The sequence below is a fragment of the Methylobacterium oryzihabitans genome (genome assembly GCF_004004555.2).
Classification (GTDB): domain Bacteria; phylum Pseudomonadota; class Alphaproteobacteria; order Rhizobiales; family Beijerinckiaceae; genus Methylobacterium; species Methylobacterium oryzihabitans.
Genome location: NZ_SACP01000028.1, coordinates 1 through 56135 on the forward strand (window position 1 = coordinate 1; position 56135 = coordinate 56135).

51 protein-coding genes and 1 pseudogene (1 of these 52 running past the window's edge) are annotated in these 56135 nt (G+C 72.7%); 29 read left to right on the forward strand and 23 right to left on the reverse strand.

The genetic code is table 11. The features are described 5' to 3' along the window. Both EOE48_RS29330 and EOE48_RS22165 read left to right on the forward strand, forming a co-directional pair. Positions 1 to 472, forward strand: a pseudogene (locus EOE48_RS29330) (hypothetical protein); the annotation flags it as partial. Between the two features lie 107 nt (positions 473 to 579). Next, positions 580 to 1788 (forward strand): acyl-CoA dehydrogenase family protein, encoded by a 1209-nt coding sequence (locus tag EOE48_RS22165; protein ID WP_127733063.1) that lies wholly within the window; start codon positions 580 to 582, stop codon positions 1786 to 1788. Positions 1789 to 2037: 249 nt separating this feature from the next. Here the strand turns inward: EOE48_RS22165 and EOE48_RS22170 are convergent, their stop codons facing one another. Next, the gene (locus EOE48_RS22170) at positions 2038 to 2322 is read right to left on the reverse strand and encodes a hypothetical protein (RefSeq protein WP_127733064.1); all 285 of its coding nucleotides are present in this window, start codon (positions 2320 to 2322) and stop codon (positions 2038 to 2040) included. Positions 2323 to 2730: 408 nt separating this feature from the next. Continuing rightward, positions 2731 to 3711, reverse strand: a complete 981-nt coding sequence (locus EOE48_RS22175; RefSeq protein ID WP_246154704.1) for a catalase family peroxidase — start codon at positions 3709 to 3711, stop codon at positions 2731 to 2733. Between the two features lie 369 nt (positions 3712 to 4080). On the opposite strand from EOE48_RS22175, the gene rpsF reads away from it, so the two are divergent. The 7 genes from rpsF to alr all read left to right on the forward strand — a co-directional run bounded on the left by rpsF (position 4081) and on the right by alr (position 10171). Continuing rightward, positions 4081 to 4542, forward strand: a complete 462-nt coding sequence (gene rpsF, locus EOE48_RS22180; protein ID WP_127733065.1) for a 30S ribosomal protein S6 — start codon at positions 4081 to 4083, stop codon at positions 4540 to 4542. Between the two features lie 3 nt (positions 4543 to 4545). Then, positions 4546 to 4800, forward strand: coding sequence for a 30S ribosomal protein S18 (gene rpsR, locus EOE48_RS22185; protein WP_127733066.1), 255 nt, complete (start codon positions 4546 to 4548; stop codon positions 4798 to 4800). A 116-nt stretch (positions 4801 to 4916) separates the two neighbouring features. Further along, positions 4917 to 5882, forward strand: coding sequence for a DUF2232 domain-containing protein (locus tag EOE48_RS22190; protein WP_127733067.1), 966 nt, complete (start codon positions 4917 to 4919; stop codon positions 5880 to 5882). 60 nt (positions 5883 to 5942) lie between these two features. Continuing rightward, positions 5943 to 6512: a 50S ribosomal protein L9 gene (gene rplI, locus EOE48_RS22195; protein WP_127733068.1), complete on the forward strand. Its 570-nt coding sequence runs from the start codon at positions 5943 to 5945 to the stop codon at positions 6510 to 6512. A gap of 461 nt (positions 6513 to 6973) precedes the next feature. Further along, positions 6974 to 8461, forward strand: coding sequence for a replicative DNA helicase (locus tag EOE48_RS22200; RefSeq protein WP_127733069.1), 1488 nt, complete (start codon positions 6974 to 6976; stop codon positions 8459 to 8461). Positions 8462 to 8533: 72 nt separating this feature from the next. Continuing rightward, complete coding sequence (locus EOE48_RS22205) at positions 8534 to 9034, forward strand: DUF29 domain-containing protein (RefSeq protein ID WP_127733070.1); 501 nt, start codon at positions 8534 to 8536, stop codon at positions 9032 to 9034. A 9-nt stretch (positions 9035 to 9043) separates the two neighbouring features. Continuing rightward, the gene (gene alr / locus EOE48_RS22210) at positions 9044 to 10171 is read left to right on the forward strand and encodes an alanine racemase (RefSeq protein ID WP_127733071.1); all 1128 of its coding nucleotides are present in this window, start codon (positions 9044 to 9046) and stop codon (positions 10169 to 10171) included. Positions 10172 to 10386: 215 nt separating this feature from the next. Here alr and EOE48_RS22215 read toward each other — a convergent pair whose 3' ends face one another. Beyond that, complete coding sequence (locus EOE48_RS22215) at positions 10387 to 11061, reverse strand: TetR/AcrR family transcriptional regulator (protein ID WP_127733072.1); 675 nt, start codon at positions 11059 to 11061, stop codon at positions 10387 to 10389. 204 nt (positions 11062 to 11265) lie between these two features. On the opposite strand from EOE48_RS22215, the gene EOE48_RS22220 reads away from it, so the two are divergent. The 6 genes from EOE48_RS22220 to EOE48_RS22245 all read left to right on the forward strand — a co-directional run bounded on the left by EOE48_RS22220 (position 11266) and on the right by EOE48_RS22245 (position 18575). Then, positions 11266 to 12078, forward strand: a complete 813-nt coding sequence (locus tag EOE48_RS22220) for an ABC transporter ATP-binding protein (protein ID WP_127733073.1) — start codon at positions 11266 to 11268, stop codon at positions 12076 to 12078. Then, positions 12078 to 14012, forward strand: coding sequence for a long-chain fatty acid--CoA ligase (locus EOE48_RS22225; RefSeq protein WP_127733074.1), 1935 nt, complete (start codon positions 12078 to 12080; stop codon positions 14010 to 14012). The genes EOE48_RS22220 and EOE48_RS22225 overlap by 1 nt, the downstream gene beginning before the upstream one ends. Before the next feature lie 6 nt (positions 14013 to 14018). After that, a complete protein-coding gene (locus EOE48_RS22230; RefSeq protein WP_127733075.1) occupies positions 14019 to 14912 on the forward strand; it encodes a branched-chain amino acid ABC transporter permease in 894 nt (297 codons plus the stop codon). 69 nt (positions 14913 to 14981) lie between these two features. Further along, positions 14982 to 16055 carry a branched-chain amino acid ABC transporter permease gene (locus tag EOE48_RS22235; protein WP_127733076.1) on the forward strand — a complete coding sequence of 358 codons (1074 nt, stop codon included), beginning with the start codon at positions 14982 to 14984 and terminating at the stop codon, positions 16053 to 16055. A 160-nt stretch (positions 16056 to 16215) separates the two neighbouring features. Then, positions 16216 to 17496 carry an ABC transporter substrate-binding protein gene (locus EOE48_RS22240; RefSeq protein WP_127733077.1) on the forward strand — a complete coding sequence of 427 codons (1281 nt, stop codon included), beginning with the start codon at positions 16216 to 16218 and terminating at the stop codon, positions 17494 to 17496. 239 nt (positions 17497 to 17735) lie between these two features. Beyond that, on the forward strand, positions 17736 to 18575 hold the full coding sequence (locus tag EOE48_RS22245; RefSeq protein ID WP_127733078.1) for an ABC transporter ATP-binding protein: 840 nt from the start codon (positions 17736 to 17738) through the stop codon (positions 18573 to 18575). Positions 18576 to 18826: 251 nt separating this feature from the next. Here the strand turns inward: EOE48_RS22245 and ruvC are convergent, their stop codons facing one another. Continuing rightward, positions 18827 to 19384, reverse strand: coding sequence for a crossover junction endodeoxyribonuclease RuvC (ruvC, locus tag EOE48_RS22250; protein ID WP_127733079.1), 558 nt, complete (start codon positions 19382 to 19384; stop codon positions 18827 to 18829). Between the two features lie 127 nt (positions 19385 to 19511). Continuing rightward, positions 19512 to 20858 (reverse strand): NCS2 family permease, encoded by a 1347-nt coding sequence (locus tag EOE48_RS22255; RefSeq protein ID WP_127733080.1) that lies wholly within the window; start codon positions 20856 to 20858, stop codon positions 19512 to 19514. Positions 20859 to 21075: 217 nt separating this feature from the next. Here EOE48_RS22255 and EOE48_RS22260 point away from each other — a divergent pair, with 217 nt between their 5' ends. The 3 genes from EOE48_RS22260 to EOE48_RS22270 are packed head-to-tail and all read left to right on the forward strand — an operon-like array spanning position 21076 to position 23191. Next, positions 21076 to 21429, forward strand: coding sequence for a DUF6460 domain-containing protein (locus EOE48_RS22260; RefSeq protein WP_127733081.1), 354 nt, complete (start codon positions 21076 to 21078; stop codon positions 21427 to 21429). Between the two features lie 5 nt (positions 21430 to 21434). Beyond that, the gene (locus EOE48_RS22265; protein ID WP_127733082.1) at positions 21435 to 22799 is read left to right on the forward strand and encodes an MATE family efflux transporter; all 1365 of its coding nucleotides are present in this window, start codon (positions 21435 to 21437) and stop codon (positions 22797 to 22799) included. Then, the gene (locus tag EOE48_RS22270) at positions 22793 to 23191 is read left to right on the forward strand and encodes a GFA family protein (protein ID WP_127733083.1); all 399 of its coding nucleotides are present in this window, start codon (positions 22793 to 22795) and stop codon (positions 23189 to 23191) included. The genes EOE48_RS22265 and EOE48_RS22270 overlap by 7 nt, the downstream gene beginning before the upstream one ends. 4 nt (positions 23192 to 23195) lie before the next feature. Here EOE48_RS22270 and EOE48_RS22275 read toward each other — a convergent pair whose 3' ends face one another. Next, positions 23196 to 24278, reverse strand: a complete 1083-nt coding sequence (locus EOE48_RS22275) for a quinone-dependent dihydroorotate dehydrogenase (RefSeq protein ID WP_127733084.1) — start codon at positions 24276 to 24278, stop codon at positions 23196 to 23198. A 3-nt stretch (positions 24279 to 24281) separates the two neighbouring features. After that, positions 24282 to 24629, reverse strand: coding sequence for a DUF952 domain-containing protein (locus EOE48_RS22280; RefSeq protein WP_127733085.1), 348 nt, complete (start codon positions 24627 to 24629; stop codon positions 24282 to 24284). Between the two features lie 157 nt (positions 24630 to 24786). Here EOE48_RS22280 and EOE48_RS22285 point away from each other — a divergent pair, with 157 nt between their 5' ends. Beyond that, complete coding sequence (locus EOE48_RS22285) at positions 24787 to 25404, forward strand: S24 family peptidase (RefSeq protein WP_127733086.1); 618 nt, start codon at positions 24787 to 24789, stop codon at positions 25402 to 25404. A gap of 10 nt (positions 25405 to 25414) precedes the next feature. On the opposite strand, the gene EOE48_RS22290 is transcribed toward EOE48_RS22285, so the two are convergent. Continuing rightward, positions 25415 to 26104: a hypothetical protein gene (locus EOE48_RS22290; protein WP_246154705.1), complete on the reverse strand. Its 690-nt coding sequence runs from the start codon at positions 26102 to 26104 to the stop codon at positions 25415 to 25417. A gap of 158 nt (positions 26105 to 26262) precedes the next feature. Here EOE48_RS22290 and EOE48_RS22295 point away from each other — a divergent pair, with 158 nt between their 5' ends. After that, positions 26263 to 26817, forward strand: a complete 555-nt coding sequence (locus tag EOE48_RS22295) for a DUF4337 domain-containing protein (RefSeq protein ID WP_127733130.1) — start codon at positions 26263 to 26265, stop codon at positions 26815 to 26817. A 24-nt stretch (positions 26818 to 26841) separates the two neighbouring features. On the opposite strand, the gene EOE48_RS22300 is transcribed toward EOE48_RS22295, so the two are convergent. The 5 genes from EOE48_RS22300 to EOE48_RS22320 all read right to left on the reverse strand — a co-directional run bounded on the left by EOE48_RS22300 (position 26842) and on the right by EOE48_RS22320 (position 30254). After that, complete coding sequence (locus EOE48_RS22300) at positions 26842 to 28074, reverse strand: phenylacetate--CoA ligase family protein (RefSeq protein WP_127733087.1); 1233 nt, start codon at positions 28072 to 28074, stop codon at positions 26842 to 26844. 319 nt (positions 28075 to 28393) lie between these two features. Further along, a complete protein-coding gene (locus tag EOE48_RS22305; protein ID WP_127733088.1) occupies positions 28394 to 28585 on the reverse strand; it encodes a hypothetical protein in 192 nt (63 codons plus the stop codon). Continuing rightward, positions 28585 to 28998 carry a DUF1236 domain-containing protein gene (locus tag EOE48_RS22310; protein WP_127733089.1) on the reverse strand — a complete coding sequence of 138 codons (414 nt, stop codon included), beginning with the start codon at positions 28996 to 28998 and terminating at the stop codon, positions 28585 to 28587. Before EOE48_RS22310 ends, EOE48_RS22305 begins: the two co-directional genes overlap by 1 nt. Before the next feature lie 16 nt (positions 28999 to 29014). Next, on the reverse strand, positions 29015 to 29191 hold the full coding sequence (locus tag EOE48_RS22315) for a DUF1328 domain-containing protein (protein ID WP_127733090.1): 177 nt from the start codon (positions 29189 to 29191) through the stop codon (positions 29015 to 29017). Between the two features lie 241 nt (positions 29192 to 29432). Continuing rightward, positions 29433 to 30254, reverse strand: coding sequence for an FTR1 family iron permease (locus EOE48_RS22320; protein ID WP_127733091.1), 822 nt, complete (start codon positions 30252 to 30254; stop codon positions 29433 to 29435). A gap of 246 nt (positions 30255 to 30500) precedes the next feature. Between EOE48_RS22320 and EOE48_RS22325 the strand changes: the two genes are divergently transcribed. Together EOE48_RS22325 and EOE48_RS22330 are read left to right on the forward strand one after the other, a co-directional pair. Next, on the forward strand, positions 30501 to 31511 hold the full coding sequence (locus EOE48_RS22325) for a chemotaxis protein CheB (protein ID WP_127733092.1): 1011 nt from the start codon (positions 30501 to 30503) through the stop codon (positions 31509 to 31511). A gap of 87 nt (positions 31512 to 31598) precedes the next feature. After that, positions 31599 to 35159 carry a CheR family methyltransferase gene (locus EOE48_RS22330; protein ID WP_127733093.1) on the forward strand — a complete coding sequence of 1187 codons (3561 nt, stop codon included), beginning with the start codon at positions 31599 to 31601 and terminating at the stop codon, positions 35157 to 35159. Positions 35160 to 35175: 16 nt separating this feature from the next. On the opposite strand, the gene EOE48_RS22335 is transcribed toward EOE48_RS22330, so the two are convergent. Further along, entirely contained in the window at positions 35176 to 35928 is a 753-nt protein-coding gene (locus EOE48_RS22335; RefSeq protein ID WP_127733094.1) for an EAL domain-containing protein, read from the reverse strand. A 140-nt stretch (positions 35929 to 36068) separates the two neighbouring features. After that, on the reverse strand, positions 36069 to 37271 hold the full coding sequence (locus EOE48_RS22340) for a Zn-dependent hydrolase (RefSeq protein WP_127733095.1): 1203 nt from the start codon (positions 37269 to 37271) through the stop codon (positions 36069 to 36071). A gap of 926 nt (positions 37272 to 38197) precedes the next feature. Between EOE48_RS22340 and EOE48_RS22345 the strand changes: the two genes are divergently transcribed. After that, positions 38198 to 38572, forward strand: a complete 375-nt coding sequence (locus EOE48_RS22345) for a helix-turn-helix domain-containing protein (protein ID WP_246154707.1) — start codon at positions 38198 to 38200, stop codon at positions 38570 to 38572. A 225-nt stretch (positions 38573 to 38797) separates the two neighbouring features. On the opposite strand, the gene EOE48_RS22350 is transcribed toward EOE48_RS22345, so the two are convergent. Together EOE48_RS22350 and EOE48_RS22355 are read right to left on the reverse strand one after the other, a co-directional pair. Then, entirely contained in the window at positions 38798 to 40222 is a 1425-nt protein-coding gene (locus tag EOE48_RS22350; protein ID WP_187371512.1) for a UdgX family uracil-DNA binding protein, read from the reverse strand. A gap of 10 nt (positions 40223 to 40232) precedes the next feature. Beyond that, on the reverse strand, positions 40233 to 41447 hold the full coding sequence (locus EOE48_RS22355) for a putative DNA modification/repair radical SAM protein (protein ID WP_127733133.1): 1215 nt from the start codon (positions 41445 to 41447) through the stop codon (positions 40233 to 40235). 172 nt (positions 41448 to 41619) lie between these two features. Here EOE48_RS22355 and EOE48_RS22360 point away from each other — a divergent pair, with 172 nt between their 5' ends. Next, a complete protein-coding gene (locus tag EOE48_RS22360) occupies positions 41620 to 41832 on the forward strand; it encodes a hypothetical protein (protein WP_127733096.1) in 213 nt (70 codons plus the stop codon). A gap of 112 nt (positions 41833 to 41944) precedes the next feature. Next, positions 41945 to 43270 carry a Gfo/Idh/MocA family protein gene (locus tag EOE48_RS22365; protein ID WP_127733097.1) on the forward strand — a complete coding sequence of 442 codons (1326 nt, stop codon included), beginning with the start codon at positions 41945 to 41947 and terminating at the stop codon, positions 43268 to 43270. On the opposite strand, the gene EOE48_RS22370 is transcribed toward EOE48_RS22365, so the two are convergent. The 5 genes from EOE48_RS22370 to radA form a co-directional block, all read right to left on the reverse strand. Further along, on the reverse strand, positions 43239 to 43913 hold the full coding sequence (locus EOE48_RS22370; protein WP_127733098.1) for a hypothetical protein: 675 nt from the start codon (positions 43911 to 43913) through the stop codon (positions 43239 to 43241). The two genes, EOE48_RS22365 and EOE48_RS22370, sit on opposite strands and share 32 nt — an antisense overlap. Positions 43914 to 43941: 28 nt before the next feature. Continuing rightward, positions 43942 to 44430: a hypothetical protein gene (locus EOE48_RS22375; protein ID WP_127733099.1), complete on the reverse strand. Its 489-nt coding sequence runs from the start codon at positions 44428 to 44430 to the stop codon at positions 43942 to 43944. A gap of 290 nt (positions 44431 to 44720) precedes the next feature. Continuing rightward, on the reverse strand, positions 44721 to 45752 hold the full coding sequence (locus tag EOE48_RS22380) for a cysteine synthase A (protein WP_127733100.1): 1032 nt from the start codon (positions 45750 to 45752) through the stop codon (positions 44721 to 44723). A gap of 65 nt (positions 45753 to 45817) precedes the next feature. Continuing rightward, on the reverse strand, positions 45818 to 46951 hold the full coding sequence (locus EOE48_RS22385; RefSeq protein WP_246154708.1) for an alpha/beta hydrolase: 1134 nt from the start codon (positions 46949 to 46951) through the stop codon (positions 45818 to 45820). A gap of 134 nt (positions 46952 to 47085) precedes the next feature. After that, on the reverse strand, positions 47086 to 48534 hold the full coding sequence (gene radA / locus EOE48_RS22390) for a DNA repair protein RadA (protein WP_127733101.1): 1449 nt from the start codon (positions 48532 to 48534) through the stop codon (positions 47086 to 47088). Positions 48535 to 49033: 499 nt separating this feature from the next. Here radA and EOE48_RS22395 point away from each other — a divergent pair, with 499 nt between their 5' ends. The 4 genes from EOE48_RS22395 (at position 49034) to EOE48_RS22410 (ending at position 55230) form a co-directional block, all read left to right on the forward strand. Continuing rightward, the gene (locus tag EOE48_RS22395) at positions 49034 to 49741 is read left to right on the forward strand and encodes a spermidine synthase (RefSeq protein ID WP_127733102.1); all 708 of its coding nucleotides are present in this window, start codon (positions 49034 to 49036) and stop codon (positions 49739 to 49741) included. A 400-nt stretch (positions 49742 to 50141) separates the two neighbouring features. Continuing rightward, the gene (locus EOE48_RS22400) at positions 50142 to 50834 is read left to right on the forward strand and encodes a response regulator transcription factor (protein ID WP_127733103.1); all 693 of its coding nucleotides are present in this window, start codon (positions 50142 to 50144) and stop codon (positions 50832 to 50834) included. A gap of 77 nt (positions 50835 to 50911) precedes the next feature. After that, on the forward strand, positions 50912 to 52291 hold the full coding sequence (locus EOE48_RS22405; RefSeq protein WP_246154714.1) for a sensor histidine kinase: 1380 nt from the start codon (positions 50912 to 50914) through the stop codon (positions 52289 to 52291). Further along, a complete protein-coding gene (locus tag EOE48_RS22410) occupies positions 52288 to 55230 on the forward strand; it encodes a bifunctional [glutamine synthetase] adenylyltransferase/[glutamine synthetase]-adenylyl-L-tyrosine phosphorylase (RefSeq protein WP_127733105.1) in 2943 nt (980 codons plus the stop codon). Before EOE48_RS22405 ends, EOE48_RS22410 begins: the two co-directional genes overlap by 4 nt. A gap of 52 nt (positions 55231 to 55282) precedes the next feature. On the opposite strand, the gene EOE48_RS30290 is transcribed toward EOE48_RS22410, so the two are convergent. After that, positions 55283 to 56135: the 3' portion of a methyl-accepting chemotaxis protein gene (locus EOE48_RS30290; protein ID WP_127733106.1), read on the reverse strand. It continues 809 nt past the right edge of the window; 853 of the gene's 1662 nt are visible here — the last part of the coding sequence; the start codon falls outside the window, past its right edge — the gene reads right to left on this strand; its stop codon occupies positions 55283 to 55285.

A 56135-nucleotide genomic window follows, 5' to 3' on the forward strand; every position in this document is an offset into this window, starting at 1 on the left:
GGCGCCGCCACCGGCCGCCCCGGCTCTCGATCCCGTGACGACCCGGCCGCCCGAGCCGGAACTGCCGCTGCCGTTGCCGCCGGTCGAGCCCGAGCCCGAGCCCGCTCCGGCGCCGCCACCTCCGCCGCCCGAGCCCGAGCCCGAGCCCGACTCCCTTCCGCCCGAGCCTCCGCCGCAGGAGCTTCCGCTGCCCGAGCCGGAGCCCGCGCCGCCCCCGCCGCCGGTGCACGAGCCCGAACCCGAACCCGCGCCGCCCCCGCCCCCGCCCCCGGCCCCGGAGCCGCCCCCCGCTCCGGCCAGGGTCGAGGCGGCCAGGGTCGAGACGGCCAAGCCCGACGCGGTCAAGCCGGAGCCCGAGAAACCGGAACCCGCGCCGGCGAAGCCGGCCCCCGCCACCGCCAACCCGTTCTCGGTCGAGGAGATCGAGGCCGAGTTCGCGCGGCTGCTCGGCCGGCCCCTCGACAAGCGCTGAGCCGGATCGCGGCCCCCGACGCACGGGGGCCGCGATCCCGCTTGACCGGGGCGGGCCGGCAGGGTGGATGGAGCGAGGACGCCCCATCCAGCCCAACGAGGCACGCCATGGATTTCACCCTGTCCCCCCGGATCGAGGATTTTCGCGCCCGGATCGCCGACTTCGTCGCCCGCGAGATCATGCCGGTGGAGGCCGACCGGGCGAACTGGGACGAGCACGAGAACATCGCCCACGCGCCCCTCGCAGCCCTGCGGGAGAAGGCCAGGAATGCCGGGCTGTGGTGCCTGCAACTGTCCGAGGAGGCCGGCGGGCAGGGGCTCGGCAAGGTCGGGATGGCCGCCTGCTACACCGAGATGAACCGCTCGATCTTCGGCCCGGTGGTGTTCAACGCCGCCGCCCCCGACGACGGCAACATGATGGTGCTGGAGGCGCTGGCGACGCCCGAGCAGAAGGCCCGCTGGCTCGCGCCGATCGCCTCCGGCGCCGTGCGCTCGGCCTTCGCGATGACCGAGCCGCATCCCGGCGGCGGCTCGGACGTGTCGATGATCCGCACCCGCGCCGAGCGGCAGCCGGACGGCCGCTACCGCATCCACGGCCGCAAGTGGTACATCACCGGCGCCGGCGAGGCGGCGCATTTCCTCCTGATGGCGCGCACCTCCGACGACCCGCGCACCGGGCTGACCTGCTTCCTGTTCCACCGGGACCAGCCGGGCTGGCACATCGTCCGGCGCATCCCGATCATGGGGCCGGAGGAGCATGGCGGCCATTGCGAGATCGCCTTCGAGGGGTTGGAGATCGGGCCGGAGGACGTGCTGGTCGGCGAGGGGAGGGGCATGAAGGTGGCGCAGGTGCGCCTCGCCCCGGCCCGGCTGACCCACTGCATGCGCTGGCTCGGCCTCGCCCGGCGCAGCCTCGAGATCGCGCAGGACTACGCGGCGGTCCGCGAGGGCTTCGGAATCCGGCTCGCCGACCGCGAGAGCGTGCAGCTCATGCTCGGCGGCCTCGCCATGGACATCGAGATCGGCCGGCTGCTGGTGATGCGGGCGGCCTGGGAACTCGACCAGGGCCGCTACGCCCGCAAGGAGGTGTCGATGGCCAAGATCCACGTCGCCAACACCCTGCACAAGGCCGCCGACCTCGGCATCCAGATCAACGGCGCGCGGGGCTATTCCAAGGACACGGTGCTGGAGTGGATCTACCGCTACGCCCGTCAGGCCCGCCTCGTCGACGGCGCCGACGAGGTCCACCGGATGCTCATCAACCGCGAGTTGCAGGCCGAGGGCGCGGCGTTCTTCTCGTGGCCGGGGGCGGCCTGACGGCGGAGCCTGCGCCGGGAGGCTGATTCACGTCCGGGCCTTCATCGAGGGATCCCCTCTCCCGTTCGGGGAAGGGGAGCGCCCCGGCCGCAGCCGGCGCCGGTCGCGCCCGGCGACGCGTCATACGGTTTCCGATTGATCGCTTCAGGCGATCCTGGCGGATCGCATTCGCAATGCGGAAACCGGCTTCGCTCAAGTGCCGCGCGGGCTGGTGATCCGATCTTCGGAACTGATCGTCCGAAGATCGGATCACGCGCAGGGCGCGGCCGCGGCCCGGGCGATCGTCGCGGACCCGGTGCTTCCCGTCCGGGGCAGGGTCGAGCGGCCCTGGTCGGTGATCTGCCAGGTCGCGAAGGTGCCGCCGAGATGCGGCCCGGCCTGCTCGCCGACCCAGCGCAGGTGGCCGTCGTTCTCCAGGGCGCAGAGCCGGCTGTGGTCGCCGGGCCAGGACCGGTCCGGGTCGCGCTTGACCGAGATCCGGCCCTCGACGTCGGCGGCGGCCTTGGACAGCAGGCGGTGCTCGTGGTTGATCATGGCGAGTCCTCGCGCTTGGAGGCCGGCCGCGGCACCCGCGGCACGGCGCAAGGGGGGCGGCCCGCCGGACCCGCGGGCCCGTCGGCGACACACCCGACTGAAGAGGATCGTCCCGCCCGACGACGAGCCGTGGGGCGCGGACGCGGGCACCGCGGACGGCGCGGTGCGGCACGGGACCCGCGAGCAGCTCCCGCTCATGGTCGGGCTGCCCGGCGGCCCTCGGGGCCGGCGGCGCGGGTCGATGAACGATAGCTTAACAATAAATGCCCGGAGCGCAACCGCGCCCCGGGCCCGTCACAAGGCAATCGGGTTCACCCGATTGCCCTGGGGCCCGTCAACAGCGCGGCCGGTCGGCCGGACGCCCGGAGGCGGCTCGGCGGCCGGCTACCCCGGGGTCGGCGGATGCGGTCAGTTCGATCGCCGCGACAGCGACACCGCGTAGGCGGGGGAGCGGATCGCGAACATCGGGTCGTCGGCCGGGCCGGCGATTCCGTCAGGGAGATCGACCACCGGGTCGAAGGTGGCGGCGTCGCAGGTGGCGTCCGGCTCGATCGCGGTGATCGCGAGAGTGCCGAGCGTCTGCTGCTTGCGCTCCTCCTCCGGCCAGGATGCGGTCACGTCGGCGGTCGGGTCGTTCGGCTCGGCCAGGATCGCCACGAGATCGAAGGTCGCCGGTCCCTGCGCGAGCCGCTGCTTCAGCTCGTCGGCGTAGAAGCTGTCGGGCTTGGCCTTCAGCTCGTCGTCGGAGAGGCCCGCCTTGTCGGCGGCGACGAATTTCAGCTTGGCGGTGGTGCCGACGCCGGCGGCGTTGGTCAGCGTGTAGGCGTGGACCGCCCAGTAGTCGACGCCCGCGAAGCTCGCCGGCACCGGCCGCGCCGCGAGCCACGCCGCCTGCCGGCCGGTCTCGGGGTTCTGCGCCGCGAACGCCTTGATCCTCTCGGCGTCCGGCTTGCCGTCCGGCCCGGGGGCGCGGACCTTCAGGAACTCCAGCAGCTGCGCCGGGGTCCGGGTCGAGAAGACCGGCGCGGAGACGACCACGAAGGTCAGGTCGCCGGCCGGATCGGCCATCCGCATGGCGAAGCCGCGGGTGACCGGCTTGGTCTTGTCCGAGATCTTCGGGTTGCTGCCGCCCATCGAGAACCGGGCGGTGACCGGGACCGCCTTGGCGAATTGCGGCGCCTTCGACAGGGCCGCGGCCGCGGGCGACGGCGTGAACGTCCCCTTGAGGCAGACGCCCTTGGCCCCGCTCGCGCGCACGCCCTTGTGGTCCCCGCCGAGGGCGAATTGCAGGGCGACGATGGCGCCGGGGTCGGCCTCCTCGGCCTGGGCCGGCACGGCGAAGGGGGCCAACAGGGCCGCGCTGACGGCGACGAGGCTGGACCGGATCATGGTGGCGTATCCCTCGATCTGACGGGGCGATCTTGAGTTGTGCGCAATTTTATTTCAAGTCCGATTCCAATCTGCCGCCCGCCCCGCCTGGAAAGGACAGGCGACGTGGGCCTTGCATCGGAGCCGGAACGTGCTATAGGCCGCGCCTCGCGTTCGCTCCGGCCGGGGGCTGAACGGACGGTGCCGCCTTGCCGCGGCACAGGGGTCCTCGGGCTCCGTCGTCCGGTGTCTCCGCCTTCGACAACCGCTCGGGCCTTCATGCAGGCTCGAAGGGCTTGGCGCCGGGCGATGCGTGCGAACCGGCCCGATTGCGGACGCCAGCCTCACGGCGCGCCCGCCCGCGGGCCTTCATCCGACGAAAGGCCCATCATGGCTCTGTACGAGCATGTGTTCCTGGCCCGCCAGGACGTGACCTCGCAGCAGGTCGAATCGATGATCGAGACCTACAAGGGCGTCATCGAGGAGAACGGCGGCAGGATCGAGAAGACCGAGATGTGGGGCGTCAAGTCCCTCGCCTACCGCATCCGCAAGAACCGCAAGGCCCACTTCACCCTGCTCAACATCGACGCTCCGCCGGCGGCGCTGGCCGAGATGGAGCGCCAGATGCGGATCTCGGAGGACGTCCTGCGCTTCCTGACCATCCGCGTCGAGACGCTGGAGGCCGAGCCCTCCGCGATGATGCAGAAGCGCGACCGCGACGAGCGCAAGGACCGCGAGCGCGGCCGCCGTCGCGACGACGACGGCTTCGGCGGTGGCGACCGCGGCGATCGCCCCGAGCGCGGTGATCGTCCCGAGCGCGCCGAGCGCGGCAACCCGAACGAGGAGAACTGAGTCATGGCGTTCGGTGCTGGTGGTGGCGGCGGTGGCCGTCGTCCGTTCTTCCGTCGTCGCAAGACCTGCCCGTTCTCCGGCGCCAACGCGCCGAAGATCGACTACAAGGACGTGAAGCTGCTCTCGCGCTACGTGTCGGAGCGCGGCAAGATCGTCCCCTCGCGCATCACCGCGGTGTCGGCCAAGAAGCAGCGCGAGCTCGCCCAGGCGATCAAGCGCGCCCGCTTCCTCGGCTTCCTGCCCTACGTGATCCGCTGATCCGGCTCACCTGATTCATCAACCCGGCGGCGTCGCCCGCCGCCGGGGTCGCTGGGGCGTCACGCGGCGCCCCTAACCCTGCCGGACCGGCAGCGGGACAGCGGAGCGGAAACCCAGTGCAGTTCCTCGGTATCGGCGTCGTCGCGGGCCTCGTCTCCGCGCTCCTGATCGGCGTGATCGTCAAGGCGACCCCGCTCGCCCTCGTCCTCTACCTGCTCGCGCCGCTGCCGGTCCTCATCGTCGCCCTCGGCTGGAGCCATCGCGCCGGCCTCGTGGCCGCCGCCACCGGCACGCTCGCCCTCGCGGTGATGTCCTCGCCCCTGCGCGGCCTCGCCTTCCTGATCTCGACGGCGCTGCCGGCGTGGTGGCTCGGCTACCTCGCGCTGCTCGGCCGGCCCTCGCCCGCGGGCGCCCCCGGCGCGATGGAGTGGTACCCGGTCGGCCGCCTGCTCGCCTGGGTCGCGGTGACCGCCGCGGTGGCGCTGCTCGTCGTCATCATCCTGTCCTCGGGCGACCACGCCGCCTACCAGGAGCGCACCCGCCAGCTCGCCCGGGCGATCCTCCAGATCCAGGGCGTGCAGGTCCAGGAGGTCGAGGCGGGGACCGGGGTCTCGGACGCCGACCTCGCCCGGATCGCCGACCGGGTCGCCGGCTTCGCCCCCGGCATCATGGCGATGACCTTCACCCTGCTGCTGACCTTCTACCTGTGGGCGGCGGCGCGCATCGTGCAGCTCTCCGGCCGGCTGCCGCGGCCCTGGCCCGACGTGCCGGGCGCGGCCATGCCCCGGCGCATCCTGTGGGGCCTGAGCGCCGGGCTCGTGCTCGCCGTCGCCGGCCCGGCCTATGCCGGCACCTTCGGGGTCGCGCTGTCGGGGGCGATCGGCGCCGCGCTCGCGCTCCAGGGGCTCGCCGCCATCCACGACCGCACCCGCGGCCGGCCCGGGCGCACGGCCCTGCTGGCCGGGCTCTACGTCGTGGTGTTCCTCACCCAGGGGATCGCGCTCGCGGCCCTGACCCTGTTCGGCCTCGCCGATTCCCTGTTCGGCCTGCGGCGCAGGCCCGCGGGGGCGCCGAAGCCCTGACCCGGACGGCCGCGGCCGCCCGATCCCGTTCCCCACCGACTTCTCGAAGGAGTGCACACCATGGAAGTCATCCTGCTCGAACGCGTCGCCAAGCTCGGCCAGATGGGCGAGACCGTGAAGGTCCGCCCGGGCTTCGCCCGCAACTTCCTCCTCGCCCGCGGCAAGGCCCTGCGCGCCACCGAGGCCAACAAGAAGCGGTTCGAGGACCAGCGCGCCCAGCTCGAGACCCGCAACCTCGAGCGCCGCAGCGACGCCGAGAAGGTCGCCGAGACCCTCAACGGCCAGAGCTTCGTGCTGATCCGTCAGGCCGGCGAGACCGGCGTGCTGTACGGCTCGGTCTCCCCGCGCGACCTCGCCGACGTGGTGACCCGGGAGGGCTTCACCGTCGGCCGCGAGCAGTTCAGCCTCAACCAGCCGATCAAGACCCTGGGCCTGCACACCGTCCCGGTGGTGCTCCACCCCGAGGTCGAGGTCAGCGTCACCGTCAACGTCGCCCGCAGCCCCGAGGAGGCCGAGCGCCAGGCCCGCGGCGAATCGACCACCGCCCGCGAGGAGTTCAACCTCGACGATCTCGGCCTCGAGGTCGGCGCCGCCCTGGCCGAGGCCGGTCCCGACGCCGACGACCGCTGAGGACGACGCGCCGCCGGCCGGCGGCGCGGTGGACAACCGGGAGAACGGGGACGCCCCGTCTCCCGGGCTTGACTTGTTCCCATTCTGTTCCAGCATGAGGGGGCTCGCCGCAGCGATGCGGCGGGCCCTCTCGCGTTCGGGAGGCGAGGCGTGGCGATGTCGTCACAGCTTTCGCCCGGGCGCCGGATTATTCCGGCCGGCCGGTGCGGCATTCGCCGCAGCGGGTCCGGCAGGGTGGCGCAAGGCAGCCCTGCCAAGGGTCTCGTCGACGCGTCGTCGTTGCGCCGGAAGCGGTGACCGCCCCGGCGCATGATATCAGGGGCAGGGTCCGACCACGGTGTCATCGATCCTGCTCTACGTGTTTGATTTTGCCGCATTTTTCGCGGCGAAGCGGTATCCGCTCCGCCGGAGGATGCTCTAGGATCGCGTCCCCCCGACGCAACCGAATCGGAGTTCGCCGGATGGCCATTCCCAGCACCCTGACGGCGAACCTGGAGCCGGTGACGCAGGAATACCGCGTCGCCCCGCACAACATCGATGCCGAGCAGGCCCTGCTGGGCGCGATCCTGGTCAACAACGACGCCTATTACCGGGTCTCGGACTTCCTGCTGCCCGAGCACTTCATGGAGGAGGTGCACCGCAAGATCTTCGAGGTCGCGGTCACGCTCATCAAGGCCGGCAAGCTCGCGAGCCCGATCACCCTCAAGACCTATCTCGGCGACGCCGACCTCGGTGGCCTCACGGTGAGCCAGTACCTCGCCCGGCTCGCCGCCGAGGCGACCACCGTCATCAACGCCGAGCATTACGGCCGCACGATCTACGATCTCGCGCTGCGCCGGCGCCTCATCACCATCGGCGAGGACCTCGTCAACGGCGCCTACGAGGCCCCGGTCGAATCCTCGCCGCGCGAGCAGATCGAGGCGACCGAGCGCCGGCTCTACGAGCTGGCCGAGACCGGCAAGTACGACGGCGGCTTCCAGAAATTCTCCGAGGCGCTCACCGCCGCGATCGACATGGCGGCCAAGGCCTTCCAGCGCGAGGGCCGGCTGTCGGGCATCGCCACCGGCCTGTCCGACCTCGACGCCAAGATGGGCGGACTGCAGGCGTCCGACCTCATCATCCTGGCCGGGCGCCCGGGCATGGGCAAGACCTCGCTCGCCACCAATATCGGCTTCAACATCGCCAAGGCCTATGTCGGCGAGAAGCAGGCCGACGGCACCATCGAGACCAAGAACGGCGGCATCGTCGGGTTCTTCTCGCTCGAGATGTCGGCCGAGCAGCTCGCCACCCGCATCATTGCCGAGCAGTCCGGCGTCGCCTCCTACAAGATCCGCCGCGGCGACATCCGGCCGGAGGAATTCTACAAGATCACCGACGCCGCCCGCGAGATGCAGGCGATCCCGTTCTATATCGACCAGTCCGGCGGCATCTCGATCGCCCAGCTCGCCGCCCGCGCCCGCCGGCTCAAGCGCCAGCGCGGCCTCGACCTCCTGATCGTCGACTACCTCCAGCTCCTGTCCGGCTCGTCCAAGAAGGGCGACAACCGGGTGCAGGAGATGACCGAGATCACCACCGGCATGAAGGCCCTGGCCAAGGAGCTGGCGGTGCCGATCATCGCCCTGTCGCAGCTCTCGCGTCAGGTCGAGAACCGCGACGACAAGCGGCCCCAGCTCTCGGACCTGCGCGAATCGGGCTCGATCGAGCAGGATGCCGACGTGGTGATGTTCGTCTACCGCGAGGAATACTACGTCAAGAACAAGAAGCCGCGCGAGGGCACCGAAGAGTTCTTCGCCTGGGAAGCCGAGATGAACCGCGTCTACGGCAAGGCCGAGGTGATCCTCGGCAAGCAGCGCCACGGCCCGACCGGCACGGTGGAACTGCAGTTCGAGGCCGAGACCACCCGGTTCTCGGATCTCGCCCACGGCGACCGGCTGCCGGAGCAGATGTAGCGCGCGGTGACAGGCCGGTGCGACGGTGCCAGACTGGCCCGGCGCATCCGAGGCAGCGAGCGGTGAAGTCCCATGCTCGACGAAACCCTGCGCCGGCCGGCGCCGGCCGACAGTGACGGGTCGGCGGAGCCGACTCACGACGGTGACACCCATGCCTGGGCGCAACGCCAGGCCGAGCACCTGCGCCGGCGCGACTGGGCGCGGCTCGACCCGGACAATCTTGCGGACGAGATCGAGGAGATGGGGCGCGAACTCTACAACAAGCTGGAGAGCGCGCTGCGGATCATCCTCCTCCACCTGCTGAAATGGGACCATCAGCCGGGCAGGCGGACGCGAAGCTGGACGGTGTCGATCCGCACGCAGCGGATCGTCGCGGCCCGGCTGCTCGACCGGCACGGAAGCCTCCGAGGCCGGTTCGCGGCCGCCGTGGACGACGCCTATCGTCTCGCCGCGATCGAGGCCGCCGGCGAGACCGGCCTCGACGACGACGTCTTCCCGGAGACCTGCCCCTACACGACGGCCGAGATCATGACGCGCGAGATTCCTTGGCCTGCCGGCAACGGAGATGCATGAGGTGCGTCCATGACCGCATCCTCGATTCCGGCTTCCTCCCTGCGCGGCCACGGCGCCCGCCTCACCATCGATCTCGCCGCCCTCGGCGAGAACTGGCGCCGCCTCGTCGACGCGGCCGGCTCGGAGACGGCGGCGGTGGTCAAGGCCGACGCCTATGGCTGCGGCATCCCCCGTGTCGCCCCGGCCCTGTGGGCGGCGGGCTGCCGCACGTTCTTCGTCGCTCACCTCTCCGAGGCCGCCGCCGCCCGCGCCGCACTGCCGCCCGAGGCGGTGATCTACGTCCTCAACGGCTTTCCGCCCGGCAGCGCCGGCGCCTACCGGGCGCTCGACGTCCGGCCGGTGCTCGGCTCGCGGGAGGAGATCGCCGAATGGGCGCAGGCGGGGGAGGGGGCTCCGGCGGCGCTCCACGTCGACACCGGCATGAACCGCCTCGGCCTCGGGCCGGACGAGGCGCTGGCGCTCGCCGGCGGCCCTCTGCTGTCGCGGGTCGCGCCCGCGCTGCTGATGAGCCATTTGGTGAGCGCCGAGGTGCCGGGCGACCCGATCACCGCGCGGCAGGCCGGGAGCTTCGCCCGGCTGCGCGCCGCCTTCCCGGGCGTCCCGGCCTCGCTGGCCAATTCCTCCGGCGTGTTCCTGGGGGAGAGCGTGCGCCACGACCTCGCCCGGCCGGGCTATGCCCTCTACGGCGGCAACCCGACCCCGGGGCGGCCGAACCCGATGCGCCCGGTGGTGCGGCTGGAGGCCGAGATCGCCCAGATCCGCGAGGTCGGCCCCGGCGAGACCGCCGGCTACAACGCCCGCTGGACCGCCCCCGGCCCGCGCCGCCTCGCCACGCTGTCGCTCGGCTACGCCGACGGCTTCCCGCGCGCCGCCTCGAACCGCGGCGAGGCGCTGGTCGGCGGGGTGCGCTGCCCGTTCGTCGGCGTCGTCTCGATGGATCTCGTCATCCTCGACGTCACCGAGGTGCCGGTCGAGGCCCTGCGCCGCGGCGCCCCGGCGGTGCTGATCGGCGACGCCCTCGACCTCGACACGGTCGGCCGCAATGCCGGCACGATCGGCTACGAGATCCTGACCGGGCTCGGGTCGCGCTACGATCGTCGCCATCTCGACGAGGCCGGGCACCGGGCACCGGGATGACCGGGGAGCCGATCGCGCCGCCGGGATCGGCCGTCGATGCCTGATACGGTTTTCGGACGATTCGTTCCGAAAAGCCGTATCACCATCCCGCGCGGTGGAGCCGAAGGCTCCACACACCTGAGCGAAGCCGATTTTCGCATCGCGAAGCGATCCCGCAGGGATCGCCAGAAGCGATCAATCGAAAATCGTATGACCCTCCTGCCGGCCGGCGCTCCTCACGCCGCCCCGGCGCGCGCCACACCGTTGCGCCGCGACAGCGCCGGCGGGGGGGCCGCCTCGACCGCCTCCGCCGGGACCTCGCCGCGGGCGAGCGCCAGCACCATGCCCAGGAAAATCTCCCGGACCGCATCCTTCGCCAGCCGGCCGCCGGGCTTGTACCAGGTGCAGATGCCCGACAGCATCGCGAGGATCGCCAGCGTCGCCATGCGGACGTCGTCGAGCCGGAAGACCCCCGCCGCCCGGCCGGCATCCAGGATGTCGCTGAGCTTGCGCTCGTAGTCCCGGCGCATCGCCACCACCGCCGCGAGGTTGTCCGGCTCCAGGCTGCGCAATTCGGAGTAGCAGATGAAGACCTGCTGCGGCCGCTCGACGTGGTAGGCGACGTGGAACTCGACGAAGCGGGTCAGCCGCTCGACCGGGTCGCCGCCCTCGGGCGCCAGCGCCGCGTCGAGGGCCGCATGGAGATCCTGCATGTGGGTGCGGATCAGGTCGAACAGGAATTCCTGCTTGTTGCGGAAGTAGTTGTAGAGCGATCCCTGCTGGATGCCGACCTCGGCCGCGAGCTGGCGCAGGCTCATGGCGGCGTAGCCATGGGTGGCGATCAGCGCCAGACCGGCGCTGCGGATGGCCTCCTCGGTCCTCGGACCGGACGAGCCTGCGGTGCGAGCCATGGCTTGGGCTGGTCCCCCCGGCGGCGGCGCGCAACGCGCCCGGACGCCCGACTTTCGTTGGGCACTTATAGCACTTGACCCCCGGAAAAAAACAGTCGATCGTATTTTGCAGAGCAGGCCTGCACTGACCCTGATGGACAGCGCAGGCCCGATCGGCAGAGCCGCCCCTTTGAGAGGGCGGCCGCCGGGCCAGGGAGGTTTTGCGTGGCGGATGCCCTTGAGGTGCGCCAGGTCTCGCTGCGTTTCGGCGGCGTGAAGGCACTCACCGACGTCAGCTTCTCGATCCGCAAGGGCGAGCTGTTCTCGATCATCGGCCCCAACGGCGCCGGCAAGACCTCGATGATCAACTGCATCTCGGGCCGCTACCGGCCGACCGAGGGGCAGGTCCTGTTCGAGGGCCGGGACATCACCCGGGCGACGCCGAACCTGCGCCCCAAGCTCGGAATCGGCCGCACCTTTCAGAACCTCGCGCTGTTCCACCACATGAGCGTGCTCGACAACGTGATGGTCGGGCGCCACCACCTCCTGCGCAACAACTTCCTCACCGGCTCGCTGTACTGGCTGCCGGGCGTGCGCAGCGAGGAACTGGAGCATCGCCGCCGGGTCGAGGAAATCATCGACTTCCTCGACCTCCAGGCCTACCGCAAGGCCACCGCCGGCACCCTGTCCTACGGCCTGCGCAAGCGCGTGGAACTCGCCCGCGCCATGGCGCTGGAGCCCCGCCTCATCCTCCTCGACGAGCCGATGGCCGGCATGAACCTCGAGGAGAAGGAGGACATGGCCCGTTACATCGTCGACCTCAACGAGGAGTTCGGCATGACGGTGGTGATGATCGAGCACGACATGGGCGTGGTCATGGACATCTCGCACCGCGTCATGGTGCTCGATTTCGGCCGCCGCATCGCGCTGGGCCTGCCCGAGGAGGTGCTGGCCGATCCCCACGTCCGCAAGGCCTATCTCGGCGAGGAGGACGAGCCCGAAGAGGTCGCCCCGGCCCTCGTGCGGGCGGCCTCGTGATGGCCGGCTTCGACTGCGCGGCCCGGGTGCGCGCCGCCGACACCTTCCCGAAGCTCCTGCGCCTCAACGCCCGCGAGCATCCCGACGCGGTGGCGCTGCGCGAGAAGACGTTCGGCCTGTGGCGGCCGACGACCTGGGCGCAGTACGCCGCCCGGGTGCGGGCCTTCGCGCTCGGCTTGCGCGACCTCGGCGTCGGCGAGGGCGACGTCGTCGCGATCATCGGCGACAACCGCCCCGACTGGGTCGCCGGCGAGATCGCCGCCCACGCGCTCGGCGCCCTGTCGCTCGGCCTCTACCGCGACGCGCTCGAGGACGAGGTCCACTACCTGCTCGATTACGGCGAGGCGCGGGTCGCCTTCGCGGAGGACGAGGAGCAGGTCGACAAGCTGCTCGGCCTCGCCGACCGGGTGCCGTCGCTGCGCCACATCGTGTTCAGCGATCCGCGCGGGATGCGCAAGTACGACGACCCGCGGCTGATCTCCGCCGAGGCGCTGGCCGAGCGCGGCGAGCGCCTCGGCAGCCTGGAGCCGGACCTATGGGACCGGCTGGTCGACGCCACCGACCCCGAGGCGGTGGCGATCCTGTGCACCACGTCGGGCACCACCGCGCGGCCCAAGCTCGCGATGCTGAGCGCCGGCCGGGTGCTGCGCCACTGCGCCAGCTACCTCGCCGCCGACCCGAAGGGTCCCGACGACGACTACGTCTCGGTGCTGCCCCTGCCCTGGATCATGGAGCAGGTCTACGCGCTCGGTCAGGCGCTGGTGTCGCGGATGAAGGTCAACTTCGTCGAGGACGCCGACACCCTGATGCACGACTTCCGGGAGATCGCCCCGACCTTCGTGCTGTTCGCGCCCCGGGTCTGGGAGGCCGTCGCCGCCGACGTGCAGGCCCGGATCATGGACGCCTCTCCGCTCAAGCGGGCGCTCTACGACCGCGGCCTGAAGATGGGCCTCGCGGCGCTCGATGCCGGCGGGCGCTCGGCGGCGGCCGACGTGCTGCTGTTCCGGGCCCTGCGCGACCGTCTCGGCTTCACCCGCCTGCGCTCGGCGGCGACCGGGGGCGCCGCGCTCGGCCCCGACACGTTCCGGTTCTTCCGCGCCCTCGGCGTGCCCCTGCGCCAGCTCTACGGCCAGACCGAGACGCTCGGCGCCTACACCCTGCACCGCGGCGAGACGGTCGATTTCGACACCGTCGGCGTGCCGTTCGACGACAGCATCGAGATCCGCATCGACCAGCCCGACCGCAACGGCATCGGCGAGGTGCTGGCGCGCCACGACAACATGTTCCTCGGCTACTACAAGGTCGATCCCGGCGCCCCGAGCGACGTGCGCGACGGCTGGATGCATACCGGCGACGCCGGCAGCGTCGACGCCAAGGGCGAGCTGGTGGTGATCGACCGGGTCAAGGACCTCGCCACCAACGCCCGCGGCGAGCGTTTCTCGCCGCAATACATCGAGAACAAGCTCAAGTTCTCGCCCTACATCGCCGAGGCGGTGATCCTCGGCGCCGGGCGCGACTACCTCGCGGCGCTGGTCTGCATCCGCTACTCGGTCGTGTCCAAGTGGGCCGAGAAGAACCGCGTCGCGTTCACGACCTATTCCGACCTCGCGGCGAAGCCCGAGGTGATCGACCTCCTGCGCCGGGAGGTCGAGCGGGTCAACGCGACCCTCCAGGAGAGCCAGCGCATCGCCAAGTTCGTGCTGCTCTACAAGGAACTCGACGCCGACGACGGCGAACTGACCCGCACCCGCAAGGTCCGCCGCGGCGTCATCAACGAGAAGTACGCCGACCTGATCGCGACCCTCTACGCCGGCCAGCCGAGCTACCGGGTCGACACCGTGATCCGTTTCCAGGACGGCACCACGCAGCGCATCCGCACGACGCTGCCGGTGATCGACCTGCGGCCCGCCCCCCTCCTCGCCGCCGCGGAGTAACCGTCCGTGAACACCCATCTCCTGCTTCAGCTCGTGCTCAACGGGCTGATCGTCGGCGCCCTCTACGGCGTCGTCGCGATGAGCTTCGTGCTGATCTACAAGGCGAGCCAGGTGGTGAACTTCGCGCAGGGCGAGTTCCTGCTCATCGGCGCCTGGGTGTGCTGGTGGCTGCTGACCACCTACCAGCTCCCGTTCCTCGTCGGGATGCTCGTCACCTTCGCGTTCATGATGGCGTTCGGGCTCGCCCTTCAGGTCGTGGTGCTGCGGCCGCTCATCGGCGAGCCGATCATCTCGGTCATCATGGTGACGATCGGCCTGTCGATCTTCTTCCAGGCCCTGTGCAAGTGGCTGTTCGGCGTGTTCGCCCAGCCGTTCCCGCCGATCTTCTCGACGAGCCAGGTCTCGCTGTTCGGCTTCGAGATCCAGACCGTCTACCTCATGAGCCTCGGCATCTCGGCCGCGATGATGGCCGCCTTCGGGTGGTTCTTCCGCTACTCCAAGCACGGCCTCGCCATGCGGGCCACCGCCTACAACCAGCAGGTCGCGCAGTCCCTCGGCATCCCGGTCCGCAACGTCTTCGCGATGGCCTGGGCGATCTCGGCGGTGGTGTCCTCGGTCGCCGGCGTCGTCGTCGGCATCGTCAACGGCGTGTCCTCGGCCCTGTCGCTCTACGGCATCAAGGTGTTTCCGGCGGTCATCCTCGGCGGGCTCGATTCGGTGGTCGGCGCGGTGATCGGCGGCCTCGTCATCGGCGTCCTGGAGAACGTCGCCCAGTACGTCGACGGCCAGTACCTGCACTGGGGCAACCTCTACGAGATCGTGCCCTTCTACGTCCTGGTCGTGATCCTGATGATCAAGCCCTACGGCCTGTTCGGCACCCGCGACATCGAGCGGGTGTGACGTTCCCTCTACGCGGCGAGAGCCCCTCTCCCGGGCGGGAGAGGGCGGATCAACCGAGGACCTGACCCCGTGGCGACCCAGAGCCTGATCCCGGCCGGCGACTACCGCACCACCTACGCGGCCGACACCACTATCTTCCCCACCGCCGGCAGCCGCTACGCGGTCTGGGCGGCGCTGGCGGTCCTGTGCCTCGCGCCCCTCGTCCTCGACCGCTACTGGCTCTCGCTGCTGATCCAGATCGGCTATTTCGGGGTCGCGGCGCTCGGCCTCAACATCCTGGTCGGCTTCACTGGGCAGATCTCGATCGGACACGCCGCCTTCTTCGGCTTCGGCGCCTTCGCGTCGGCGTGGCTGTCGAACCGCTTCCACATCCCGGTCTTCTTCGCGGTGCCGCTCGCCGGCGTGCTCACCACCGCGGTCGGGCTGGTCTTCGGCCTGCCGGCGGCCCGGCTGAAGGGGCTCTACCTCGCCATCGCGACGCTGGCCGCCCAGTACATCCTCCAGGACTTCTTCGCCCGGGCCGAATGGTTCACCGGCGGCGTCGCCGGCACCCATGCCGAGGCGTTCTCGATCTTCGGCTTCGCCTTCGACACCGACGGCCGCTACTTCTACATCGTGCTCGCCTACCTCGTGGTGACCTTCGTGCTCGCCACCAACCTGATGCGCTCCCGCGACGGCCGGGCGCTGGTGGCAGTGCGCGACCACTACCTCTCGGCCGAGATGATGGGGATCAACCTCACCCGCTACCGCACCCTGTCGTTCGGGCTGTCGGCGTTCTTCGCCGGCATCGGCGGCGCGCTCTACGGCCACTACCTGCAATTCGTCTCGGTCGAGGGCTTCAGCATCCTGCTGTCGATCCAGTTCCTCGGCATGATCATCATCGGCGGCCTCGGCTCGATCATGGGCACGCTGATGGGCACCGCCTTCATGGTGCTGGTGCCGGAAGCCATGGGCTGGATCACCGACGCGGTCCGCGGCTCGGCCCTCGACCGCGCCCTGTCGCTGAAGGACAACCTGTCCTTCCTGCGCGAGATGGCGATCGGCCTCGTGATCGTGCTCTTCCTGATCTTCGAGCCCGACGGGCTCGCCCACCGCTGGCGCCAGATCAAGGCGTACTGGAAGCTCTACCCGTTCTCGCACTAAGCAGATTTCGCAAAAGTGGCCCCCGGTTTTACGACAAAAATCTGCGATAAAACAGTAACCTAAGCGGACGAAGCGTTGGCTTGCCAACGCAAGTCTGCTTAGCTCCCGCGAGCACCCCTCGGACGGCCGAAAAAACGGCCGCGCACCCCCAGGAGGAACGATGACCCGCCACGCCACCCTCGCGTCGATCTCCGCGCTCGCCCTCGCCCTGAGCCTGCCGGCCGGGGCGGCCGAGATCCCGATCGGCCACCTCGCCGACCAGAGCGGCGCCACCTCCGACGTCGGCGTGCCCTACGCCCAGGGCGTCGCCGACGCCCTCGCCTGGGTGAACAGCAAGGGCGGCATCGGCGGCGAGAAGATGAACGTCGAGTCAGTCGATTACGGCTATCAGGTCCCGCGCGCCGTCGCCCAGTACAAGAAGTGGACCGGCGGCCGCGACAAGGTGGCGGCGATCCAGGGCTGGGGCACCGCCGACACCGAGGCGCTGTCGGGCTTCGTCACCAAGGACGAGGTGCCGTACGTCTCAGGGAGCTACGCCGCCCAGGTCAGCGACCCGACCGGCGCCAGCGGCAAGGCCAAGGCGGCGCCCTACAACTTCTTCTACGGGCCGAGCTACTCGGACGCGCTGCGCGCGATGCTGATCTGGGCCGCCGACGACTGGAAGGCCAAGGGCAAGACCGGCAAGCCGAAATACGTCCACATGGGCGGCAACCACCCCTACCCGAACTCGCCCAAGGAGGCGGGCGAGGCGATGGCGAAGGATCTCGGCTTCGAGGTGCTGCCGGCGATCGTGTTCGCCCTGGCGCCGGGCGACTACTCGGCCCAGTGCCTCACCGCCAAGAATGCCGGCGCCAACTACGCCTACATGGGCAACACCGGCGGCTCGAACATCTCGCTGCTGAAGTCGTGCAAGGCGGTCGGCACCGACATCCAGTTCATGGGCAACGTCTGGGGCATGGACGAGAACGCCGCCAAGGCGGCGGGCGCGGCGGCCGACGGCGTCGTGTTCCCGGTCCGCACCGCCGCGGTGACCGGCGGCTCGGCCCCCGGCCTCGCCATCGCCGCCGAGATCTCGAAGATCTCCGACCCGTCCGGCAATGCCTACCGCCCGGTGCACTACCTGACGGGCATCTGCGCCGCGCTCTACATGAGCGAGGCGATCGGCTGGGCCAAGGGCAACGGCGGCATCGCCGGGCCGAACGTCCGCAAGGGCTTCTACCAGAAGAAGGACTGGGTCCCGGCCGGGATGGAGGGTGTCTGCGTGCCCTCGACCTGGACCGAGAAGGACCACCGCGGGATGATGTCGGTCAACATCTACCGCGCCCGCGTCACCGGCCCGACCGATGGCCCGATCGCCGACCTGATGAAGGCCGGCACGGTGAAGCTGGAGCCGGTCAAGACGGTGGAACTGCCGCGCAAGCCCGAGTGGTTCGGGTGGTGATGCGCGGGTCGCGCCGCTGACGCGCGGCCTCGACCCTCCCCCCTCTGCGGGGGAGGGTGGCGAACGGAGTGAGCCGGGAGAGGGGAACGCGACGCTTCAGAACGTGGCGCTCTTCATCAAGGTCGCGACCTTTCCGGGAGCGTGGTTCCCCTCTCCCGCCCGGCCTCCGCCGGGCACCCTCCCCCGCAGAGGGGGGAGGGGAAGTAACCCGTGCCTCTTCTCCGGCCTCGGAGCCCCCCATGTCACAGGTCACGACCCTGGAGCGCCCGGCTCCTGCCTCCGCGGACGCCGCCCCGCTCCTGTCCCTGCGCAACGTCGAGGTCGTCTACGACGAGGTGATCCTCGTCCTGCGGGGCCTGAGCCTCGACGTGCCGGCGGGCTCGATCACCGCGCTGCTCGGCGCCAACGGGGCCGGCAAGTCGACCACCCTCAAGGCGATCTCCGGCCTGCTGAACTCCGAGAACGGCGAGGTCACGCGCGGCGAGATCGTGTTCGACGGCGCGCGCATCGACGGCACCGAGCCGGACCGGATCGTGCGGCGCGGCATCTTCCAGGTCATGGAGGGCCGGCGCATCGTCGCCGACATGACCCCGATGGAGAACCTGCGCCTCGGCGCGTTCTCGCGCCGCGACCGCGAGATCCCGCAGGATCTCGAACGGGTCCTGACCTACTTCCCCCGCCTCAAGGAGCGCACCGGCGCCGCCGGCTACCTCTCGGGCGGCGAGCAGCAGATGCTGGCGATCGGCCGCGCCCTGATGGCCCGGCCCCGCCTGATCCTGATGGACGAGCCCTCGATGGGCCTGTCGCCGCTGCTGGTGAAGGAAGTCTTTTCCATCATCCGCCAGATCAACCGCGACCTCGGCGTCACCATCCTGCTGGTCGAGCAGAACGCCCGCGCCGCGCTCTCGGTCGCCGACCGCGGCTACATCATGGAGCAGGGCAAGGTCGTGCTCGACGGCACGGTGGACGAGCTGCGCGACAACGAGGACGTGAAGGAATTCTACCTCGGCGGTGCCGGCGACCAGCGCAAGACCTTCAAGAACCTCAAGAGCTTCAAGCGCCGCAAGCGCTGGATCTGACCTCTGGTCCGCTTCATGGCCGGATCAAGCTCTTCCCCTTCCCGGACGACTGGAGCGAAGCGGAAGGAGATCCGGGATCCAGCATGAGAAGTGCCGCGAAGCGGCTCGGTGTTTCGGCGCCGTCGTTACAGAGGGACGCTTCGCGACTCCTTGTGCTGGATCCCGGGTCGCATTCCGCTGACGCTGCATGCGCCCGGGAAAAGAGCCGAGATCTCGTTGCCGTTCGATCAAACGATCGGTGTTCCCCATTCTCACGCCCGTGCCATTGCCCGGGCGATCCGCGCTGCCCCCCGGCCCGAGGGGGCCGCGTGCGCCGCCACCCGTGCCCGGGCGGCGCGGTGGTTGGCGTGGGTGATCGCCACCGCGAGCGCGTCGGCGGCGTCGGCGCTCTCGGGATCGGCCTTGGGGAGCAGGAAGCGCACCATCGCGCCGATCTGCGCCTTCTCGGCGTGGCCCGAGCCGACGACGGTCTTCTTCACGAGGTTGGCGGCGTACTCGGCCACCGGCAGGCCGCACAGGGCCGGCACCAGCAGGGCGACGCCCCGGGCCTGCCCGAGCTTCAGGGTCGATTGCCCGTCCTTGTTGACGAAGGTCTCCTCCACCGCCGCCTCGTCCGGCCGCATCGCCTCGACCACCCGCATCAGCCCGTCGTGCAGGCAGCGCAGCCGCGTCGCGAGGTCGTCGCCGGATTCCGACGTGACGAGGCCGCACCCGACATAGGCGAGCCGTGTGCCGGTGACGCTGACGACGCCCCAGCCGGTGCGGCGCAGGCCCGGGTCGATGCCGAGGATTCGGACGGTGTCGGTCATGGGCGCGGGCATCCACCGGTGGGCAAGGGGGCGGCGCGCCCCCGCGACGCGCCGTGACCGGTGCGCCGGAGCCGATCCTAGCATGCGGACCGGCCCGGGCGGTTAACGCCCCCCTGCCGGCGCCCGATCAATGCGCCCCGCCGGTCTCCACGAACTTGAACAGAAAGACCGCCGCGATGATCCAGACGATCGGCTTCACGTCGCGGGCGCGGCCGGTGAGCAGCTTGAGCACCGCGTAGGTGATGAAGCCGAACGAGACGCCGGTGGCGATCGAGTAGGTGAACGGCATCAGGAGCGCGGTGACGCAGGCCGGGATCACCTCGGTGATGTCGTCCCAGTCGAGGTCGACCAGTTCGCGCAGCATCAGGCAGGCGACGTAGAACAGGGCCGGCGCGGTGGCGTAGGGCTGGACCGAGCCGGCGAGCGGCGAGAAGAACAGGCAGGCGAGGAACAGCACGGCGACGGTGGCGGCGGTGAGCCCGGTGCGGCCGCCCTCCTCGACGCCCGACGCGCTCTCGAGATAGGCGGTGGTGCTCGACGTGCCGAGCAGCGAGCCGACGAAGATCGAGGACGAATCGGCCATCAGGGCCCGGTCGAGCCGCGCCATCTTGCCCTCCACGAGGAGCCCGGCCCGGTTGGCGACGCCCATCAGCGTGCCGGTGGCGTCGAACAGTTCGACGAGGAACAGCACCAGCACGACGTTGAGAAGGCCGGCCGAGAGCGCGCCCGACAGGTCGAGGGCGAACAGCGTCGGGGCGATCGAGGGCGGCAGCGACACCACGCCCTGGAAGCTGTTGCCGGCGACGAGGAAGCTCAGCACCGTGACGGTGAGGATGCTGCCGAGCAGCGCGCCCTTGACCTTGCGCACCGAGAGCGTCGCCACCATCAGGAAGCCGATCACGGCGAGCACGGTGCTCGGCTTGTGCAGGTCGCCGAGGGTCACGAAGGTCGCCGGGCTCGCCGCGACGACGCCCGCGTTCTTGAGCGCGATGATCGCCAGGAACAGCCCGATGCCGGCCGTGATCGCGATGCGCATCGAGCGCGGGATGCCCTCGACGATGATCCGGCGCAGGCCGGTCAGGGTCACGATCAGGAAGCAGATGCCGGAGATGAACACGGCGCCGAGCGCCGCCTGCCAGGTGAAGCCCATCTGGAGCACCACCACGTAGGCGAAATAGGCGTTGAGCCCCATGCCGGGCGCCAGCGCGATCGGGTAGTTGGCCCAGAACGCCATCACCAGCGAGCCGATCGCCGCGACGAGGCAGGTGGCGACGAACACCGCCCCCTTGGGCATCCCGGCATCGGCCAGGATGTTGGGGTTGATGAACACGATGTAGGCCATCGTCAGAAAGGTGGTCAGGCCGGCCAGCAGTTCGGTGCGTACCGTGGTGCCGTGCGCCTTCAGCGCGAAGGTGCGCTCCAGCCAGCCCCCGACACCGCTCCCGCCGGCCGGGACGTCGCGCTTCATGTCCATCACCGCCTCCTCGCCGCGTCGCGGCCGGTTCGCCCTCGCGATCCTGGGAGCAGGATCCGTTCCACTCAAGCTCGGGCACCGCTTGACTCGCCGCCGCGGCCCGGCCGACCCTGGCGGCGGCTCTTCCGCGGCGGCACCGGCATCGCCATCTCGGGGGCGGTCCGCCGCCGCGGTTCGGGCGGCGGGACGCGCCAGACCACGAGCCCCAAGAGGCATCATGTCCGACTTCCGGTTCCGCCCGCCTCCCGGCGGCCCGCACGATCCCCGCGGCGCCTATCCGCCCGACGAGACCGGCCCGCACCGGGCCGGGAGCGGGCTGCGCCGGTTCCTCGGCGGCTCGCCGGGCGCGGTGCTGGTGAAGCTGATCTTCCTGTCGCTGCTCGTCGGCGCCGGCATGGCGATGATCGGGGTCACGCCCGGCCTGCTGTTCGCCCAGGCCTATCAGACCGTTCGGGCGATCGCCGATCTCGGCCTCGAGACCTTCCACGATGCCGGCCGCTGGCTCCTCGCCGGAGCGGTGATCGTGGTGCCGCTCTGGCTGCTGTCGCGCCTGTTCGCCAACGGCCGCTGACGCCCATGACGGCACACGCCCCGGGCCGGCCGGCGGTCGGCAACCGCCGCATGCTGGCGCTCGCCCTCCCGATGACGCTCGCCAACGTGACGACGCCGCTGCTCGGCATCGTCGGGGCGGCGGTGATCGGGCGGCTCGGCGACGCGGCCCTGCTCGGCGCGCTCGCGCTCGGGGCGGTGATCTTCGACTACCTGTTCTGGACCTTCGGGGCGCTGCGCATGGCGACCGCCGGGCTCACCGCCCAGGCGGCCGGGGCCGGCGACGCGGCGGAGATCGACCGGGCGCTCGCCCGGGCGCTGGCAGTGGCGCTCCTCGTCGGCGCCGCGATGATCCTGCTCCAGGGCCCGCTCGGCGCCGGCGCCTTCGCGCTGGCCGGGGCGAGCCCGGCGGTGACGGCGGCCTTGTCGGACTATTTCGGCATCCGCATCTTCGCCGCGCCGTTCACCCTCGCCGGCTACGCGATCCTCGGCTCGACCCTCGGGCGCGGGCGCACCGACCTCGGGCTGGCGCTCCAGGTCGCGGTCAACCTCGTCAACATCGCGCTCACCCTCGCCTTCGTGCTCGGCGCCGGCCTCGGCGTCCGCGGGGCGGCGCTCGCCACGGTGCTGGCCGAGGCGGTGGGCGTCGGCCTCGGCCTCCTCGTCCTGCGCCGGCTCGGCGCCCGGCCGTGGCGGGTGCCGCTCGCCGAGATCGCCGAGCGCACCGGCCTGGCCCGGATGCTGGCGGTCAACGGCGACGTGATGATCCGCACGATCGCGATCATCACCGCCTTCGGGCTGTTCTCGGCGCTCGGCGCCCGCACCGGCGACGTCGCGCTCGCCGCCAACGCGGTGCTGCAGAACCTCTTCCTGATCGGCAGCTTCTTCCTCGACGGCTTCGCCACCGCCGCCGAGGTTCTGTGCGGGCGGGCCATCGGCGCCCGCGACGAGGCGGGGTTCCGCCGCGCCGCCCGGCTGTCCCTCGGCTGGTGCCTCGGCTTCGGCCTCGCCGTCTCGGCGCTGTTCCTCGCCGTCGGCGGCGGGTTCGTCGACGCGGTGACGACGAGCCCGGAGGTGCGCGCCTTCGCCCGCGACTACCTGCCCTTCGCCGCGCTCACGCCCCTCGTCGCCGCCGCGGCCTTCGCGTATGACGGGGTCTATATCGGGGCGACCTGGACCCGGCCGATGCGCAACCTGATGCTGGCGGCGCTCGCCGCCTATCTCGTGCTGCTGCTGCTCACCCGCGGCCTCGGCAATGCCGGGCTGTGGTGGGCGATCCTCGGCTTCCTCGCCGCGCGCAGCCTCGGCCAGGCGCTGCTCTATCCCCGCCTCGTCCGCCGTGCCTTCCCGGGCCCGCGGCCGGCGGCGCTCGCGGAGGCGACCGGATGCTGACCGGCGGATGCGCCTGCGGCGCCGTGCGCTACGAGGCCCACGGCACCCCCTGGCACGAGACCCTGTGCCACTGCCCGACCTGCCGGCGCGTCGCCGGGGCGCCGGCGGTGGCGTGGTTCACGGTGCGCCGCGCCGACCTGCGCCTCGTCGCGGGCACGCCGAAGGTTTTTCGGTCGAGCCCCGGCGTCGTCCGGGGCTTCTGCGGCGCGTGCGGCACGCCGCTGACCTATGCCCGCGACGACCTGCCCGACGAGGTCGACGTCACCACCGCCAGCCTCGACGACCCGGCGGCGCTGCCGCCCCGCGACCAGACCCAACTCGCTCATCGCATCCCCTGGATGGCGCCGCTGCCGGGATTGCCGGGTTTCGCCGGAGGGCGGGACGGGTCCTGAAGGCTCACGCCGCCTTCGCCAGTTCCGCCGCGTCGCGCCCGACCACCGCCGCGAGGTCGGTCACGCCCTCGCGCTGCATGTGGGCGAGAAGCCCGCGCTTGATCGTGCCGACGAGGCCCGGGCCGGCATAAACCAGGGCCGAGTAGAGCTGGACCAGCCGCGCTCCGGCCCGCAGCTTGGCCCAGGCGGCGTCGGCCGAATCGACCCCGCCGACGCCGACCAGCGGCAGGTCGGGGCCGACCCGCAAGAAGGTCTCGGCGAGGAGCCGGGTCGAGGGGCCGAACAGCGGCCGGCCGGACAGGCCGCCGGCCTCGCGGGCGGTCGCGGTCTCGGTCAGGCTCGCCGGCCGCGCCACGGTGGTGTTCGACACCACCAGCCCGTCGAGGCCGCGGCGCTTGGCGGTCGCCGTCATCGCGTCGAGGGCGTCGAGGCCGATATCGGGGGCGATCTTGAGCAGGATCGCGGCCGGGCGCGGAGCGCCGGCGCCGTCGCGGGCCTCGACCACCCGGGCGAGCAGGTCGTCGAGGAACGCCTCGCCCTGGAGGTCGCGCAGGCCCGGGGTGTTGGGCGACGACACGTTGACGGTGATGACATCGACGAGGCCGGCGAGAGCCCGGGTGCAGGCGACGTAGTCGGCCAGCCGGTCGGACGAATCCTTGTTGGCGCCGATGTTGACGCCGACGATCCCGGGCCGCCCGCGGCGGGCCTCCAGGCGGGCGCGGACGGCGTCGAGCCCGGCGCTGTTGAGCCCGAAGCGGTTGATGACCGCGCCGTCGGCGGGCAGGCGGAAGACCCGCGGGCGCGGGTTGCCGGGCTGGGGCCGCGGCACCACGCCGCCGACCTCGACGAAGCCGAAGCCGAGGGACAGGAGCGCGTCGGGCACCTCGGCGCCCTTGTCGAAGCCGGCGGCGAGCCCGACCGGGTTGGGGAAGCGCCGCCCCAGCACCGTCACGGCGAGGCGCGGGTCGTCGGCGGGCGGCGCGCGGCGCGGCAGCAGCGACAGCGCCCGGATCGTCAGCCCGTGGGCGGTCTCGGCGTCGAGGGCGTGCAGGAGCGGGCGGGCGAGGGGAAACAGGGTCGGCAGCACGGCTCAGCCCTCGAAACCGGACGGGAAGACGTGGGCGCCGTCCGGCCCCAGGGGCAGGGGTACCGTGCCGCGCACCGCCGCGAGATCGAGGGGCGCGTAGAGGTGGGGAAACAGCGCGCCGCCGCGGGACGGCTCCCAGCGCAGGGCGGCACCCAGCGCCCCGGCCTCGACCGCGACGAGCACGAGGTCGCCCTGGCCGGCGAAGTGCCTGCCCGCGGTCTCCCGCGCCTGGGCGGCGGTCGAGAAATGGATGTAGCCGTCGGTGCGGTCGACCGGCGCGCCGTCGAAGCGTCCGGCGGCCTCGGCCTCGCGCCACAGGCCGGCGGGGCAGATCTTGTAGATGAGCGTCACGCGGCCCTCCGCCCTCGGGTTGCCGGCCGGCAATAGCCGGGCGGTGGCCGGGCCGCAACGCGCCCGCCGGCCGGCGCGGCACCATTGCGGGGCCGTGAGCGTTCTCTCCGCGGTGTCCAGCGCGGGGAGGGCGGTCGGCGTGTCGGAAGCCTCTTCCATGCTCTCCCGGGACCGGCTCACCCACGACCGGATCTGGGCGGCGATCGACGGCCTCGCCCGCCGCCACGGGCTCAGCCCGTCCGCCCTCGCACGGCGGGCCGGGCTCGATGCGACGAGCTTCAACCGCTCGAAGCGCGTCGGCCCGGACGGGCGCCGGCGCTGGCCCTCGACCGAGTCGATCGCGAAGGTCCTCGACGCCACCGGCACCGATCTGACGACGTTCCTGACGCTGCCGCTCCCCGACGCGACGCCGGATGCGATGCCGCGGATCACCACCGCCTGGGCCGGCGCCCTCGGCCCGGCGGACCTGCCGGAGGCCCCCGGCGAGGACTTCGCGTTCCCGGGGCCCGACGCCGACCGCTGCTTCGCCGTCGCGGCGGAGGGCGACGCCCTCGCCCCGGCCTACCGCGACGGCGACCTCCTGGTCGTCAGCGCGACCGAACCGGTGCGCCCCGGCGACCGCGTCGTCCTGCACCTCGCCGACGGCGGCTGGGCGGCGGGCGAACTGGCGCAGCGGAGCGCACGATCGACCTATCTCGCCGGAACCGAACCCCGCCGGGTGGCGAACGCGGACCTCGCCTGGATCGCCCGGGTGCTGTGGGTCCGCCTCTGCTGAGGGCGCCGGTTCAGGGGGTCGGGCAGGCCGGGTCGGCCGGGCGGGGGGCGCGGGCGAAGTCGAGCACCGCCGCCGTGTAGGTCTCGACCACCTCCGAGAACGGCTCGCGGGCGGCGGTGAACAGCACCGCGCGGTGGCGCAGCCAGTGCCCGGGGATCGCCTGCTCGCCGCAGGCGGCGGGGGGCGGCGCGGCCTGCTCCCAGTCGTCGGGCAGCGGCTGCCACAGCAGGTCCGCCGCGACCGTCTGGCGCGTCGGGCCGAGCGGCTGCACCGCGCGGCCGAACGGCGTGTCGGTGGTGTCCAGCAGGCGGTTCATCTCGGGCGTCAGCCGCGCCGGCACGTACCAGTTGTCGGCCTCCGACAGGACGCGGTCGCCGCAGGCGAGGCGCACCCGGCGGTAGCGCAGCGGCTCGTCCGGGCCGACCCCGAGCCGCTGGCGCGTCGCCGCCTCGGCCGGCTTCTCGGCCCCGGGCACGAGGCCGGCCGAGAGCCGGGCCGGCGCGGCCGCCATGCCGTGGCCGCCGCACCAGCCCTCCAGCGTTGCGGTGGCGCTGCGGCTCGCCAGCAGGCGGGCGTTCAGCGTCTGCATCACCGCCGTCAGCTCGACCCGGCCGAGATAGGTCGCGGGCCAGCGCGGCGCCTCGGCCGCGGCGGGCGCGGCGAGCAGGATCAGCGGCAGGACGAGGAGCGATCGGCGCACGGGTCTTCTCCCTGGGAGGCCCTCTGCTTCGCGCATCGGTGCGACGCTGGGAAGGGGGCCGGCCTTCCGCAAGGGCTGGCGCTTCGCGCCGGCGCCGCTATGAAGGCGGCGCCCCGCCGGGGGCATCCTGTGACGGACGCTTGCACAAGGGGGACGCGATGTCGGGCGGGCACGGTGCGGTCGATTCATCCAACAAGAAGGTGGCCCTGCTGATCTCGGTGCTGGCGCTGTTCCTCGCGCTGGGCGAGACCCTGGCCAAGAGCGCGCAGACCGACGCCCTCGGCGCCAACGTCGAGGCCTCCAACGTGTGGGCGTATTTCCAGGCCCGCACCATCCGCAGCACCGTCCTCAAGACCGCCGGCGAGGAGCTGACCCTGGCGAGCCAGGGCGTCCCCTCCGACGCGGTGCGCAAGCAGCTCGACGACTGGGCGAAGACGATGGCGCGGTGGGAGTCCGACCCGGCGACCGGCGAGGGCCGCAAGGAACTCGCCGCCAAGGCCAAGGCGGCCGAGGAGAAGCGCGACCTCGCGCTGGCGCGCTACCACCATTACGAGATCGCCTCCGCGGCGTTCCAGATCGGCATCGTGCTGGCCTCGGCGCAGGTCATCACCGGCATCGTCGCCCTCGCCTTCGCGGGCGGCGCGCTGGGCATCGCCGGGATCGCGATGGTGGCGATCGGCCTGTTCGCGCCCCACGCCGTCCATCTGATCTGAGGCAGGACCGGGAGCGGGCTCTGCCTACCCGACCGGCCGCTCGTCGGCGACGACCTTGCCGTCGTTCGGCAGGGTGCCGGGGGCGACCAGCTCGACCGTGCCGCGCAGCTTCGTCACCGCCCGCAGGGTCTCGCCGACCGCCTCGGCCAGCGCCGCGCCGCCCGAGGCCGCCTCGGCCCGCAGGGTCATGGCGTCGGCCTCGTCGGCGCGGGTGACGACGAGGCGCAGGCGCCCCAGTTCGGGGTGGCGGCGGGCGATCTCGGCGACCTGTTCGGGACGCACGAACATGCCCTTCACCTTCGCGGCCTGATCGGCCCGGCCCATCCAGCCGCGGATGCGCGGCCCGGTGCGCCCGCACGGGCTGATCCCCGGCAGGGCCGCCGTGAGGTCGCCGAGGGCGTAGCGGATCAGCGGCCGGTCGGGGTCGAGCACCGTGACGACGATCTCGCCGACCTCGCCCTCCGGCACCGGGTCGCCGGTGCCCGGCCGGACGATCTCCAGGAGGATGTCCTCGTTGACCACCAGCCCCTCGCGGGCGGCGGTCTCGTAGGCGATGAACCCGACGTCGGCGGTCGCGAACGCCTGGTAGGCGTCGATGCCGTGGCCGGCGATTTCCTGTTGCAGCGAGGGCGGGAAGGCCGCACCCGAGACGAGCGCCTTGCGCAGGGACGAGGCGTCGCGCCCGGCCTTGCCCGCCGCCTCGACCAGGATCCGCAGGAAGTCCGGCGTGCCGCAATAGCCGGCCGGCCGGTAGGCCTCGATGAGGTCGAGCTGCTGCTCGACGTTGCCGGGCCCGGCCGGGATCACCGCGCAGCCGAGCGCCCGGGCGGCGGTGTCGAAGATGAAGCCGCCCGGCGTCAGGTGATACCCGAAGGTGTTGAGCACCACCTCGCCGGGCGCGAAGCCGGCGGCGGCGAGGCAGCGGGCGCCGCCCCACGGATCGTCGCCGCTGCGCTGCGGCTCGAAGATCGGCCCCGGCGAGGTGAACAGCCGGGCAAAGCCCCCCACCTCCCCCGGCACGAAGCCGCCGAAGGGCAAGGCGGCGCGCTGGAGCGCCGGCATCTCGCCCTTGCGCAGGACCGGCAGCCGGGCGAGGGCGGCGCGGTCGGCGACGGAATCCGGGTCGATCCCGGCGAGGTGGGCGGCGTAGGCCGGCGCGCGCAGGGCCGCGGCGAGCGCCGCGGGCAGGCGGGCGAACAGGTCGGCCTCGCGGGCGGCCGGGTCCCGGGTCGCGCGGGCGTCGGGGTGCTGGGGCATCGGATCCTCCCTGGCCTACAGCCTTGTTGTTCTGTCCGGGCCTGCGCCGGCGCGCGGCACGCCGACGGCCCGGAGGCGGTCGCTCCGCCCCGGGCCGTTGCTACCGTACCGGCCACGGCTCCAACAAGGTGCCGGGCGGGCGATGCTTGATGGCGGGCGCGAAGAGCGCCCCGCGGAGCGGGTTCGAGGGGACGAATGTCCCCTCGAACGCAGAGCGGAGCGAGAGCCGAGTGAGCGGATGCGAACGCCGGCGCCTGAGGCTAAGCGGGAAACCAGGGCCATCGCTTTGAAGCGATTGCCCTGCGGGCGACGCCGCGATCTACAGCGCCCCGGGGCCGACCGGCGGCGCGGGCACGTCCGGCTCGGGCGGCTCGTCGATGCCGGGATCGCGCTGCGGCGCGGGCGCCGGGGGCGCGTCGTCGGGCGGCGGGGTCTCGGGCAGGCCCGGCGGCAGGGCGCCGGGCGGGGGCTCGTCGGGATCGCCCGGGAGCGGCAGACCGGGATTGGCCATCACTCGATCACCTCCACGATGCGGCGGGTGCCGGGCTCGACCAGCACCGGATGGTCGTTGACGATCGTGTAGTTGACGCCCCTGAGAGCGAATTCCGGCGGCACGTCGTAGTACACCACCCCGCCCTCCGGCAGGACGGTGCCGACGCGGACCGGCCCGGAGAACGCGAAGGACGGCCGGCGCTCGCCCATGGCGTAGAGGCGGAAGCGCTCGCGCCGGTCGATCCCCAGGAGGCTGTTGGCGGTGCCGACCGCCGCCCCGACGGCGCCGCCGACCGCGGCCCCGAGCGGGCCGGCGATGGCCTCGCCGCGGGCGGCGCCCTCCTGCGCCCCGCGGGCGGTGCCCTGGGCCTGCGCCGCGGAGGCGAACCCGAGGCCGAGGAGGGCGGCGAGGGCGAGAGCCGGACGCGGCATTGTCGGCTCCCGGCGATCAGAGGCGGGGCGAGCGGCCGCGCAGCATCCCGGTCACGGCCGAGACCGCGAACAGCACGAGGGCGACGAAGAACACCAGCTTGGCGGCCTCGACCGCGGTGCCGGCGACGCCGCCGAAACCGAGGAGGGCGGCGACCAGCGCGACGATCAGGAAGGTGACGGCCCACGACATCATCGAACGGATTCCCGGCTGACGAGAGGGGAACCGTCGCGCCCCGGTCCACCCGAAGCGCGACGGTTCCGATGAGTCGAGAACGGCCACGCTGGAGATCCGGTTCCCGGAGCCCTCTCGTGGCTGCGGGCCCGCGGCGGGCTTCCCCGTCGGCGAACACGGCTGCACCAAGGGCGAGGGGGCCGTCGCCCCGAAGCGACGGCCCCCTCGCGGCCCCGTCCCGATGATGGCGCCGGTCCCGCCCTCAGCGCGGGGCGACCCGCGCCGGCGCCGCCGCCCGGTCGTTCGACCGCCCGCGGACCCGCATCAGGGCCATCCCGGCCAGAGCCGCGAGCACGATCGCACCCTGGATCCCCAGCGCCTCCCAGGAGCCGTTGAAGCCGAGGCCGGTCACGAAGTCCGGCACGCCGTCGTTGCTGACCGGCACGATCACCTGCTCCTGGAGCTCCTGGATCGCGTCGCCGACGAGCTTGAGGCCCATCACGAACAGGAAGGCCGAGGTGAGCAGGAACATCGGCCGCAGCGGCAGGCGCAGGGCGAGCCACTGCATCGCCACGAACATGCCCGCGAGGGCGAGCGCCGCGACGCCGAGGCCGGCGAGCAGCGCGCCGTCGAAGCCATTGGCCGAGCGCGCGAGGGCGTGGAGGAACAGCACCGTCTCGGCGCCCTCGCGGAACACCGCCAGGAAGGCGATGCCGGCGAGCGACAGGGTCGTGCCGGCGCCGAGCGCCCGCTCGGCGAGCCGGTTGAGGTCGGCCTGCCACGCCTTCGGGTCCTGCCGCACGAACAGCCAGCCGCTCATGTAGAACATCAGCGCGGCCGCGAGCAGCATCACGACGGCCTCGATCAGGTCGTTGTGGTTGCCGTCGAAATAGGTCTCGAACACCCACGCCATGCCGAGGCTGGCGAGCGCCGCGGCGGCGGCGCCGGCATAGAGCGGGGTGATCCGCTCGGCGGCGCCGGCCCGGCGCAGGAAGGCGGCGAGCGCCGAGATCACCAGGAGGGCTTCGAGGCCCTCCCGGAACAGGATCGTGAACGCCTGGGCGAACGTCGAGCCGTCGGTCATGGGTGCGGTTTCCGGTGGTTGCGGCGGGCGCGCGGATCGGCCGGGGTCAGTTTAGAACGATGTTAAACTATTGATCCGCAACGCATTTCCGCCCTCCTTATGGCGACGGCCGGACGCCCGCAAGTGTCCCCGGCGCAGGTCCGGCCCGCATCCGGCCGGCGAGCAACAATTGATAGGGCCGCGCGGCGGCGGCGGGCGCACAAGGATCGGCCGGGGCGCCGCCCCCGCATGGTCCCCGGAGAACCGATGACCCACCGCGACATCATCGTGATCGGCGGCTCGTCCGGCGCCACGGCGCCGCTCAAGGCGATCCTGCACGCCCTCCCGCCCGATCTCGCCGCGGCGGTGTTCGTCGTGCTGCACGTCCCGGCCCGCAGCCTCGGCCTGCTCGCCACCGTCACGGCGGCGGCGGCGAGCCTGCCGGTCCAGGCGGCGAGCGACGGCCTCGCGATCCGGCCCGGCCAGATCTATCTCGGGGTGCCCGACCATCACCTGCTCCTCGCCGAGGGCCTGATCCGCCTCGGGCGCGGCCCGCGCGAGAACATGGCGCGGCCCTCGATCGATCCGCTGTTCCGCTCGGCGGCGGTGGCGTACGGCCCGCGGGTGATCGGCGTGCTGCTGAGCGGGCTGCTCAACGACGGGGCCTCGGGCCTGGAGGCGATTGGGCGCTGCGGCGGGGTCACCATCGTGCAGGACCCGGCCGACGCCCTCGCCGACGAGATGCCGCGCAGCGCGCTGGCGGCCGTGAACGTCGACCTGACGATCCCCGGCGCGCGGATCGGCGACGTCCTCGCCGACCTCGTGCGCGAGGCTCCCGGCCCGGCGCGGCCGGTCCCGGCGGAGATCCGCCTCGAGGTCGATATCGCCGCCGGCGAGCGGATCGACAGCGGCGTCCTGCGCCGGCTCGGCGATCCGGTGGCCCTGACCTGCCCGCATTGCAGCGGTGTCCTGTCGGACATCCGCGGCGCCAGTCCCCTGCGCTTCCGCTGCCAGGTCGGCCACGCCTTCACGGCCGAGGCGGTGGCCCACGAGCAGGAGGGCGCGGTCGACGAGGCCCTCCGGGTCGCCCTGCGCATCATCGAGGAGCGGGCCGAGCTGGTGGAGCGCATGGCCGAGGAGGGGCGCCGGAACGGCCGCGCCGCGGTGGCCGAGATGTACGGGGACCGGGCCCGGGAATACCGCCACTACGCCGACACGGTGCGCCGGGCGCTGCTCACCGGGTCGGGCACGCGCCCGCCGGGCGAGCCGGAGGCGTGAGATGCCACGCCTGCGACACCATGGCCGCGGCAACCGCGCGGTCTTGAGGTACTGCCGCGCGGAGGAATGCCCTGCGCCGCGCTCCCGATGCCGGCGCAACGACCACAGGAAGCGATCGTGGCCACACCGCCCGAGCCGGACGATCCCGCGAGCCGGCCCACCGTGATCGTCGCCGTCAGTGCGTCGGGGGCGGATACGCGCTCGCTCCATCCCCTCCTCGCCCGGGTGCCGATCCCCGAGCACGCCGCCCTGGTGGTGGTGCTCCAGCACCGCGAGGCGCTGGACGAGGACGCCCTCGCCCGGGCGCTCGCGGAGGCGGGGCGGAGCACGAGCCCGGTCGTGGACGGCGCGCAGCCCGAGGGCGGCCGGCTCTACCTGCCGGACGCCAACGTGATCCTGAGCCTCGACGGCGGCCGGTTCCGGCTGCGCCCGGCGGAGCAGAGGGTCGGGGAGCGCGGCACGATCGACAGCTTCCTGGTCTCCCTCGCCCGGGAGGAGGACGGGCACGGCCTCGCGGTCGTCCTCGCCGGGACCGGGGGCGAGGGGACCCTCGGCTTCAAGGCGGTCAAGGAGGGCGGCGGCCTGACCCTGGCCGAGGAGACCGAGGAATCCCGCTCCGGCGGGCTCGCCGCCAGCAACAGCGCCGCGGCGCTCGCCGACGCGGTCCTGCCCCTCGACGGGCTGATCGAGCGGATCGGCGCCTGCATCGCCCAGGTCGGCGAGCAGGGTCTGGCCTCCGCCCGCCTCGACCCGGCCGAGACCGCCGCGGCGCTCGCCACCATCGCGGCGATCCTGCGCAACAAGACCGGCCACGACTTCCACGGCTACAAGCCCGGCACGTTCCTGCGCCGGGTCCAGCGCCGGATGCAGGTGGTGCAGGCCGCGACCCTGCGGCACTACGAGGAGATCCTGCGCGGCCGGCCCGACGAGGCGCTGCAACTGTTCAACGACCTGCTGATCGGCGCCACCCAGTTCTTCCGCGACCCGCGCGAGTTCGATCTGCTCGAACGCGAGGTAATCCCGGCTTTGTTCGAGAACAAGACGCGCAACGACCAGCTCCGGGTGTGGGTGATCGGCTGCTCGACGGGCGAGGAGGCGTACTCGATCGGCATCCTGCTGCGCGAGCACATGGCGACGCTCGACGAGGTGCCGCAGGTCCAGATCTTCGCCACCGACCTCGACGGCCGCGCCCTCGCCTCGGCCCGGGCCGCCCGCTACGCCGCCAGCATCGCGGCCGACCTGACGCCGGAGCGGCTGGCGCGCTGGTTCGTCCGCGAGGGCAACACCTACTGCATCGTCAAGGAATTGCGGGAGATGTGCATCTTCTCCCAGCACAGCATCGTCAAGGACGCGCCGTTCTCGCGCCTCGACCTCGTGTCGTGCCGCAACCTGCTGATCTACCTCGACGCCGACCTCCAGGACCGGGTGGTGCCGCTGTTCCACTTCGCCCTGAAGCCGGACGGGTTCCTGTTCCTGGGCAATTCCGAGAACACCTCGCGCCACACCAAGCTGTTCGCTCCGGTCGAGAGCCGCTCGCGCATCTTCCGCCGGATCGAGACCGGGCAGCGGATCCTGCCGGACTTCCCGTTCGCCGCGGTGGACCGGCGCCTCGTCGGCGGCGGCCTGACGGCGGAGCGGCCGCGCCCGGCGGAGACGCCGCTGGTGCGGCGGGCCGAGCGCTTCGCCGAGCGCTTCGCCCCGGCCTACGTCATCGCCGACGAGGCCTACAACGTCCTGCACTTCTCCGGGCGCACCGGGCGCTACATCGACCCGGCCGGGGGCGCGGCCAGCCTGAACCTGCTCCAGCTCATCCATCCCGACCTGCGCCTGGACCTGCGCACGGTGCTGACCAGGGCCGCCGAGACCGGCGAGACGGTCCAGGCGGACGGCCTGCGGATCGGCCAGAACGGCCACACCCTGATGGTCGACATCGTGGTCGAGCCGGTGCGCGACGGCCCGAACCCGACGCTGAGCTTCTTCGTGCTGTTCAAGGACGGCGCCGCCGCCGCGGCCGATCCCGCCGCCGCCCTGCCGAGCCACACCGAGCACACCGAACGGCTCGAAGCCGAGCTGCGCACGATCAAGGACCGGCTCCAGGCGACGATCGAGGAGCTCGAGAGCACCAACGAGGAGCTGAAATCCTCCAACGAGGAGTACCAGTCGCTCAACGAGGAGCTGCAATCCGCCAACGAGGAACTGGAGACCTCGAAGGAGGAGCTGCAATCGGTCAACGAGGAACTGACCACCGTCAACGGCGAACTCGGGCACCGGGTGCAGGAACTCGGCCGGGCCAACAGCGACCTCAAGAACTTCCTCGAGAGCACCCAGATCGCGACGGTGTTCCTCGACAACGAGCTGCGGGTGACGAACTACACCCCGACGGTGGCCGAGATCTTCCACCTCGTCGAGTCCGATACCGGCCGGCCGATCGGCCACATCAAGTCGCGCATCGCCTACGAGGAACTGCAGGACGACGCCCGCCGGGTGCTGCGCACGCTCAGCGTGGTCGAGCGCGAGATCACCGGCTCGACGACGGGCGCGCAGTACATCGTGCGGGTGCTGCCCTACCGCAGCGTCGACAACTTCATCGCCGGCGTGGTCGTGACCTTCGTCGACATCACGGCGCGCAAGCAGGCCGAGGAACGCCAGATGGCGAGCGAGCGCCGCCTGCGCGCCCTCGTCGAGGGCATCCCGCAACTGGTCTGGCGCGCCGACGGCGACGGCCGGCTGACCTGGACCAGCCCGCAATGGACCGCCTATACCAGCCTGTCGGAGACCGCGAGCCAGGACCTCGGCTGGCTCCGGGCGCTGCACCCGCAGGACCGCGAGCAGGTCGCGGCGGCCTGGGCGGCGGCGGGCCGCACCGGCCTGTTCGAGATGGAGGGCCGGATCGCCCCGGCGGGCGAGACCCGCTACCGCTGGTTCAAGATGCGGGCGATGCCGGTCCACGACGCCCGCGGCGAGGTCGTCGAGTGGCTCGGCACCTCGACCGACGTCGACGACCTGCGCCAGATGCAGGAGCAGCAGAACGTGATGGTGGCGGAGCTGCAGCACCGCACCCGCAACCTCATCGCGGTGGTGCGCTCGATCGCCGAGCAGACCATGACGGCGAGCGACTCCCTCGACGCCTTCCGCGACCAGTTCAACGACCGCCTCACCGCCCTGTCGCGGGTTCAGGGCCTGCTCTCGCGCGCCGGCGAGCACCCGATCACCCTGCGCGGCCTGATCCGCTCGGAGCTCGACGCGCTCGGCGCCGCCGAGATGGAGGACCGGATCGTCCTCGAAGGCCCCGACGTGTCCCTGCGCAAGGCCAGCGTGCAGACCTTCACCCTGGCCCTGCACGAACTCGCCACCAACGCCCGCAAGTACGGCGCCCTGGCGAGCCCGAACGGGCGGCTGACGGTGACCTGGCGGATCGACGCGACCGAGCAGGAGAGGCGGCGGCTGATCCTCGAATGGATCGAGGAGGGCATCACCCGCGACGTCGACGCCCCGGTCCGCCACGGCTACGGGCGCGAGCTGATCGAGCGCGCCCTGCCCTACGCCCTCGACGCCCGGACCCGCTACACCCTCGGCGAGGACACGGTGCATTGCTCGATCGACCTGCCGCTCGGCGCGAGCGACCGGCGCCGCGACGAGGAGCGATGAGGGCCGAGCCGCCTCGTCAGGGCCAGTCGACCGCCGGCAGCCCTTCGACGAGCGGCCGGGCGAAGCGGTAGCCCTGGAACAGGGTGGCGCCGGCCTCGCGCAGGGCCGCGACCTCGGCATCGGTCTCGACGCCCTCGGCGATGACCGCGATCCCGAGGCGACGGCCGAGGTCGAGGAGGGTCGCGACGATCGTGGCGCGCACCGGGTCGGCGTCGAGGCCGCGGATCAGGCCCATGTCGATCTTGACGAGGTCGGTGCGGAAATCGGCGAGCAGGCTGAGGCCGGCATAGCCGGCGCCGAAATCGTCCAGCGCCGTGAGGAAGCCGTGCTGGCGGTGCGCCGCGACGATCCGGGCGGCGTGGCCGGGATCGCGCAGGCGCTCCTTCTCGGTGAACTCGAACACGATGCGGTCGGGCGGGAAGCCGACCCGCCGCGCGGCGTCGAGGGAGCGGCGGATGCAGGCGACCGGCTCGTGCACCGCGTTCGGCAGGAAGTTGACCGAGAGCCGCGCCTCGGGATCGTCCCGGAAGAGGCCGGCCGCCAGCTCGATCGCCCGCACCCGCGCCTGCTGGTCGAACCGGTACACGGTGTCGTCGGTGACCTGCGACAGGATGGTGGAGGCTGGCTCGCCCGCCGGCCCGCGCACCAGCGCCTCGTAGCCCCAGACCCGGTGGTGCGTGAGATCGACGATCGGCTGGAACGCCATGGTGAAGGCGAACGGAAGCGGCTCGTCGTCCCGGCACGCCCGGCACTCGGAAGGTGTCCGCATCGACCGCCCGCCCGCCTCTTCCGAGATGACCTAACGTCACCCGGCCAGGATCTTTCCACGACTGCGGCGACGGAGGCAAGTCCGCGGCCATCCGCCGTGGCGGTCGCGGCGCGGGCGGCGGGCGGGCGCCCGCCCGAGTCTCAGCCGGCCAGGATCCGCTCCGCGGCCTCGCCGAGGACGCGGAGGCCCTGCACGAGATCCTCCTCGCGGGTGTCCTCGGCCCAGTGGTGGCTGACCCCGCCGATCGAGGGCACGAACAGCATCGCGGCTGGCATGATGCGGGCGAGGTTCTGGGCGTCGTGGCCGGCGCCCGAGGGCAGGGCCTGCCAGTTGCCGGGGCAGATCGCCTCGGCCGCCCCGGACAGGGCCCGCATCAGGTCCGGATCGCACAGGGCGGGCGTGGCGCGCGACACCGCCTCCAGCCGGGCGGTGCAGCGCTCGCGCCGGTTGCTCTCCCGCACCAGCGCCCGCAGGCCGGCCTCCATCCGCTCCAGCACCGGCACCGCGACGTCGCGGAACTGGAACAGGATCTCGGCCCGGCCCGGGATGATGCTCGCCGCCCCCGGATCGAGGACGATGCGCCCGGTGGTCCAGGTACTGGCCTCGCCGCACAGGCGCGGAAACTCCCGGTCGATCGCCGCGAGCAGCCGCACGGCGGCGAGGCCGGCGTCGCGCCGCTCGGCCATGGTGGTGCCGCCGGCATGGTCCTGCCCGCCCTCGATCACGATGCGCCACTGCCAGATCGCCACGATGCCGGTGACGATGCCGACCGCGTGGCCGGCGCCCTCCAGCCGCGTCCCCTGCTCGATGTGCATCTCGAGGAAGCCGCGGTAGCGGGCGGGATCGAGGCGCAGGCGCGGCAGGCCCGCGAGGCCCGCCGCCGCCAGGGCGTCGCGCAGGGGCGTGCCGTCGTGGCTGTTGCGGCCGGCATCGATCTCGGCCTCGGCGAGGTCGCCGATCGCCGAGCGGCTGCCGAGGAAGCCGACGTCGAAATGCCCCTCCTCGTCGGCGAAGGCGACGACGTCGACCGGCAGCCCGGCCCGGGCGAGGGCGAGGCCCGCGACGACGCCGAGCGCCCCGTCGAGCCAGCCGGCCTCGTTCTGGGTCTCGATGTGGCTGCCGACCAGCAGGTGCGGACCCGGCCCGGGATGGCGCCCGAGCACGGTGCCGACCCCGTCGATCGACGGGTCGAGGCCGCATTCCGCCATCCGGTCCATCAGCCAGCGCCGGGATTCCATGTCCTGCGGCGAGTAGGTCGGGCGATGCACGCCGGTGCGGAAGCGGCCGATCTCGCGCAGGGCGTGGAGATCCCGGAGAAAGGCGGCGGCGTCGATGGCGGGCATGGTGCGTAACCGGGCTTTGTCGAGGAAGGGCAGGAGGTTAGCCGCCCCTGGAGCCTCGGTTCGTAGCATGGTCGGAACCGGCGGCGGAAGGCCGCCGGCCGCCCGCGTCCGGTGCGCGGCCTCGCGGCGGAAATGCGCGATCGTCGCCTGCAGCCGCTCGCCGGCCGAGCGCGCCGCGGCCGCGGTGTCGTCCGACAGCGTGCCGATCCCGGCCGCCGCCCGGCTGCGCTCGGGCCAGCTTGCGGACCTCGAGCCGTGTCCAGGCCGCCGAACGGCCCGAAGGGCAATCCAGTCGAACGATACGCAACCGCGTCACAGGACGAGAGTCCCCGACATCGCTGCCCTGGCCATGAGGATCGCAGGAAGAAGTCTCGGTGACCTTCGAGGGGCAGTGCCGGCTCTATCGGAAGACTTGTCTGCCTTCCTCGATAAAATCTCTGGTTGTAAAAATCGCCTTTCGCCGGAGGCGGGCCTCCGCCGGTCGCGGCGGCCTCCGGCGGGTCGAGACCGGCGCGCGCCGGCGGCAAACCGACCTTGATGGCTGACGATACGAGGTCCGGACGATTCGTTCCCGTCATCGTATCGTCAGCCCGCGCGGTGGAGCCGGAGGCTTCACAGGCGTGAGCGAAGCCGGAATCCGCGTCGCGCCCGCGCCCGCTTGCGGTCGCCTGAAGCGATTCCGCAGGAACCGCCGGGCGATCATTCGGATTCCGCATGACGGGCCGAGCGCCGCCGGGCAAGGCGGGGCGTCTCCTTCGGACCGGAGCACTCCCGCAGTCGTCGCCATGACTATCGGGATTGCGAAATGCCTATCAATATTGCGCATATACTCGACGGCGACACGATCAATTCAACCTTCGCATTGCAGATCGACGCGAAATTTGCTACTCCCGGTTGCCGCAGCAGTTTTTGGGAAACACCTCGTCGTGACGAGTACCCTCTTGGCCAATCCGGTGTCCCTGCCCATCGAGCCGTCGCTCGGCTGCCTCCTGAGCAGCCCGGCGGACGGGTGCGGCCGCGGCACGCCGTCCGTCGCTTCCTCGGACGGGGGACCCGGCGGCCGCCATCCGGGGCGGGCGATCCGGGGCCGGCACATCCGCGCCGCCCGCGGGCTGCTCGACTGGTCGATGCACGATCTGGCCCACGCGAGCGGCCTGTCGCTCTCGACGATCCGCCGCCTGGAGAACGACGAGGTGGTGCCGGAAACCTCGCGCAGCCACGGCACCGCCGTCGCGGCCCTGCGCCGTGCCGGCATCGAGTTCGCGCTGGTTCACCACACCGTCGCGATCTACTGCGTGTGATACGGAATCCGGAAGATTGCTTCCGGATTCCGTATCATCAGCCCGCGCGGCGCAGAGCAAAGCTCTGCGCGCACCTGAGCGGAGTCGATTTCCGCATCGCGAAGCGATCCCGCAAGGGATCGCCGAGCGATCAATCGGAAATCGTATGATCCTGCTTCCGATCGATCGCTTCGGGCGATTCCTGCGGGATCGCCGTGAAACCGCCTCGCGAGGCGATGATCGGTATCACACGGTCAGCGTCCCGGCCGTCGCCCGAACCCGGCGCAGATCGTCCACGAAGGCGACGTAGGCCTCGTCCCGGGCTTCGTCCGGCAGGCGCAGCAGGTAGGACGGGTGGACGGTGACGAAGCCGCGGAACGGCCGTCCCGGGAACTCGGCCGGCCCGCGGGCGCGGGTGACCGGGATCGGGCGGCCGGTCAGCGCCAGGACGGCGGTCGCGCCGAGCGCCACCACGAGCCGCGGCGCCACGAAGGCCAGTTCGCGGTCGAGCCACCAGCGGTAGTGGCTGACCTCGCCGGCGGTCGGGCTCTGGTGGATGCGGCGCTTGCCGCGCTGCTCGAACTTGAAGTGCTTGACCGCATTGGTGAGGTAGGCGGCGTCGCGGTCGAGGCCGGCCTCGGCCATCGCGCGGGTCAGCAGGCGACCGGCCGGCCCGACGAAGGGGCGGCCCTGAAGGTCCTCCTGGTCGCCCGGCTGCTCGCCCACGAAGGCGATCGCCGCCCCGACCGGCCCCTCGCCGAGCACCGCCTGCGTCGCCCCCGGCACCAGCGGCTCGGAGCGGCGGATCACCGCGTTGAGGGCGTCGAGGGAATCCGGCTCCTGCTCCGCCATCGCGGCAAGTGCCCGGGCCGGGACCCGCTTGGCCGGCAGGACCGGCTCGCGCTCGATCATCGCGGCGACCCGGCCTTGCGCGCCGCGCACCAGCGCGGGAATCGCCGCCGCCTCCGGCAGGTTGCGCCAGTACTTCTTCGGCATCTCGGCCCGCATCGCCGCCGGGTTGGTGCGGGCCGGGTTGAAGGTGGTGGCGTAGTAATGGCACCAGCCGTCCTCGAAGGGATCGTCGGCCGGCACGTCCTCGCGCCGCCCCGGCGGACCGAAGACGAGCGCCGCGCCGTCCCAGTGCGCCGAGCCGTCGGGCGTCAGGATCGACCAGTCGAAGGCGGGAAAGCGCGCGACGAAGAACGGCGCCGCGGCCTCCAGGATGTGGTGGTCGGGCTCGAACCACGCGGCGAATGTCTCCCGGGCGCCCGCTCCCGGCACCCGGCGGAAGCGCAGGAAGGCATGCATCTTGTGCAGGTCGCGGCCGACCGCCTTGCGCATCCGCAGCAGCCGGTGGACCAGCGGGTCGCTTGCGACCTCGAGCAGGTGGCGCTCGCCCGCGCCGACCCGCCAGATCAGCCGGTAGAGCAGGGCGTGGCGCTCCGGGTCGCGGTGGGGCAGCACCGCCGGGACCAGATCGGCGACGGCCCGCGGCAGGCGCAGGGGCGGGCCGCTCTCGTCCCCGGCCGCGCCGAACAGGCCGGGCTCGCGGGCTTCGGTCCATCCCACGGCCTCGGGCGGCACGCCGGCCGCGATCAGGCTCCGGCAGGCGGCCCGGAAGCCGGCGAGGTCGGCCCCCGGTCCGAGGCGGACGCTGCGCAGAGGACTCATTCGAACCGGCTCATCCGAACAGGCTGAGCTGCTGCGGCGGCTCGGCGAGGCGGGTGCGCAGATCCAGCCGGTCGCCGAGGCCGCCCGGGGTGTAGTCGGCGGCGACCAGGAACGGCCGGGCGCGCTTGAGGCCGGAGGTCAGCCGCGCGACGTCGTCGAGGCGCAGCCGCGCGTGGCGCCGCGCCGCCACGATCCGGTCGACCGCCCGCACCCCGAGCCCCGGCACCCGCAGCAGCAACTCACGGTCGGCGGTGTTCACGTCGACGGGAAACCGCTCGCGGTGCTTGAGCGCGAAGGCGAGCTTCGGGTCGATGTCGAGGGCGAGCATCCCGCCCTCGGCCGCCTGCGCCACGTCGTCGGGGGTGAACGCATAGTACCGCAGCAGCCAGTCGGCCTGGTAGAGCCGGTGCTCGCGCTGGAGCGGCGGCGCCTTCAGCGGCAGGATCGCGGTCCCGTCCGGGATCGGACTGAAGGCGGAATAATAGACCCGCTTGAGGTCGTGCCGGTCGTAGAGCGCCGCGCTCTTGCGGATCAGCGCCTCGTCGGTGGTGGCGTCGGCCCCGACGATGACCTGGGTCGACTGCCCGGCCGGCGAGAAGCGGCGGCGCTCCTCCTTCGCCTCGGCGATGCGCTCGCGCATCTGGCCCATCGCGGTCTCGATCGCGGCGCCGTCCTTCTCGGGGGCAAGGCGCTCCAGGCTGGCCTCGCTCGGCAATTCCAGGTTGATCGACAGCCGGTCGGCGAACAGCCCGGCCTGCTCGATCAGCCACGGGCTCGCCTCGGGAATGGTCTTGAGGTGGATGTAGCCGCGGAACCCGTGCTTCTGGCGCAGGGTCTTCGCGACCCGGATCATCCGCTCCATGGTGTGGTCGGGCGAGCGGATGATGCCCGACGAGAGGAACAGCCCCTCGATGGTGTTGCGCTTGTAGAACTCCACCGTGAGGGTCACGACCTCCTCGACGGTGAAGGCCGCGCGCCGCACGTTGGACGATCGCCGGTTGACGCAATAGGCGCAGTCGAACAGGCAGTAGTTGGTCAGCAGGATCTTGAGCAGCGAGACGCAGCGCCCGTCCGGCGTGTAGGCGTGGCAGATCCCCGCTCCCGTGGTCGACCCGAGCCCGTCCTTCGCCGCCCGGCGCTTCGGGGCGCCCGAGGAGGCGCAGGAGGCGTCGTACTTGGCGGCGTCGGCGAGGATGCCGAGTTTTGTCTTCAGCGCGTCGTCCATCGTGACGAGATGCGACACGTTCGCCCTTTGTTCAAGGCGGCGCAGCGCCGCGTCGGATGGCTGTGGACGTCCGGGAACCGGGCCGGGACGCCGCCCGTTATCAGCCCGATTGGAAATCTTCTAATGTGCCCGTCCCGCCCTCGCGGCGACGGGCGAGACGGGAGGCGCCACCATGGCCGACATGACCCAGAACGCGATGTGCCGGAGCTGCCGGTTCTACGACGACCACAAGCTGAACGGCGCCGCCGCGCAGGGCGACGAGGGCCTGTGCCGGTTCAACCCGCCGGTGAGCCAGCCGGGACCCCAGGATCACGGCCTGTGGCCGGTGGTCTCGGCCGGCGACTGGTGCGGCCACTTCTCGCCGGAGATGATGGCGGGCGAGTAACCGCGCTCGCAGCGATCCGCGAGGGCCGGCCCCGTGCCGGCCCTTCGCATGTCCGGAACCCCGCCACCCGCGATACGTTCGCCCGGCACGATTCCTCTTCCGGGCGAGGCTCATGCCGGACGACCTGACCACCCTCTCGCGCCGTTCCCTGATGCTGGCCGGCGGCGCGACGCTCGCGGGTCTCGGCGGCGCCGCGGCGCAGACGCCCGGGCCGCAGGTGCCGGTCGATACCGGCAAGGTCGAGAACGGCCGGGTGACGTTTCCGAACTGGCGCGGCCCCTCCGACCGGCCCGCACCCCCGCCGCCGGCGCCGCTGCCCCCGGGCGAGCGGGTCGGGTTCGCGGTCGTCGGGCTCGGCCGGCTCAGCCTCGAGGAGATCCTCCCGGCCTTCGGCGAGAGCCGCAAGGCGCGCCCCGTGGCGCTGATGTCGGGCTCGCCCGAGAAGGCCAAGGCGGTGGCGGCGCAGTACGGCATCGCCCCCGAGGCGGTCCACGGCTACGACGGCTGGGACGCCCTGGCGCGGAACCCGGCGGTCAAGGCGGTCTACGTCGTCACCCCGAACGCGCTCCATCGCGACCAGGTTCTCGCCGCCGCCAAGGCCGGCAAGCACGTCCTGTGCGAGAAGCCGATGGCCGCCTCCGCGGCGGAGGCGCGGGCGATGATCGACGCCTGCGCCCAGGCGAACGTGAAGCTGATGATCGCCTATCGCTGCCAGTACGAGCCGCACAACCGCGAGGTCGTGCGGCTCTACCGCTCGGGCAAGCTCGGCCGGCCGAAGCTGATCCAGGCGGTCAACGCCCAGACGATGAGCCTGCCGGAGCAGTGGCGGCTGAAGGCGGCCCTCGCCGGCGGCGGGGCGCTGCCCGACATCGGGCTCTACTGCCTCAACGGCGTGCGGGCGCTCACCGGCGAGGAGCCGGTCTCGGTGCAGGCGCAGATCCAATCCCCCGACGACCCGCTCTACCGCGAGGTCGAGGAGAGCGTCGCGTTCACCCTGCGCTTCCCGTCCGGCGTCATGGCCCAGTGCAGCACCAGCTACGGCGCCCACGAGACCCGCTCGCTGATGATCCAGGGCGAGGGCGCGTCGCTGACGCTCCAGAACGCCTTCGCGTACGAGGGCCAGCGCCTGATCCTGAATCACCGCGAGGGCAAGTCGGAGGCGCGCGAGGAGCGGGCGCTCGCCGTGCGCAACCAGTTCGCCCTCGAACTCGACCACATGGCGACCTGCATCCTGGAGAACCGCCAGCCGCGCACGCCCGGCGAGGAAGGGCTCCAGGACCAGATCCTGATGGAGGCGATCTACGAGGCCGCCCGCACCGGCGCGACCGTGGCGCTGAAGCCGCCGGAGCGCCCCGCCCGCAGGGACGCGGGCAGGGAGGGGTCGAAGGGCGACGGCGCCCTCGACGTCACCCGCGGCCCGGAGCCGGAGGAGGGCTGACCGCGGCCGGGTCGGCCTTGGCCGTGCCGGCCCGCAGGGTGAAGGGCTGCTCGACCCGGGTCGTGCGGCCTGTCGCGGCGTCGGTCAGGATGTAGGCGAGCACGTAGTCGCCGGGAGGCGCACCGTCGAGGCTCATCGACAGGTTGATGAAGAACTCCCGGTTCTTCGCGTGGGAGACGAGACGGGAATTCAGCAGCCCCTTCTGGCCGGCCAGGACCTTGCCGGCCCGGTCGAGGATCTCGAAATCCGCCGTGATCCCGAACTCGACCGTGTCGGAACCGACCGGCTTCCAGCCGTAGCCGGCCGGCTCGATGTAGCTCAGCAGCGTCTCGCCCTGGGTGAAGACCGAGGTCGGGCGCGCGTCGTAGCCGCCGAAGACCTCCGCCTTCTCGCGCACGAACATCGCCCGGCGGGGCTCGAAGGGCAGACGGGTCCAGACATCGACCACCGCCTGCTCGGCGGCGGCGAGGTCGGCGAGGGTCGGGGCCTTCGCGGCGGCAGCCGGCGCCGGCTCGGCCCGGGCGGCGGGGGCCTTGCGGGTCCCGGACCAGAAATCGTCGGCGGCCCGGGCCGCCCCGGCGCCGGCGGTGGTGCAGATCAGGGCGGCGGCGGCCAGCCCGGCGAGGCGCGTCATCATCGTCATCGGTCGGTTCTCCTAGGGGGGTTCAGGCTCAGTTGATCGGCTTGACGCTGGCCATGATCGCGGCGACCGCGGCCTTGTTGTCGGCGCGCTCCTCCTCGGAGCCCCACAGCGTCAGCATGACCACCTGATCGCCGCCGCCATCCAGGAACACGAAGTCGACCAGGGTCTTGCCGTTGGCGTCGGTGGTGTCGAACCGCACCACCTCCCCCTTGGTGCCGCCGAAATCCATCTGCCGCTCCTGCGGCTTGACGTTTGCGTCGATCTTGTTCTCTTTCATCCACTTCTTGTTGGCGGCGACCATGCGATCGATATTCTTCTTGCCGGCATACTCGACCGAGAAGAAGATGCCGCCGTCGGGCGACTTCGCCGAGTAACCGTACTCGATCTCGTCGACGTCCCACTTGTCGGGCACCGAGAGGATCACGGCCGGGTTCTTGTCCGGCACCGCGAAGTTGCGGGCCTGCGCCGGGGCGGCCAAAGCCGCGAGCACCGCCGCACCGAACAGGAAACTCTTCATCGTCCATCCCCTCGAAACACGCCGGGCACGAGACGGCGGGCGATCACGTCGTGATGATCGCACCCGCGCCCGGCGCCGGAAGTCTGCCGTTGCTACGGAACGAGATCGAGGCGTCGGCGCTCGTCTCGGGTTCCGTTGTGCAGGGTCGAGGATTGACAGAAGGTCAAGGCCGGACAAATCGGCCGTGGTTTTCGGCGCTGGTGCGCCTCGTCTTGCCGGAACTCCCGAAGGTCCTTAACGGGACACCGTCCCCGGTCGATCGAATTGTACCGATCGCTCGCGGGACCGGCTCACGCCAGCCCCGGATCGATCACCCGCGGCTCGGCGAGCCAGGACGGCACCGGCAGGTCGCGCGCGCGCAGGAAGCCGGGATCGAACAGCTTCGAGGCGTAGCGGGCGCCGCCGTCGCACAGGATGGTCACCACCGTGTGGCCGGGTCCGAGGCGGCGGGCGAGGCGGATCGCGCCGGCGACGTTGATCCCCGACGAGCCGCCGAGGCACAGGCCCTCCTCGGCGAGCAGGCCGAAGACCAGCGGCAGCGCCTCGGCGTCGGAGATCTCGTCGCTCACGTCGGGCCGGAAGCCGTCGAGGTTGCCGGTGATCCGGCCCTGGCCGATGCCCTCGGTGATCGAGTTGCCCTCGGCCTTCAGAATGCCGGTGGCGTAGTGGCGGTGCAGCGCCGAACCCTGCGGGTCGGCGAGCCCGATCGTGACGTTCGGGTTGCGCGCCCGCAGCGCCGCGGCGACGCCGGCGAGCGTGCCGCCGGTGCCCGCCGCGCAGACGAAGCCGTCGACCCGGCCGCCGGTCGCGTCCCAGATCTCCGGCCCGGTCGTGGCGACGTGGGCGTCGCGGTTGGCCGTGTTGTCGAACTGGTCGGCGAAGAACGCCCCGCCCGGCTCGGTGGCGGCGAGCCGCCCGGCGAGGCGGCCGGCGACCCTGACGTAGTTGTTCGGGTTGGCGAACGGTACCGCCGGCACCTCGACGAGGCTCGCTCCGGCGAGCCGCAGGGCCAGCTTCTTCTCGGCCGATTGCGTCTCGGGGATCACGATCACCGTGCGGTAGCCGCGGGCGGCCGCCACCATCGCGAGGCCGATGCCGGTATTGCCCGCCGTGCCCTCGACGATGGTGCCGCCGGGCCGGATCCGCCCGTCGCGCTCCGCCGCCTCGACCATCGACAGGGCGGCGCGGTCCTTCACCGACCCGCCGGGATTCATGAACTCGGCCTTGCCGAGGATCGTGCAGCCGGTCTCCTCCGAGGCCCGGCGCAGCCGGATCAGCGGCGTGCCGCCGATCGCGGAGAGGACGTCGGATGTCACGGTCATGGCGTCGCCCCGGATCGCGCAAGGGACGCGGTGATCGCGCGGAATCGCACGGCCGGCAAGCCGTCCTATTGCGGCGCCCGCTCGGTGCCGAGATGCTTGTCGAGGAACGCCGCGATCTCGCCGAACACCTCGCGGGTCTCGGGCGCGTCGGGGTCGAACAGGTACTGGGCGTGGCTCATGCCCTCGAACACCTGGAGCGACGCCTCGACCCCGGCCTGGCGCAGCTTGCGGTGGGTGCGCACGGTGTTGGACAGGAACAGGTCGCGGGTGCCGGTGGTCAGGATCGTCGGCGGCAGGCCGCGCAGGTCGCCGTAGATCGGCGAGAGCTGCGGGTCCTTCAGGTCGCGGCCGGCGGCGTAGAGCGCCGCGGCGCGGTTGAGGTAGCCGTCATAGGAGACCAGCACGTTGTCGAGCCACTCGTTGGCCTTGTAGCTGTCGCCGGTCTCGGTGAGGTCGGACCACGGCGTGCCGGGCGCGATCGCGGCGGGCAGGCTCACGCCCTCCTGGCGCGCCCGCAGCATCAGGGCCAGCGTCATGCCGCCGCCGGTCGAGGTGCCGAACACCGCCATGTTCTCGGGCCGCTGAAGGGTCAGCGCCGCCTTCCACACCGCCATCGCGTCGTCCATCGCCGCGGGGTAGGGGGCGTCGGGCGGCATGCGGTAGTCGAACGAGATCACGGTGAACTTGCCGAAGGCCGCCATCAGCACCGCCTCCAGGGTGCCGGCCTCGCCCGGGTTGTAGACGTAGCCGCCGCCGTGGATGTGGACGAGCAGGCGGTTGCGGTTGCGCTCCGGCACCTCCCTGGGGGCGATGATCCAGGCGCGCACCCCGCCGATCACCTCCGGCGTCGCCACCACGCCGAGGCGCTCGCGCAGGGCCGGCAGGGAGGCCGCCGTCTGGGCGGCGAGCCTGCCGACCAGCGCCTTCCACTCGGCCGGGCCGGCGGGGTCGGCGTTCCAGGCCGGGCTGCGATAGGGCGCGGCGATCGCCGCCTGGAGTTCCGGGCTCACCGTGCCGGGCACCGGGATCCGGCGGCCCGGCACGGTGCGCGGCCCGGGCTTGTCGTTGGCGGCGCTCTGGGCCGCCTCCAGCCGGGCGAAGTCGGGGGCGCTCGCGGCCGGCGGCGGCGCCTGGGTTTGAGCGTGGGCGGGAGCCGCGGCGAGGAGGAGCGCGAGGGCCAGGCGGCGCGAAGGGGTCACGGGCGAGGTTCTGCTTCTGCGGGCGCGGACGATGAATTTTCTGTGGAGACAGGCATGCCTTCGCGCGGGCCGCAGGGCAAGCCCGTCCGCCTCATGCGAGTTCCGACCGATCGCTTCGCGATACGGACATCGTATCACTCGTCCGGCTCGTAGGCCGCCGGCCGGTTGCGTCGGCCGATCCGGCCGCCGCCTGCGCTGGCAACGCCTGCGCTGGCAACGCCAGCCACGAGGTCGGCGATGTGGCGCAGCGACTCCGCCGGCAGCCCGCCGCGCTCCCCGGGCTCGCCGCGCCCCTGGGGCATCAGCGCCCGGGCGAAGCCGAGCTTCTGCGCCTCCTTGAGCCGCGCCGGGGCCTGCGCCACCGGGCGGATCGCCCCCGACAGGCCGACCTCGCCGAAATACACCGTCTCGGACGGCAGCGGCGTGCCCGACAGCGACGAGACCAGGGCCGCCGCCACCGCGAGGTCGGCCGCCGGCTCGGTGATGCGCAGGCCCCCCGCGACGTTGAGGTAGACGTCGTGGGCGCCGAGCCGCAGCCCGGCATGGGCCTCCAGCACCGCGAGCACCATCGAGAGGCGGTTGGGGTCCCAGCCGACCACCGCCCGGCGCGGCATGCCGAGCGCCGAGGGCGCGACGAGGGCCTGGATCTCGACCAGCAGCGGGCGCGTGCCCTCCATGCCGGCGAAGACCGCGGTGCCGGGCGCCGCGAGGTCGCGCCCGGCGAGGAACAGGGCGGAGGGGTTCGGCACCTCGGCCAGTCCGCCGTCGGTCATCTCGAACACCCCGATCTCGTCGGTGGGGCCGAAGCGGTTCTTCACCGCCCGCAGGATGCGGAAATGGTGGCCCTGGTCGCCCTCGAACGAGGCGACCGCATCGACCATGTGCTCGACGACCCGGGGTCCTGCGATCTGCCCGTCCTTGGTGACGTGGCCGACCAGGATGACGGCGGTGCCGGTGGTCTTGGCGAAGCGGATCAGCGCCTGGGCCGAGCCCCGCACCTGCGTGACCGTGCCGGGTGCGGAATCCACCGTCTCGGTCCACATCGTCTGGATCGAGTCGATGATCGCCAGTCCCGGCGGACGGCCCTGGCCGAGGGTCGTGACGATGTCCTCGACGTTGGTCTCGGCGGCGAGTTCCACCGGTGCCCCGGCGAGCCCGAGGCGCTCGGCCCGCAGCCGCACCTGCCCGACCGCCTCTTCGCCGGAGATGTAGGCGACCCGCTCGCCGCTTTGCGCCATCGCGGCCGAGGCCTGCATCAGCAGGGTCGACTTGCCGATGCCGGGATCACCCCCGAGCAGGATGACCGACCCGCGCACGAAGCCGCCGCCGGTCACGCGGTCGAGTTCGGCGATGCCCGAGGCGGTGCGCGGCGCCTCCTTGGCCTCGCCGGTCAGCCCTTCGAGCGGGAACACCCGCCCGCGTGCCCGGCCCGGCCGCGTCGCCGCCGGCCCGGTGGCGGGGCCGGCCGCCGCGGTCTCCTCGACGATCGTGTTCCAGCCGTTGCAGGCCTCGCAGCGCCCGCGCCAGCGGTTGTAGACCGCGCCGCAGGACTGGCAGACGAAGGTCTGGTGGGACTTGGCCATGGCTGCCCGAGGGTGGGGCGACGGAGGGCCGCCCGGGGTGTTCCCGATATGTCCTGACGGCCGGCTGCTTGCAACCGGCCCCGACCGCGGGGGCGCCCCGGAGAGGGCGCGGATTCTCCTGCGACCGTCGGATTCTCCAGGGCAATCGGGTGAAGCCCGATGGCCCTGGGTTTCTTGCTTGGCCTCAGGCGCCGGCGGCCGCGCGCGACACGCCGTGTCGCCGCGACCTTGGCTTCGCTCCGCTCTGCGTCCGGGAGGACATTCGTCCTCCCGGACCCGCTGCGCGGGGCGCTCTTCGCGCCCGCCGGATCGACAATCGGGTTTCACCCGATTGCCCTGTCGGATTCTCGCTCCTGGCTCGACCCGTGGCGGGATGTCCTTTACGGGACGTCGCCGTCCCGGCTTCCACGAACCTGCCGCGGGCAAGGTAGCCGGCGCGTGCCTCGGAGCCTGCCCGCTCCCGGCGGCCCCGCGCCGCGAACCTGCAAGGAGCCCGCCCGTGATCCCCTGGGTCCAGCTCGGTACCGGCACCGTCCCGGGGGAGGACGGCACCCTGCGCCTGATGCGGCGCGGCGACGAATTCGCGATCGTCATCGGCCAGAACGAGCTGATGAACAGCCGGCGCAGCGGCTCGGAGGTCGCCCTGGCCGAGATCGCCTGCGGGCGCCTGCGCGAGCGGCCGCGGGCGGCGGTGCTGATCGGCGGGCTCGGGATGGGCTTCACCCTCCGGGCCGCCCTGGCGGTCCTGCGGCCCGACGCCCGCGTGGTGGTGGCCGAACTGGTGCCGGCGGTGGTCGAATGGGCCCGCGGGCCGCTCGGCCCCCTGTTCGCCGGCAGCCTCGACGACCCGCGGGTCGAGGTGCGCGAGACCGACGTGTTCGACGCCCTGGCGGCCGGCCGGGACGGCTACGACGCGATCCTGCTCGACGTCGACAACGGCCCGGAGGGACTGCTGCGCGAGGAGAACGACCGGCTCTACGACGCCGGCGGCCTGGCCCGCGCGGGGGCGCGGCTGCGGCCCGGCGGCATCCTGGGGATCTGGTCGGAGGGACCCCAGGACGCCTTCGCGGGCCGGTTGCGGCGCTGCGGCTTCGCGGTCGAGGAGATCCGCGTGCCGGCGAGCGCCGGGCGCGGGCGGCGGCACGTCGTCTGGCTCGCGACCCGGGCCGGAGACGGCCAGGCGCCCCGGCGGCCCGCACGGCGGTAGAAGCGCCACCTTTCCGAAAGTTCACGATCCGGAGACGCGGGCGTAAGCCGGCGCCCGCTACACAGGGAGCGTCGCCGGAGCGGGCGGCGTCGCCTCCCCCCAGCACAGGCGCCGCACCGCTCGGGCCCGCGCATCCTCCGCCGATCCGGCGGAGGATGCGCTCCCCAGGATCCGGGCAGCCCCTGCTCGGAGGGCCGCGAGGCCGCCGCATCCTCACTCGTCGCCCCCACGAGGATCGGCGGTCCGGCCCGGCAGGCCGGGTGCCCCCCACCCGGCCTGCCGCCCTCCGGCGAAGCCCGACGCGGCGGCAAGCCCCCGGCCGCCCGTCGGGCCATTTTGGGACGTCGCCCCGACGAATCCGGTGCCCACTTTCGCAAGGGCGTGCGCTACAATGCCGGAAATGCGCCTTCTCATCATCGAGGACGACCGCGAGGCGGCGTCCTACCTCTCCAAGGCCTTCCGGGAAGCCGGCCACGTCGCCGACCTCGCCCATGACGGCCTCGACGGCTACGCGATGGCCCGCGAGGGCGACTACGACGTGCTCGTGGTCGACCGGATGCTGCCGAAGCTCGACGGCCTGTCGCTGATCCGCTCCCTGCGCGAGCAGGAGGTCGGCACGCCGGTGCTGATCCTCTCGGCCCTCGGGCAGGTCGACGACCGGGTCAAGGGCCTGCGGGCGGGCGGCGACGACTACCTGCCCAAGCCCTACGCCTTCTCCGAGCTGCTCGCCCGCAGCGAGGTGCTGGCGCGCCGCCGCGGCTCGGCCTCGGCCGGGGCCGAGCCCACCGCCTACCGGGTCGGCGACCTCGAACTCGACCGCCTGTCGCACCGGGTCACCCGGGCCGGCCAGGAGATCGTGCTCCAGCCGCGGGAATTCCGGCTGCTCGAATACCTCATGCGCCATGCCGGGCAGGTCGTCACCCGCACGATGCTGCTGGAGCACGTCTGGGACTACCATTTCGACCCGCAGACCAACGTCATCGACGTCCACGTCTCGCGCCTGCGCGCCAAGATCGACAAGGGCTTCGAGCGGGCGATGATCCACACCGTGCGGGGGGCCGGCTACATGGTGCGGGCCGGCGGCGAGGCGTGAGCGCCCCGGCCGCGTTCGATCCGGCGCCGCGCCGGGAATCCCCTCCGGAGCCGCGCCCGGACGGGGCGTGGACGCGGCTGTCGACGCTGTTTCGCACCACCGCGTTCAAGCTCTCCCTCGTCTACCTCGCGGTCTTCGCCGCCTTCGCGTTCTTCGTCCTCGGCTACGTCGCCTGGAACGCCCGCCGGGTGCTCGACGACCAGATCGTCTCGACCATCGAGGCCGAGATCAGCGGGCTGTCGGACCAGTACGCCGCCGGCGGCCTGCGCCGGCTCGTCGCGGTGGTCGAGCGGCGCTCGCGCGAGCCCGGCGCCTCGCTCTACCTCGTCACCACCCCGGCCGGGGAGCACGTCGCCGGCAACGTCGAGGCGCTGCCGCCCGGCGTGCTCGCCGAGCCCGGCCAGACCGAGACCGCCTACGGCCGCGGAACCGACGGCGACAGCCTGACCCACCGGGCGATCGTGCGCATCTTCACCCTGCCGGGGGGCTTCCGCCTGCTGGTCGGGCGCGACGTCGACGAGCGCGACCGCCTGCGGGCGGTGATCGCCCGGGCCTTCGGCTGGTCGCTGCTCCTCGTCGTCGGCCTCGGCTTCCTCGGCAGCCTGTTCATCGCCCGCCGGGTGCTCAAGCGGGTCGACGACATGACGGGCATCACCCGCGGCATCATGGCGGGCGACCTCGACGGCCGCCTCGCCCTCGCCGGCACCGGCGACGAGCTGGACCGTCTCGCCCGCAACCTCAACGCGATGCTCGACCGCATCGGCGAGCTGATGCGCGGCATGCGCGAGGTCTCCGACAACATCGCCCACGACCTCAAGACGCCGCTGACGCGCCTGCGCAACAAGGCCGACGCGGCGCTCGGCTCCGACGACCCGGCGGTGCTGCGCGCCGCGCTCGAAGCCACGATCGAGGAGAGCGACAACCTGATCCGGGTGTTCAACGCGCTCCTGATGATCGCCCGGCTGGAGGCCGGCAGCAGCCGCGCCGACCTCGCGGATTTCGACGCCGGCGCGGTCGCCCTCGAGGTCGCGGAGTTGTACGAAGCGGTGGCGGAGGAGCGCGGGGTGACGGTGACGGCGCAGGCCGCCCCGGGCCTCGTCGTCCACGGGAGCCGCGAGCTGATCGGGCAGGCGATGGCGAACCTGATCGACAACGCCCTGAAATACGGCGCCGGCGGCGAGCCGGTCGTCGCCGTCTCGGCCGCCCGCGACGGCGACGCCGTGGTGCTGGCGGTGGCCGATCGCGGCCCCGGCATCCCGGAGGAGGACCGCGCCCGGGTGCTCGGCCGCTTCGTCCGTCTGGAGACCGCCCGCAGCCGTCCCGGCTTCGGCCTCGGGCTCAGCCTCGTCGCGGCCATCGCCCGCCTGCACGACGGTGCGCTCCTGATCGAGGACCACGGGCCGGGCCTGCGCGCGGTGCTGCGCCTGCCGGCGGCCCCCGCCCCGGAGGCCCCGTGACCGACTCCGCTCTCCGCGCCCTGCTGTCCGCCGCCCCGGTCCTCGCCGATCCCGGGCGGGCCCGCGACCGCGTCGCCGACCTCGCCGCCGCGGCGGCGGACTCGGCCGACCTCGCCGTCCTCGCGGACGACCTGCGGCACGATGGCCCGGTCCGCGCCCTGCTCCTCGGGCTCGCCGACCATTCCTCGTTCCTGTGGGGCCTCGCCACCCGCGACCCCGCCCATCTCGCCGGCCTGCTGGCCGCCCCGCCGGAGGCGTCCCTGGCCGGGCTCGTCGCCGCCCAGCGCGCCGCCGGGGCCGCCGGGCAGCCCCGGGACGCGGTGATGCGGACCCTGCGCCGCAACCGCGGCGCCCTGGCGCTGCTGGTGGCGCTCTGCGACGTCGGCGGGGTGTGGTCGCTCGAGGAGGTGACGGCGGCGCTCTCGGACTTCGCCGACGCCTCGGTGCTGGCCGCCACCGACGCGGTGCTGCACGAGGCCGCCGCCACCGGGCGGTTCCACCCGCGCGACCCGGCCGAGCCCCAGGCCGGCTCCGGCCTGATCGTGCTCGCCATGGGCAAGCACGGCGCCGGCGAGCTGAACTATTCCAGCGACATCGACCTCATCGTGTTCTTCGACCCCGCCAGCGCCCCCCTGCGCGAGGGCGTCGAGGCGACGCCGTTCTTCAGCCGGCTGGCCCAGACCCTCGGCAAGCTGCTGCAGGAGCGCACCGCCGACGGCTACGTCCACCGGGTCGACTACCGCCTGCGCCCCGATCCCGGCGCCACCCCGACCGCCCTGTCCCTGGCCTCGGCCTACACCTATTACGAGACCGTCGGGCAGAACTGGGAGCGGGCGGCCTTCATCAAGGCCCGGCCGGTCGCCGGCGACATCCCCCTCGCCGAATCGGTGCTGGCGGAACTGCGGCCCTTCGTCTGGCGCAAGTATTTCGACTTCGCCTCGATCGCCGACGTCCACGCGATGAAGCGGCAGATCCACGCCGTGCGCGGCCACGACGCCGTCGCGGTCGCCGGCCACGACATCAAGCTCGGCCGCGGCGGCATCCGCGAGGTCGAGTTCTTCGTCCAGACCCAGCAGCTCGTCTTCGGCGGCCGGCGCCCGTCCCTGCGCGGCCGCCGGACGCTGCGGATGCTCGCCGCGCTCCACGACGAGGGCTGGATCACCCCGCAGGCCCGCGACGAGCTGGCCGAGGCCTACCGCTTCCTGCGCACCGTCGAGCACCGGCTCCAGATGGTCGCCGACGAGCAGACCCAGCGCCTGCCCGACGATCCCGCCCGGCTGGAGCGCTTCGCCCGGTTCTGCGGCTACCCCGACGCCGCCGCCTTCGGCGCCGCACTGGTGGCGCAGGCCCGCCGGGTCCAGGGCCACTACGCCCTGCTGTTCGAGGCCGAGCCCGACCTCTCGGCGGAGGTCGGCGACCTCGTGTTCAGCGGCTCCGACGACGACCCGGCCACCCTCGCGACCCTGCGCCGCCTCGGCTTCCGCCAGCCGGAGGTCGCGACCGAGACGATCCGCGGCTGGCATTTCGGCCGCCGGGCGGCGGTGACGAGCCCGCGCGCCCGCGAGGTGCTGACCGAGCTGGTCCCGGCCCTGGTCCAGGCGCTCGCCGGCACCGCCGACCCGGACGGGGCGCTCGCCGCCCTCGACCGCGCCTTCGGGCGGATGCCGGCCGCGGTCGAGCTGCTGACCATCCTGCGCTCGCACGAGCGGCTGCGGCTGCTCTTCGCCGACCTGCTCGGTACCGCGCCGCGGCTCGCCGACACGGTGGCGTTCAGCCCCCACGTCCTCGACGCGGTGATCGACCCGGCCTTCGTCGCCCCGGTCGCCGGGGCCGATGCCCTGGCGGCGCAGTTCCGCGCCCTGCTCGGCGAGCCCCGCGACGTCGAGGATTTCCTCGACCGCTGCCGCGACGCCGCCCGGCACCTGCGCTTCGTCACCGGGGCGCGGCTGCTCTCCGGCATCCTGCCGCCCGCCGCGGCCGGGCGGGCCTATGCCGGCATCGCGCAGGCCGCCGTGGCGGAATCGCTCGCGGCGGTGCGGCGGGCCTTCGCGGCCGAGCACGGGGCGGTGCCCGGCGGCCGCATGGTGGTGCTCGGCCTCGGCCGCCTCGGCTCGGGCCAGCTCACCGCGACCTCCGACCTCGACCTCGTGGTGCTGTACGACTTCGACCCTGAGAACCGCGAGAGCGACGGCCCGCGCCGGCTCGACGCGGCCGTCTACCACAACCGCCTGACCCAGCGGCTCGTCTCGGCGCTCACCGCTCCGACCCGCCGCGGCCGGCTCTACGAGGTCGACCTGCGCCTGCGCCCCGGTGGCGGCCAGGGCCCGGTCGCCGGGCAGTGGGGCCGCTTCGTGCCGTATTTCCACGAGGAGGCCGGCCTGTGGGAGCACATGGCGCTGTCGCGCGCCCGGGTGCTCGCCGGCGATTCCGACCTCGCCGGGGCGGTCCGGGCGGCGGTCGCCGGGATCGTCGCGGCGCCCCGGGACGCGGAGACGGTGCGGGCCGAGGTGCGCGACATGCGCGCCCGCATCGCCCGCGACAAGGGCGACGGCGGTCCCTACGACCTCAAGCTGTCGCCGGGCGGGCTCACCGATCTCGACTTCCTCGCCCAGGCGCTGGTGCTGTCGCACGCCGCCACCGATCCGGCCCTGCTCGGCCTCGACCCCGAGGCGGTGCTGGCGCGGGCGGGCGAGACCGGCCTGATCGCCCCGGTCGACGCCGCGCGGCTCGCCGTCGCCTACCGGCTGCTCGACGACGTCCACCACTGGCAGCGGCTGATGGTCGAGGGCGCCTTCGGCCGCGACACCGCCCCGGCGCTCCGCGCCCGCCTCGCCGCCGCCGCCGGCCTGCCCGACGAGGCCGCCCTGCTCACTCGCCTCGCCGAGGAGCGGGAGGCCGTCCGCGAGGCATTCGAGCGGATCGTCGGGTCGGTGGGGTGATACGATTTCGCAATCCGCAGCGCTCGGCGACCGCAACGCAGTCGCCGAGCGATCAGTCGGCGATCGTATGAGCGGCCCCCGCCGCCCCGGGCCGGCAGACGATCCGCACCGCGCCCCAGTGGCGGCCGCGGACGCGCACCGGCGCCGAGACCGCGCGCAGGGGCGCGAGGCGGCCCGCCCCCTCCGGCGGCAGCGCCTGGACCAGGAACGCGCGGGCCGAGCGCGCCGCCGCGAGGCCGGCGGCATCGTCGTGGAAGCGGCGGTCGGGCCGCAGCGCGTGGCCCTGCCGGTCGATCACCCGGACCGCGACGATGCCGGGCTCGTCCGGGAGCGAGGGCGGCGCCGCGTCGAGGACGTCCGAGGCCGCGCTCCGGTATTGCGGCGGGGTCGTGCCCGGCACCGGCCGGTAATCCGGGGCGAACAGGGCGCCGGCGGCGAGCCGGCCGGCGCTGACCGCGTCCTCCAGCGCCCGCCCGACCGTCTCCGCCATCTCCCGGGCGGCGGCGACGAAGGGCGCGTGCTCCTCCGCGATCCGGGCCAGCACGGTCGGCAGCCAGACCGGCGGGTCGGCCTCCGGGAAGGCGCAGTGCAGGCCGCGCGGGCTCCTTCCGACCACCGCCACCCGGGCGGGCCCGAGGCCGCGCAGGTCGAGGGCGAGGACGGTGCCGGGCGACGCTCCGCAGCCTTCCGGCGGCTCCAGCAGCAGGCCGCCGCGGCCGACGTCGCGCACCCGGCCGAGGCCCCAGTTGCCGACCCGGGCGAGCCAGTCGACCGGGTAGCGGTCGTGGACCCGGCGGTCGCCGATCTCGCTCTGGCGCAGGGCGGCGGCGATCCGCCCGGCCTGGGCGATGCCGGCCCCGGTCGCGGTGCCGGCGAGATCGCGGCAGGCGGCGTCGGTCTCGCGC

What these genes read in the sequence shown, in the direction of transcription:
- ruvC (WP_127733079.1), bottom strand. Translation starts at nt 19,384, where the DNA reads ATGACCGACACCGTCCGAATCCTCGGCATCGACCCGGGCCTGCGCCGC.
- EOE48_RS22305 (WP_127733088.1), bottom strand. Translation starts at nt 28,585, where the DNA reads ATGGCCAATCCCGGTCTGCCGCTCCCGGGCGATCCCGACGAGCCCCCG.
- EOE48_RS22260 (WP_127733081.1), top strand. Translation starts at nt 21,076, where the DNA reads ATGTCCGACTTCCGGTTCCGCCCGCCTCCCGGCGGCCCGCACGATCCC.
- EOE48_RS22285 (WP_127733086.1), top strand. Translation starts at nt 24,787, where the DNA reads ATGCTCTCCCGGGACCGGCTCACCCACGACCGGATCTGGGCGGCGATC.
- EOE48_RS22380 (WP_127733100.1), bottom strand. Translation starts at nt 45,752, where the DNA reads ATGACCGTGACATCCGACGTCCTCTCCGCGATCGGCGGCACGCCGCTG.
- EOE48_RS22400 (WP_127733103.1), top strand. Translation starts at nt 50,142, where the DNA reads ATGCGCCTTCTCATCATCGAGGACGACCGCGAGGCGGCGTCCTACCTC.
- EOE48_RS22265 (WP_127733082.1), top strand. Translation starts at nt 21,435, where the DNA reads ATGACGGCACACGCCCCGGGCCGGCCGGCGGTCGGCAACCGCCGCATG.
- EOE48_RS22320 (WP_127733091.1), bottom strand. Translation starts at nt 30,254, where the DNA reads ATGACCGACGGCTCGACGTTCGCCCAGGCGTTCACGATCCTGTTCCGG.
- EOE48_RS22295 (WP_127733130.1), top strand. Translation starts at nt 26,263, where the DNA reads ATGTCGGGCGGGCACGGTGCGGTCGATTCATCCAACAAGAAGGTGGCC.
- EOE48_RS22350 (WP_187371512.1), bottom strand. Translation starts at nt 40,222, where the DNA reads ATGAGTCCTCTGCGCAGCGTCCGCCTCGGACCGGGGGCCGACCTCGCC.
- EOE48_RS22255 (WP_127733080.1), bottom strand. Translation starts at nt 20,858, where the DNA reads ATGGACATGAAGCGCGACGTCCCGGCCGGCGGGAGCGGTGTCGGGGGC.
- EOE48_RS22370 (WP_127733098.1), bottom strand. Translation starts at nt 43,913, where the DNA reads ATGACGATGATGACGCGCCTCGCCGGGCTGGCCGCCGCCGCCCTGATC.
- rpsR (WP_127733066.1), top strand. Translation starts at nt 4,546, where the DNA reads ATGGCGTTCGGTGCTGGTGGTGGCGGCGGTGGCCGTCGTCCGTTCTTC.
- EOE48_RS22310 (WP_127733089.1), bottom strand. Translation starts at nt 28,998, where the DNA reads ATGCCGCGTCCGGCTCTCGCCCTCGCCGCCCTCCTCGGCCTCGGGTTC.
- rpsF (WP_127733065.1), top strand. Translation starts at nt 4,081, where the DNA reads ATGGCTCTGTACGAGCATGTGTTCCTGGCCCGCCAGGACGTGACCTCG.
- EOE48_RS22225 (WP_127733074.1), top strand. Translation starts at nt 12,078, where the DNA reads ATGGCCGGCTTCGACTGCGCGGCCCGGGTGCGCGCCGCCGACACCTTC.
- EOE48_RS22240 (WP_127733077.1), top strand. Translation starts at nt 16,216, where the DNA reads ATGACCCGCCACGCCACCCTCGCGTCGATCTCCGCGCTCGCCCTCGCC.
- EOE48_RS22360 (WP_127733096.1), top strand. Translation starts at nt 41,620, where the DNA reads ATGGCCGACATGACCCAGAACGCGATGTGCCGGAGCTGCCGGTTCTAC.
- EOE48_RS22330 (WP_127733093.1), top strand. Translation starts at nt 31,599, where the DNA reads ATGCCGGCGCAACGACCACAGGAAGCGATCGTGGCCACACCGCCCGAG.
- EOE48_RS22335 (WP_127733094.1), bottom strand. Translation starts at nt 35,928, where the DNA reads ATGCGGACACCTTCCGAGTGCCGGGCGTGCCGGGACGACGAGCCGCTT.
- EOE48_RS22315 (WP_127733090.1), bottom strand. Translation starts at nt 29,191, where the DNA reads ATGATGTCGTGGGCCGTCACCTTCCTGATCGTCGCGCTGGTCGCCGCC.
- EOE48_RS22165 (WP_127733063.1), top strand. Translation starts at nt 580, where the DNA reads ATGGATTTCACCCTGTCCCCCCGGATCGAGGATTTTCGCGCCCGGATC.
- EOE48_RS22375 (WP_127733099.1), bottom strand. Translation starts at nt 44,430, where the DNA reads ATGAAGAGTTTCCTGTTCGGTGCGGCGGTGCTCGCGGCTTTGGCCGCC.
- alr (WP_127733071.1), top strand. Translation starts at nt 9,044, where the DNA reads ATGACCGCATCCTCGATTCCGGCTTCCTCCCTGCGCGGCCACGGCGCC.
- EOE48_RS22200 (WP_127733069.1), top strand. Translation starts at nt 6,974, where the DNA reads ATGGCCATTCCCAGCACCCTGACGGCGAACCTGGAGCCGGTGACGCAG.
- EOE48_RS22355 (WP_127733133.1), bottom strand. Translation starts at nt 41,447, where the DNA reads ATGGACGACGCGCTGAAGACAAAACTCGGCATCCTCGCCGACGCCGCC.
- EOE48_RS22325 (WP_127733092.1), top strand. Translation starts at nt 30,501, where the DNA reads ATGACCCACCGCGACATCATCGTGATCGGCGGCTCGTCCGGCGCCACG.
- EOE48_RS22170 (WP_127733064.1), bottom strand. Translation starts at nt 2,322, where the DNA reads ATGATCAACCACGAGCACCGCCTGCTGTCCAAGGCCGCCGCCGACGTC.
- EOE48_RS22245 (WP_127733078.1), top strand. Translation starts at nt 17,736, where the DNA reads ATGTCACAGGTCACGACCCTGGAGCGCCCGGCTCCTGCCTCCGCGGAC.
- EOE48_RS22175 (WP_246154704.1), bottom strand. Translation starts at nt 3,711, where the DNA reads ATGATCCGGTCCAGCCTCGTCGCCGTCAGCGCGGCCCTGTTGGCCCCC.
- EOE48_RS22215 (WP_127733072.1), bottom strand. Translation starts at nt 11,061, where the DNA reads ATGGCTCGCACCGCAGGCTCGTCCGGTCCGAGGACCGAGGAGGCCATC.
- EOE48_RS22365 (WP_127733097.1), top strand. Translation starts at nt 41,945, where the DNA reads ATGCCGGACGACCTGACCACCCTCTCGCGCCGTTCCCTGATGCTGGCC.
- rplI (WP_127733068.1), top strand. Translation starts at nt 5,943, where the DNA reads ATGGAAGTCATCCTGCTCGAACGCGTCGCCAAGCTCGGCCAGATGGGC.
- EOE48_RS22205 (WP_127733070.1), top strand. Translation starts at nt 8,534, where the DNA reads ATGCTCGACGAAACCCTGCGCCGGCCGGCGCCGGCCGACAGTGACGGG.
- EOE48_RS22340 (WP_127733095.1), bottom strand. Translation starts at nt 37,271, where the DNA reads ATGCCCGCCATCGACGCCGCCGCCTTTCTCCGGGATCTCCACGCCCTG.
- EOE48_RS22270 (WP_127733083.1), top strand. Translation starts at nt 22,793, where the DNA reads ATGCTGACCGGCGGATGCGCCTGCGGCGCCGTGCGCTACGAGGCCCAC.
- radA (WP_127733101.1), bottom strand. Translation starts at nt 48,534, where the DNA reads ATGGCCAAGTCCCACCAGACCTTCGTCTGCCAGTCCTGCGGCGCGGTC.
- EOE48_RS22300 (WP_127733087.1), bottom strand. Translation starts at nt 28,074, where the DNA reads ATGCCCCAGCACCCCGACGCCCGCGCGACCCGGGACCCGGCCGCCCGC.